General features: G+C 70.6%; 57 protein-coding genes, 3 tRNA genes and 1 other RNA gene (1 of these 61 only partly in view). 22 read left to right on the top strand and 39 right to left on the bottom strand.

The window, feature by feature from the left end:
- Positions 1-383 (top strand): integrase core domain-containing protein (locus LNK82_RS44245; RefSeq protein WP_230572805.1); only part of this gene is annotated, 383 nt, incomplete at its 5' end.
- A 47-nt stretch (positions 384-430) separates the two neighbouring features.
- Here the strand turns inward: LNK82_RS44245 and LNK82_RS44250 are convergent.
- Positions 431-940, bottom strand: coding sequence for a hypothetical protein (locus tag LNK82_RS44250; RefSeq protein WP_230572806.1), 510 nt, complete (start codon positions 938-940; stop codon positions 431-433).
- Positions 941-1,601: 661 nt separating this feature from the next.
- Here LNK82_RS44250 and LNK82_RS44255 point away from each other — a divergent pair.
- Entirely contained in the window at positions 1,602-1,790 is a 189-nt protein-coding gene (locus LNK82_RS44255) for a hypothetical protein (protein WP_230572807.1), read from the top strand.
- Between the two features lie 152 nt (positions 1,791-1,942).
- On the opposite strand, the gene LNK82_RS44260 is transcribed toward LNK82_RS44255, so the two are convergent.
- From LNK82_RS44260 to LNK82_RS44280, 5 genes are read right to left on the bottom strand one after another with little or no spacing between them, the layout of a single operon-like run.
- On the bottom strand, positions 1,943-2,284 hold the full coding sequence (locus LNK82_RS44260) for a hypothetical protein (protein WP_230572808.1): 342 nt from the start codon (positions 2,282-2,284) through the stop codon (positions 1,943-1,945).
- The gene (locus LNK82_RS44265; RefSeq protein WP_230572809.1) at positions 2,271-2,672 is read right to left on the bottom strand and encodes a hypothetical protein; all 402 of its coding nucleotides are present in this window, start codon (positions 2,670-2,672) and stop codon (positions 2,271-2,273) included. The genes LNK82_RS44260 and LNK82_RS44265 overlap by 14 nt, the downstream gene beginning before the upstream one ends.
- A 52-nt stretch (positions 2,673-2,724) precedes the next feature.
- Complete coding sequence (locus LNK82_RS44270) at positions 2,725-7,203, bottom strand: DUF6531 domain-containing protein (RefSeq protein ID WP_230572810.1); 4,479 nt, start codon at positions 7,201-7,203, stop codon at positions 2,725-2,727.
- Positions 7,200-7,505 carry a type VII secretion target gene (locus tag LNK82_RS44275; protein WP_230572811.1) on the bottom strand — a complete coding sequence of 102 codons (306 nt, stop codon included), beginning with the start codon at positions 7,503-7,505 and terminating at the stop codon, positions 7,200-7,202. Before LNK82_RS44275 ends, LNK82_RS44270 begins: the two co-directional genes overlap by 4 nt.
- Positions 7,506-7,509: 4 nt before the next feature.
- Positions 7,510-7,959 carry a YbaB/EbfC family nucleoid-associated protein gene (locus LNK82_RS44280; protein WP_230572812.1) on the bottom strand — a complete coding sequence of 150 codons (450 nt, stop codon included), beginning with the start codon at positions 7,957-7,959 and terminating at the stop codon, positions 7,510-7,512.
- Between the two features lie 479 nt (positions 7,960-8,438).
- Between LNK82_RS44280 and LNK82_RS44285 the strand changes: the two genes are divergently transcribed.
- Positions 8,439-8,948: a hypothetical protein gene (locus LNK82_RS44285; protein WP_230572813.1), complete on the top strand. Its 510-nt coding sequence runs from the start codon at positions 8,439-8,441 to the stop codon at positions 8,946-8,948.
- Between the two features lie 443 nt (positions 8,949-9,391).
- On the opposite strand, the gene LNK82_RS44290 is transcribed toward LNK82_RS44285, so the two are convergent.
- The 5 genes from LNK82_RS44290 to LNK82_RS44310 form a co-directional block, all read right to left on the bottom strand.
- Positions 9,392-9,464: transfer RNA gene (locus LNK82_RS44290), tRNA-Ala, on the bottom strand.
- Positions 9,465-9,593: 129 nt separating this feature from the next.
- Positions 9,594-10,355, bottom strand: coding sequence for a DsbA family protein (locus tag LNK82_RS44295; RefSeq protein WP_230572814.1), 762 nt, complete (start codon positions 10,353-10,355; stop codon positions 9,594-9,596).
- A 67-nt stretch (positions 10,356-10,422) separates the two neighbouring features.
- Positions 10,423-11,739, bottom strand: coding sequence for an MFS transporter (locus tag LNK82_RS44300; RefSeq protein ID WP_230572815.1), 1,317 nt, complete (start codon positions 11,737-11,739; stop codon positions 10,423-10,425).
- Between the two features lie 61 nt (positions 11,740-11,800).
- Entirely contained in the window at positions 11,801-12,613 is an 813-nt protein-coding gene (locus LNK82_RS44305) for a GNAT family N-acetyltransferase (protein ID WP_230572816.1), read from the bottom strand.
- Positions 12,614-12,617: 4 nt separating this feature from the next.
- Positions 12,618-13,718: a glycosyltransferase family 2 protein gene (locus LNK82_RS44310; protein WP_230572817.1), complete on the bottom strand. Its 1,101-nt coding sequence runs from the start codon at positions 13,716-13,718 to the stop codon at positions 12,618-12,620.
- A gap of 28 nt (positions 13,719-13,746) precedes the next feature.
- Here LNK82_RS44310 and hrpB point away from each other — a divergent pair, with 28 nt between their 5' ends.
- From hrpB to LNK82_RS48550, 3 genes are all read left to right on the top strand, one after another.
- Positions 13,747-16,077: an ATP-dependent helicase HrpB gene (hrpB, locus tag LNK82_RS44315; RefSeq protein WP_230572818.1), complete on the top strand. Its 2,331-nt coding sequence runs from the start codon at positions 13,747-13,749 to the stop codon at positions 16,075-16,077.
- Between the two features lie 33 nt (positions 16,078-16,110).
- On the top strand, positions 16,111-16,335 hold the full coding sequence (locus LNK82_RS44320) for a hypothetical protein (RefSeq protein ID WP_230572819.1): 225 nt from the start codon (positions 16,111-16,113) through the stop codon (positions 16,333-16,335).
- Positions 16,336-16,774: 439 nt separating this feature from the next.
- On the top strand, positions 16,775-17,083 hold the full coding sequence (locus LNK82_RS48550) for a helix-turn-helix domain-containing protein (protein ID WP_372470814.1): 309 nt from the start codon (positions 16,775-16,777) through the stop codon (positions 17,081-17,083).
- 93 nt (positions 17,084-17,176) lie between these two features.
- Here the strand turns inward: LNK82_RS48550 and LNK82_RS44325 are convergent, their stop codons facing one another.
- The gene (locus tag LNK82_RS44325; protein ID WP_230572820.1) at positions 17,177-17,509 is read right to left on the bottom strand and encodes a PadR family transcriptional regulator; all 333 of its coding nucleotides are present in this window, start codon (positions 17,507-17,509) and stop codon (positions 17,177-17,179) included.
- 557 nt (positions 17,510-18,066) lie between these two features.
- Here LNK82_RS44325 and LNK82_RS44330 point away from each other — a divergent pair.
- Both LNK82_RS44330 and LNK82_RS44335 read left to right on the top strand, forming a co-directional pair.
- Positions 18,067-18,282, top strand: coding sequence for a hypothetical protein (locus LNK82_RS44330; protein WP_230572821.1), 216 nt, complete (start codon positions 18,067-18,069; stop codon positions 18,280-18,282).
- On the top strand, positions 18,279-19,091 hold the full coding sequence (locus tag LNK82_RS44335; RefSeq protein ID WP_230572822.1) for a hypothetical protein: 813 nt from the start codon (positions 18,279-18,281) through the stop codon (positions 19,089-19,091). Before LNK82_RS44330 ends, LNK82_RS44335 begins: the two co-directional genes overlap by 4 nt.
- A 155-nt stretch (positions 19,092-19,246) precedes the next feature.
- Here LNK82_RS44335 and ssrA read toward each other — a convergent pair.
- Positions 19,247-19,619: a transfer-messenger RNA gene (ssrA, locus tag LNK82_RS44340) on the bottom strand.
- Positions 19,620-19,786: 167 nt separating this feature from the next.
- Here ssrA and LNK82_RS44345 point away from each other — a divergent pair.
- Entirely contained in the window at positions 19,787-21,034 is a 1,248-nt protein-coding gene (locus tag LNK82_RS44345; protein WP_230572823.1) for a sensor histidine kinase, read from the top strand.
- Complete coding sequence (locus LNK82_RS44350; protein ID WP_230572824.1) at positions 21,022-21,666, top strand: response regulator transcription factor; 645 nt, start codon at positions 21,022-21,024, stop codon at positions 21,664-21,666. The genes LNK82_RS44345 and LNK82_RS44350 overlap by 13 nt, the downstream gene beginning before the upstream one ends.
- Here the strand turns inward: LNK82_RS44350 and LNK82_RS44355 are convergent.
- From LNK82_RS44355 to LNK82_RS44380, 6 genes are all read right to left on the bottom strand, one after another.
- Positions 21,653-22,510, bottom strand: a complete 858-nt coding sequence (locus tag LNK82_RS44355; protein WP_268998118.1) for an amidohydrolase family protein — start codon at positions 22,508-22,510, stop codon at positions 21,653-21,655. The genes LNK82_RS44350 and LNK82_RS44355 overlap by 14 nt on opposite strands.
- The gene (gene smpB, locus LNK82_RS44360; RefSeq protein ID WP_123743904.1) at positions 22,507-22,983 is read right to left on the bottom strand and encodes an SsrA-binding protein SmpB; all 477 of its coding nucleotides are present in this window, start codon (positions 22,981-22,983) and stop codon (positions 22,507-22,509) included. The genes LNK82_RS44355 and smpB overlap by 4 nt, the downstream gene beginning before the upstream one ends.
- 30 nt (positions 22,984-23,013) lie before the next feature.
- A complete protein-coding gene (ftsX, locus tag LNK82_RS44365) occupies positions 23,014-23,916 on the bottom strand; it encodes a permease-like cell division protein FtsX (RefSeq protein ID WP_230572825.1) in 903 nt (300 codons plus the stop codon).
- Positions 23,917-23,969: 53 nt separating this feature from the next.
- Complete coding sequence (ftsE, locus tag LNK82_RS44370) at positions 23,970-24,659, bottom strand: cell division ATP-binding protein FtsE (RefSeq protein ID WP_230572826.1); 690 nt, start codon at positions 24,657-24,659, stop codon at positions 23,970-23,972.
- 67 nt (positions 24,660-24,726) lie between these two features.
- The gene (prfB, locus tag LNK82_RS44375; RefSeq protein WP_230572827.1) at positions 24,727-25,827 is read right to left on the bottom strand and encodes a peptide chain release factor 2; all 1,101 of its coding nucleotides are present in this window, start codon (positions 25,825-25,827) and stop codon (positions 24,727-24,729) included.
- Between the two features lie 51 nt (positions 25,828-25,878).
- Complete coding sequence (locus LNK82_RS44380; protein WP_077004179.1) at positions 25,879-26,379, bottom strand: PadR family transcriptional regulator; 501 nt, start codon at positions 26,377-26,379, stop codon at positions 25,879-25,881.
- 378 nt (positions 26,380-26,757) lie between these two features.
- Between LNK82_RS44380 and LNK82_RS44385 the strand changes: the two genes are divergently transcribed.
- Positions 26,758-26,955, top strand: a complete 198-nt coding sequence (locus LNK82_RS44385) for a hypothetical protein (protein WP_053717392.1) — start codon at positions 26,758-26,760, stop codon at positions 26,953-26,955.
- Positions 26,956-27,006: 51 nt separating this feature from the next.
- On the opposite strand, the gene LNK82_RS44390 is transcribed toward LNK82_RS44385, so the two are convergent.
- The 3 genes from LNK82_RS44390 to LNK82_RS44400 all read right to left on the bottom strand — a co-directional run bounded on the left by LNK82_RS44390 (position 27,007) and on the right by LNK82_RS44400 (position 30,504).
- A tRNA-Met gene (locus LNK82_RS44390) sits at positions 27,007-27,083 on the bottom strand.
- Positions 27,084-27,354: 271 nt separating this feature from the next.
- Positions 27,355-27,428, bottom strand: a tRNA-Met gene (locus LNK82_RS44395).
- Between the two features lie 94 nt (positions 27,429-27,522).
- Positions 27,523-30,504, bottom strand: a complete 2,982-nt coding sequence (locus tag LNK82_RS44400; protein WP_230572828.1) for a UPF0182 family protein — start codon at positions 30,502-30,504, stop codon at positions 27,523-27,525.
- A gap of 130 nt (positions 30,505-30,634) precedes the next feature.
- Here LNK82_RS44400 and LNK82_RS44405 point away from each other — a divergent pair, with 130 nt between their 5' ends.
- Positions 30,635-31,177 (top strand): PPA1309 family protein, encoded by a 543-nt coding sequence (locus tag LNK82_RS44405; protein ID WP_230572829.1) that lies wholly within the window; start codon positions 30,635-30,637, stop codon positions 31,175-31,177.
- A gap of 200 nt (positions 31,178-31,377) precedes the next feature.
- On the opposite strand, the gene LNK82_RS44410 is transcribed toward LNK82_RS44405, so the two are convergent.
- Entirely contained in the window at positions 31,378-32,463 is a 1,086-nt protein-coding gene (locus LNK82_RS44410; protein ID WP_230572830.1) for a YlbL family protein, read from the bottom strand.
- Between the two features lie 81 nt (positions 32,464-32,544).
- Between LNK82_RS44410 and LNK82_RS44415 the strand changes: the two genes are divergently transcribed.
- A complete protein-coding gene (locus LNK82_RS44415) occupies positions 32,545-33,855 on the top strand; it encodes a zinc-dependent metalloprotease (protein ID WP_230572831.1) in 1,311 nt (436 codons plus the stop codon).
- Between the two features lie 55 nt (positions 33,856-33,910).
- Here the strand turns inward: LNK82_RS44415 and LNK82_RS44420 are convergent, their stop codons facing one another.
- Positions 33,911-34,438, bottom strand: coding sequence for a M48 metallopeptidase family protein (locus LNK82_RS44420; protein ID WP_230572832.1), 528 nt, complete (start codon positions 34,436-34,438; stop codon positions 33,911-33,913).
- A 203-nt stretch (positions 34,439-34,641) separates the two neighbouring features.
- Here LNK82_RS44420 and LNK82_RS44425 point away from each other — a divergent pair, with 203 nt between their 5' ends.
- The 4 genes from LNK82_RS44425 to LNK82_RS44440 all read left to right on the top strand — a co-directional run bounded on the left by LNK82_RS44425 (position 34,642) and on the right by LNK82_RS44440 (position 37,972).
- The gene (locus LNK82_RS44425; RefSeq protein WP_015098458.1) at positions 34,642-34,797 is read left to right on the top strand and encodes a DUF5679 domain-containing protein; all 156 of its coding nucleotides are present in this window, start codon (positions 34,642-34,644) and stop codon (positions 34,795-34,797) included.
- A gap of 131 nt (positions 34,798-34,928) precedes the next feature.
- The gene (locus tag LNK82_RS47390; RefSeq protein WP_308257549.1) at positions 34,929-35,939 is read left to right on the top strand and encodes a thiamine biosynthesis protein ThiF; all 1,011 of its coding nucleotides are present in this window, start codon (positions 34,929-34,931) and stop codon (positions 35,937-35,939) included.
- 86 nt (positions 35,940-36,025) lie between these two features.
- The gene (locus LNK82_RS44435) at positions 36,026-37,336 is read left to right on the top strand and encodes an ABC1 kinase family protein (protein WP_230572833.1); all 1,311 of its coding nucleotides are present in this window, start codon (positions 36,026-36,028) and stop codon (positions 37,334-37,336) included.
- An 81-nt stretch (positions 37,337-37,417) separates the two neighbouring features.
- The gene (locus LNK82_RS44440; protein WP_230572834.1) at positions 37,418-37,972 is read left to right on the top strand and encodes a hypothetical protein; all 555 of its coding nucleotides are present in this window, start codon (positions 37,418-37,420) and stop codon (positions 37,970-37,972) included.
- A gap of 486 nt (positions 37,973-38,458) precedes the next feature.
- Here LNK82_RS44440 and LNK82_RS44450 read toward each other — a convergent pair whose 3' ends face one another.
- The 4 genes from LNK82_RS44450 to LNK82_RS44465 form a co-directional block, all read right to left on the bottom strand.
- Positions 38,459-39,376: a class I SAM-dependent methyltransferase gene (locus tag LNK82_RS44450; protein WP_230572836.1), complete on the bottom strand. Its 918-nt coding sequence runs from the start codon at positions 39,374-39,376 to the stop codon at positions 38,459-38,461.
- A gap of 289 nt (positions 39,377-39,665) precedes the next feature.
- Positions 39,666-39,857 carry a hypothetical protein gene (locus LNK82_RS44455; protein WP_230572837.1) on the bottom strand — a complete coding sequence of 64 codons (192 nt, stop codon included), beginning with the start codon at positions 39,855-39,857 and terminating at the stop codon, positions 39,666-39,668.
- Positions 39,858-39,886: 29 nt separating this feature from the next.
- Positions 39,887-40,285 carry a WhiB family transcriptional regulator gene (locus LNK82_RS44460; RefSeq protein ID WP_230572838.1) on the bottom strand — a complete coding sequence of 133 codons (399 nt, stop codon included), beginning with the start codon at positions 40,283-40,285 and terminating at the stop codon, positions 39,887-39,889.
- Positions 40,286-41,039: 754 nt separating this feature from the next.
- Positions 41,040-43,094, bottom strand: coding sequence for an ATP-dependent DNA helicase UvrD2 (locus LNK82_RS44465; RefSeq protein ID WP_230572839.1), 2,055 nt, complete (start codon positions 43,092-43,094; stop codon positions 41,040-41,042).
- A gap of 72 nt (positions 43,095-43,166) precedes the next feature.
- On the opposite strand from LNK82_RS44465, the gene LNK82_RS44470 reads away from it, so the two are divergent.
- Complete coding sequence (locus LNK82_RS44470) at positions 43,167-43,907, top strand: DUF4191 domain-containing protein (protein WP_230572840.1); 741 nt, start codon at positions 43,167-43,169, stop codon at positions 43,905-43,907.
- 113 nt (positions 43,908-44,020) lie between these two features.
- Here the strand turns inward: LNK82_RS44470 and LNK82_RS44475 are convergent, their stop codons facing one another.
- A complete protein-coding gene (locus LNK82_RS44475) occupies positions 44,021-44,494 on the bottom strand; it encodes an RDD family protein (RefSeq protein WP_230572841.1) in 474 nt (157 codons plus the stop codon).
- A 194-nt stretch (positions 44,495-44,688) separates the two neighbouring features.
- On the opposite strand from LNK82_RS44475, the gene glnA reads away from it, so the two are divergent.
- Entirely contained in the window at positions 44,689-46,113 is a 1,425-nt protein-coding gene (gene glnA, locus LNK82_RS44480; protein ID WP_053717408.1) for a type I glutamate--ammonia ligase, read from the top strand.
- 114 nt (positions 46,114-46,227) lie between these two features.
- Here glnA and LNK82_RS44485 read toward each other — a convergent pair whose 3' ends face one another.
- The 4 genes from LNK82_RS44485 to LNK82_RS44500 are packed head-to-tail and all read right to left on the bottom strand — an operon-like array spanning position 46,228 to position 48,274.
- The gene (locus LNK82_RS44485; protein WP_308257552.1) at positions 46,228-46,965 is read right to left on the bottom strand and encodes a DUF6338 family protein; all 738 of its coding nucleotides are present in this window, start codon (positions 46,963-46,965) and stop codon (positions 46,228-46,230) included.
- Positions 46,965-47,186, bottom strand: a complete 222-nt coding sequence (locus LNK82_RS44490) for a hypothetical protein (RefSeq protein ID WP_230572843.1) — start codon at positions 47,184-47,186, stop codon at positions 46,965-46,967. The genes LNK82_RS44485 and LNK82_RS44490 overlap by 1 nt, the downstream gene beginning before the upstream one ends.
- Positions 47,187-47,230: 44 nt before the next feature.
- Positions 47,231-47,644: a YkvA family protein gene (locus LNK82_RS44495; RefSeq protein WP_230572844.1), complete on the bottom strand. Its 414-nt coding sequence runs from the start codon at positions 47,642-47,644 to the stop codon at positions 47,231-47,233.
- Positions 47,645-48,274 (bottom strand): hypothetical protein, encoded by a 630-nt coding sequence (locus LNK82_RS44500; protein ID WP_230572845.1) that lies wholly within the window; start codon positions 48,272-48,274, stop codon positions 47,645-47,647.
- A 189-nt stretch (positions 48,275-48,463) separates the two neighbouring features.
- Between LNK82_RS44500 and LNK82_RS44505 the strand changes: the two genes are divergently transcribed.
- The gene (locus tag LNK82_RS44505) at positions 48,464-48,679 is read left to right on the top strand and encodes a hypothetical protein (RefSeq protein WP_053717413.1); all 216 of its coding nucleotides are present in this window, start codon (positions 48,464-48,466) and stop codon (positions 48,677-48,679) included.
- Between the two features lie 45 nt (positions 48,680-48,724).
- Here the strand turns inward: LNK82_RS44505 and LNK82_RS44510 are convergent, their stop codons facing one another.
- The 6 genes from LNK82_RS44510 to LNK82_RS44535 all read right to left on the bottom strand — a co-directional run bounded on the left by LNK82_RS44510 (position 48,725) and on the right by LNK82_RS44535 (position 55,329).
- Positions 48,725-49,654: an NADP-dependent oxidoreductase gene (locus LNK82_RS44510; protein ID WP_230572846.1), complete on the bottom strand. Its 930-nt coding sequence runs from the start codon at positions 49,652-49,654 to the stop codon at positions 48,725-48,727.
- Between the two features lie 12 nt (positions 49,655-49,666).
- Entirely contained in the window at positions 49,667-52,609 is a 2,943-nt protein-coding gene (locus LNK82_RS44515; protein WP_230572847.1) for a bifunctional [glutamine synthetase] adenylyltransferase/[glutamine synthetase]-adenylyl-L-tyrosine phosphorylase, read from the bottom strand.
- A 39-nt stretch (positions 52,610-52,648) separates the two neighbouring features.
- Positions 52,649-52,873, bottom strand: coding sequence for a hypothetical protein (locus LNK82_RS44520; RefSeq protein ID WP_230572848.1), 225 nt, complete (start codon positions 52,871-52,873; stop codon positions 52,649-52,651).
- The gene (locus tag LNK82_RS44525) at positions 52,870-54,003 is read right to left on the bottom strand and encodes an inorganic phosphate transporter (protein ID WP_230572849.1); all 1,134 of its coding nucleotides are present in this window, start codon (positions 54,001-54,003) and stop codon (positions 52,870-52,872) included. Before LNK82_RS44525 ends, LNK82_RS44520 begins: the two co-directional genes overlap by 4 nt.
- A gap of 126 nt (positions 54,004-54,129) precedes the next feature.
- Positions 54,130-54,867, bottom strand: coding sequence for a type 1 glutamine amidotransferase (locus LNK82_RS44530; RefSeq protein ID WP_230572850.1), 738 nt, complete (start codon positions 54,865-54,867; stop codon positions 54,130-54,132).
- A gap of 15 nt (positions 54,868-54,882) precedes the next feature.
- A complete protein-coding gene (locus LNK82_RS44535) occupies positions 54,883-55,329 on the bottom strand; it encodes a rhodanese-like domain-containing protein (protein WP_230572851.1) in 447 nt (148 codons plus the stop codon).
- Between the two features lie 79 nt (positions 55,330-55,408).
- Between LNK82_RS44535 and LNK82_RS44540 the strand changes: the two genes are divergently transcribed.
- Together LNK82_RS44540 and LNK82_RS44545 are read left to right on the top strand one after the other, a co-directional pair.
- Entirely contained in the window at positions 55,409-55,873 is a 465-nt protein-coding gene (locus tag LNK82_RS44540; RefSeq protein WP_230572852.1) for an Lrp/AsnC family transcriptional regulator, read from the top strand.
- Positions 55,874-55,903: 30 nt separating this feature from the next.
- Positions 55,904-56,148 carry the 5' end (the start) of a DUF2975 domain-containing protein gene (locus LNK82_RS44545; protein WP_230572853.1) on the top strand. 358 nt of this gene lie beyond the right edge of the window, so the window shows 245 of its 603 coding nt (coding positions 1-245); its start codon is at positions 55,904-55,906; its stop codon lies off the right edge, out of view.

Raw genomic sequence — 56,148 nt, forward strand, 5'->3', positions numbered from 1 at the left:
TTGGAAGACCCCCGCCGAGGTATTCAGCGAGCAGCTACAGTTGCTCCAACAGCCCGGTGTTGCATCGACCGATTGAACTCGCCCAATACAACGCCAAATCCTTCGCCGAGGCCTGCCACGCCGCCGGGGTGACCCGATCCATGGGCGCGGTCGGCAGCTCCGCGGACAACGCCGCCGCCGAAAGCCTCAACGCCTCCTTCAAACGCGAAACCCTCCAAGGCGCCCAGAGTTGGCACAGTGAAAGGGAAGCACGGCTGGCGGTGTTCGGCTGGGCACACCGCTACAACACCCGACGACGCCACTCCCACCTCGGCCAGGTGTCCCCGATCGACTACGAGAACAGCCTGCTACCAACACCGGCTACGCTGACCCACGCCGCATAACCCCGTGTCCAACATCCGGGGTGAAGTCCCCTCGTCCTTGTGCTTCATCACGTGCGCAAGGCCGGACTCCTTGTTGGTACGCGGATTGACCCCTCCCTCCTCCAGAAAGACGATCTTCCCGTTGGGTCCCTGCCGATTTCGACGACCTTGTCCGGAGAGATCTTTACGCCGTTGTCCTGAGCTTCAGCGATGAGTTCCTGCTTCTCCTGTTCCCGACGCTGCCGGTCGAGCTCGCGCGGATCCTTGTGCTGCGGATCCGGGTCCTTCCTACGGAGCCTGTCGACCAACTCCTTGAGCTTGCGCCATGTCATACGCAGCACCTCGGCGAGCCCGTCGAGCCGTTTAACTACGTTGGAAATGGTCTTGAGCAGCTTGCGCACCACATCCGCGACCTTGGCGGCGTACTTGGCGACCAGGCTGGTGGCCTGCATCGCCACCACCGGCGCCGCGGCACCGCCCGTGACGAGAAGCTCCAGTCCCCAGACCACGAGCCTGCCGACCGCGTCGGCAATCAGGTCCCGCACGAACTCCCGCACCGCCGCCACGATCTCACCCATGATCGTGACCACGGCACCCACACGCTGCACACCCTCGACGCACCACGCAGCGCGTCGACCACCTCTCCGGCACGCACCCGATACGCATCACCTGCGGCACCACGCCACCCGGCAGTGCGATCACGCGATGTGGCCTCCAGGTCACCGGCCGCCCGCTCAACGCCTTCGCTGATGTTCTGCCAGATCTGTGCGACGGCGCGGATGACCGGCGGTGTCCCGGCCAGGTCGTTCAGCATGTCCTGCAGCGGCTGAACGTGCTCGATCAACCACCCGACCCCGTAGGACGCCAGCGTGCCAACCGGGTCCATGTAGACACCGAGCGCTTCAAGCCCGGCACCGACGACTCCCAGCCCGGCCTCGACCCAATCGCCGTTGTTGATCCGGTCCAGCGCGGCCTGCCCCGCCTCCAGCAGGCCGATCCCGGTGATGGCGGTGGTGTCGTCCTCCGGTTTCGCGACGAACGGGTTGTTCGCCCCTGCCCCAACCGGCCGAACCGGTCGACGTTGTCACTCTCGACCTGCTCGTAGACCTCGGCGGTCGCCTTCAACGACTCCGCCATCGAGGCCAGTGCAACCTCGACCAGCGCCGCGCGGTACTGCGCCTCCAGCCAGTCAAGCCGGGCCTGACCTTCCACGGACTGCGCCACAGCCACAAGACTTGGATGATCGCCGACACCATCCCCGAGATCGCCCAGTCACTCCGACTCGGCCACATCCTCAAAGACCCCGTCCAACGCACCTACTCCCACGTCGCCCCCGAAGTCACCAGCCGCCTGCTCCAGTGTCTGCAGGACCGCTGGGACAAGGCCGTTGTCGACGTCGGTGACAGCTCCTGGCGCAGGATGGAGTAGCCGATGCGCGTCTTCTCATCTACTACTTCAACGGCGACAACCGGGCAGACGAGCCGGTCACCGCCGACTCTGAAGCCGACCTTGGATGGACAGACGGTCGCGAGGCTTCAAGAGAGTGACACGTCAGCTCTTGGTGCCGTCGCCCGTGTCGGTCAGAACGATCGGGCTTTGGACGTTCGGCTGCCCACCTGGGCGGCGGGGGCGGAGGTGAAACGGACGTCGGTGCCTTCTCCCGTCACCGTCACCGTGACCCGGTCTCCCACCGGTACCTGCTCCACCCTGGTAGGCAGCTGGTAGTTCCAGTCGCGCACCTCCACGTCGTCGACCGCGGCGAACCTGAGGTGGAACCGGATCCAGTCGTGCTCGGGCGGTGCCTCCCAGGTCCGACGGGTGACTTCGTCCAGCGGTCCTTCGAAGGACGCGGTGATCGCTTGGTCGCGTTCGTCCCAGTGCAGGGCGTAGAGCTCGAACGCCGACAGGTCAAATGTGCTCATGGTAGGTGTCGATCTCCGGTCCGGGGACTGACGTGTACAGCCGCTGGTCCAGTTTGCTCGTGAACTCGTGCGGCCCGTCGTCCACCGCGTCCGGGGGCGAGTTGTGGGCGCTGACCTTGCCGAAGCGGAACTGCTCGGCACACGTCAACGTCAGGCGCAGCGACTCGCCGGTCACCAACACGGCCAGCCTCGCCCTCGGCCGTTCCGCGAGCTCGATCGACACGGTGGCCGGGAGCACCGCGCCGCCGGACAGCCGGACGTCGTCGACCGCCAGGAATCCCAGGTGCGCCTGTACGCGGCTGTAACCGGGCACGTCCGAGGCGACCGGCAGGTCGACGCGCAGCGTGCAGCCGGGTCCTCGGCGCTCGAACCGGATCGACCGCAGCACCAAGCCGGTGAAGTCCGGTCCCTGCGGGTAGAACCGGGTCAGCAGCTTGGCGTCATTGGGCAGGAGTCGGTCTGCCCAGGCTGGGGTTGTAATAGTAGTGCTCCTGCGCTCCGGGGACTTGGCCGTTGCGGGTGTTCTCGTAGGGTCGCACATGGACGTGCGGGGGCTGGTCGCCCACTCCACCCTCACCGAACTGGTGGCCGGTGTAGTGGTCCTGGAACGCGATCAGCTCGTCCCGGTTGTTGAGGTAGATCTCCTCGGGGAAGTAGACCGGCTGGTAGTTCTCGTCCAGGATCTGCCGGCCGCTCGGCGTCGTGGACGGCACCATCCGGCTGTCCAAGGGCTCGGAACCAGGCGGGACACCGGCGTCGGCGAGTGCCTGCTGCTTGGCTTCGTCCCCGCTGACGTCGCAGCCCTGCAGGCCGAGCGGGTCGATCTGCCGGGTGGGGTTCGGTACGTAGGCGCCGGGGTTGACCGACGGCACCAGTCCCAGCGGGTCGGGTGAGGCGTACCGCCCGGTCTCCGGGTCGTAGTAGCGGAAGTGGTTGTAGTGCCAGCCGGTCTCCGGGTCGTGGTACTGACCCGGGAACCGCAGGGGACAGGCCGTCTCGCCCGTCTGGGACAGCGTTCGGCCCCAGAGGGTGCTCGTGCGTCGCCACCCGACTTCGCCGCGGGCGTCGACCAGTTCGGTCGGGCTGCCGACGACGTCCGCCACGATCGCGTAGAAGCGCCGGTCGACCTCGTCCTGGTCGAGCTGGGCGATCGGGGTGGCCGATCCGGGTTGGTACTCCCAGGTGCTGGTGGTGCCGCTGCTGTGGACGTGCTCGACCAGTCGCGTGCCGTCCCAGGTGAAGTCGTACCGCTCCACGGGGTTGTCGGCCGCGTCGAACCGTTCCTTCGCGATCCGCCTGCCCATCGGGTCGTAGCGGTACCGCCAGGTGGTGCCGTCGGGGGTGGTCACGCCGGTGAGCCGGTCCTCGGCGTTCCAGGTGAAGCGCCAGAGGCGCACCTGCCCCGACAGCGTGCGGTGTCGCCGTTGCACCACGCGGCCCTGCCGGTCGTGGACGTAGGAGGTGCGGCCCGCACTGCGCAGGCGCGTGGCGGCGTACTCGCGCGGTCCTTCGGACCCGTGGTCCGCGACCGGTAGGTCGACGCGGGTGATGTTGCCGACGGGGTCGTAGTCGTAGCGCTCGGACCAGCCCTGCCCTTGCACGGAGACGACGCGTCCCCGCCGGTCGAGCGCGAACCGGCGCTCACCGGTCGGGTCGGCGATCCCCTCGACGTGGCCGTCCGGTCGGTACCGCCAGCTGCGGTGGGTGATCGGCTGCTTGGCCGCAACGACCTGTCCGGTCAACTGGTGGGCGGGCGACCACGACTGGGTGACGGTGAGCTCGCCCAGGCTCCGCTCCACCTGACGGCCCAGCGGGTCGTGTTGGAAGGCGAGGCTGCCACCGGTCGCGTGCAGCGCAACCGGGTTGCCCGCCGCGTCGTACTCCCAGGCGGAGGTCACGCCCACCGCGGTCTCGCGGGACACGCGCCTGCCGACGGCGTCGAACCCGGACCGGACGGTGCGTCCGGCGACGGTTTCGGCCAGCACGCGCCCACAGGCGTCCCGCTCGTAGACGACCTCGGTGTCCGGGTTGGTCGCCCGGATCACGCGACCGCAGGGGTCGCGGTCGAAGGTGGCCGTCCCGGTCGGTGTGTGCTTGGCGACCACGTCGCCGTGGACGTCGCGCTCGTAGACGACCGTCTCGCCCATGCCGTTGGTGCGGGTGGACAGCCGGCCGGCGGCGTCGTGGGTGTAGGTGAGCACCCGGCCGTCGAAGTCCACCTCGCGACGCAGACGGCCTGCGGCGTCGTACTCGTAGCGCCAGCTCAAACCGTGCGGGCCGACGACCTCGACGAGTCGCAGTTCCGTGTCGTACGCGTACGACGTGCGGGCGCCGTCCGGGGTCGTGCGGGCCGCCGGGAGGTCGAAGAAGGTGACCTCCGTGCGGGTGACCTGCCCGAGCGCGTCGACGTGCTCGACCTGGTTGCCCTCGCCGTCGTAGCGCCACCGCTCGGTGCTGCCGTCGGGACGGGTGCGCGCCAGCAGCTTGCCCTCCACGGTCCAGCTGTACCGGGTGGTGCCGCCGAGCGCGTCGGTCGTGGCGGCGACGCGGCCGAAGGCGTCCCGCTGGTGCCGGGTGGTGGTGCCGAGCGGGTCGGTGATCGCGCTGATCAGCCCGGCACCGTCCGTTTCGTACCGCGTGGCGTTGCCGAGCGGGTCGGTGGTGCGGCTGAGGTGGCCGCGTTCGTCGTACTCGAACCTCGTGGTGGCACCGGCCGGGTCTGTTTCGACCACCAGGTTGCCGTGGGCGTCGTACTCGCGCAGCCACCTGCCGCCCGCGGGATCGGTGACCTCGGTCGCCAGGCCCGCGCCGGCGTAGGCGGCGGTGACGGTGGTGCCATCCGGTCGGGTGATCGCGGCGACGTCGCCCTCGCCGTCGTAGGCGTAGCGGGAGGTGTGGCCGAGCGGGTCGGTCACGGCCACCAGACGGTCGAAGCGGTCCCACTCGCGGGTGGTCACGGCACCGAGCGGGTCAATCTGCCGCACCACCTGACCCAGCTCGTTGAGCTCATAGGTGGTCGTGTTGCCCAGGGTGTCGGTGTGCGTGGTGCGGCGGTCCTCGTAGGCGAAGGTGCCGTTGAGCGCCCCACCGGAACCGATGGTCGTGGTGGCCCGGCCCTGCTCGTCGTAGACGTAGCGGTACCAGACGCCGTTGCGGTCGGTCCAGGACGTGAGCCTGCCGTCCTCGTCGTGGGTGAAGCGCAACGCGGCGCCGGACGAGTTGGTCACCTCGGACAGCTGTCCCGTGTCGTCGTAGGCGTAGCGCGTCAGGGTGATCGGCTCCGGCGCGGACGTCAGCCGCAGCGCCGTCACCCGCCCGTCGACCGTGTCGACCGCGACCTCGTACCCGCCGGAGTGGCGCAACCGCGTCGGCAGGCCCTCGTCGTCGTGGTCGACAAGGACCTCACCGCCCGCCCGCCGCCGGACAGCCGTCAGGGGCAGCGTCGAGCGCGCGTCCCACTCCGCGCCGACGGGTTGGAACTCCCACGTCAACCCTTGCTGCGGGTGCACCACCTCGTAACCCTCGCCGCTGCGCCGCAACGACAGCCGCGGACCGAAGTCCGGCAGCACGGTTTCCGCACCCTCCGGCTTGGGGAAGCGCAGCAGGCGGCCGTCCTCCGTCGCCAGCCAGACGTGGACCGGGCCGACCTCGACCCGTTGGTCCAGGGTGGAGGCCCAGGACGGGCCGAACAACCGCCCGGCCCGGTAGGACGACTGGTGGTGCCGGGAGAACACGAGTGGCAGCAGGCCGGGCAACGTGGCATCGGTCTGCGACAGCACCACCTCACCGGTGGCGACGTCGATCGGGTCGTCCTCGCAGAACGGCCGGTCGGCCGACTGGGAGGCGTTGTGGGGGTCGTCCACCGTGCTGTCGATGTCGCCGTCGCGTTGCCCGCTGTTCCCGGTGCGGTCGGCCTGCCGAGGGCTGTCCGGAGACGTGGTGGGTGTCGCGCTGTCCGGACTGGTGGTGTCGGGAGTGGCGGGGCTGCTCGGGGTGGTGGCCGTCGAGGGAGTGGTGGTGGTGCCGGAGGGGGAGGTCGTGCCGGAGGGCGAGGTCGTGTCCGCTGTGCTCGACGGGCTGGTGGTGCCGTCCGGGCCCTTGACGGTGGGGGCGTCGGGTGCGCCGGGTGCACCGGCCGGACTGGTGGTGCCGGGGCCGCTCGGGCCGTCGGCTTTGCGGCCGAGCTTGCCCAGCTTTTCCATGATCTCGCCGAGCTTGTCGAGGACCTTGCGGATGCGCGGGGTGACGTTGCCGATGGTCTTGACGAGCTTGCGGACGAGGTCGGAGATGCGGTTGCAGACGCGGGCGATGGTGGAGGTGGCCTGGGCGACGATGACCGGCGTGGCCAGGCCGAGGGTGGCGACGGCCTCCAGTGCCCAGGTGATCAGCTTGCCGACGACCTCGGCCACCAGGTCGCGGATGATCTCGCGGACGGCCGCCACGACCTCGCCCATCACCATGACGCCGACCCCCACGCCCTCGGCCAGGGTCGCGGCACCGGCGATGGCGTCGGCGGTCTGGGCAGCGTGGCCGCGGTAGGTGTCGGCGGCGGTGCCCTGCCAGCCCGGCGCGTCCTGGGTGCCCAGTTCCTCGGCGATGCGGGCGACCTCGGCGGCGACGTTGGCCCAGGTCTCGCTGAACGAACGGATCACCGGCGGGTCGCCGGCGAACCAGTCCAGCGCCTCCTTGAGGGGCTGCACGTGCTCGATCAGCCACCCCACGCCGTAGGAGGCCACCGTGCCGATCGGGTCGATGACCATCGACAGCACTTCCAACCCGACACCGACGCCGCCGAGGCCGGCCTCGACCCAACTGCCGTCGGAGATACCGCTCGCCAGGTCCGCGGCGGACTCGGCGATGCCGATACCGGTGACCGCCGTGGTGTCGCTCTGCGCCGTCGCGACCAGGGGGTTGTTCACGTGTTCATCCCGTCGAAGCGCGCCGACTCACCGGACTCTTGGGCGTCGTAGGCACGGGAGGTCTCACGTAGGTTCGCGGCGTTGTCGGCGACCGTCTCCGCCGCCTTGGTCAGGGCCTGCACTCCCATCTCCTCGAACGGTTGCAGCAGCATGGCGAACGGTTGGCAGACCACGCCGTAGGCGGAGTCGTTCATCGCCACCGTCCGCGCGGCGTCCGCGGCGGTGCGAAGCCGGTCCGCCAGACCTTCGACCCGGCCGGCTAAGGCCGCGATCTCCCCGGTGAGAACCTCGTAGCCCGTCATCACTTCACCCCAGGTAGCTGTCGTCGCTGAAGTCGTCACCATCGCCGCGGCGCGGTCGGTGCGGCGGCGCGACGGGAGGGCTGTCCGCCTCGACCTGCGGGAAGTTGCGCTCGGCGGTGGCCACGATGTGCTGTCCCGATGCGGTATCCCCGACCGTCTCCCCCACGATCCGAGCCAACTCGGCCGGGTAGGCGGCCTGGGCCTGGCGCATCGCCTCCATCACCGCCGCCGCGATCTGCTCCGGACGCAGCCGCGACACCGCCTCGGTCATGGACACCTCACTGGGGATGCCGTTGGGGCCGACGGTCACGCTGACCGCTCCACCGGCGGCCGACCTGGTGAGCGAGATCCGCTCGACCTCCTGCCGCATCGACTCGTACCGCGCCGCCTTCTGCTCGGCGGCGCGCTCCCAGTCGTCCACCAGGCGCTGCACGTTGGCCAACGGATCGGTCATCGGCTTCCCCTCCGGTGACGTGGAAATCGCGCCACGCTACCTCGTGTGGGACGGCGCCCGAGTCGGTTTCGTTCCCGAGGTTGCCGGTTCAGCCCAACGCCATGGCCCGAGCCGTCGTGACCTGGCCACCGCAGGACTTCCGGTTGATCTTTATCGCAGCAGCGCCCCTGTCTGCTGGGCTGTACTGCCTGGGCGATGCGGACCGCAGAGCACTTGTCGGGTTCCCGGTTTGGTCGACCAGGCGCAGTTGGGCGGGGTCGAGGTGGACGCCGACTTCTTCCTCGGCTTCGCGAACGGCGACGGCGAAGTCCGACTCCCCGCGTCGAGCTTGCCGGACGGCAGGTGCCACAGACCGTGGAAGAGTGGGTTGGTGTCGCGGCGGGTGAGCACGGCGGTTCACCCGAAAGGGTGAGGTGGTCGGTGGTGCACTCGATGCATTTCAGTCGCGGCGCGCGCTGGTGGCCTCGTACGCTGGGCCGATGATCGTCCCCGACGACGGCACCCGGACCACGGGGCTGCTGCGGGCCCGGCTGGGCATGGTGCTGGAGTCGGTGACCGAGGACTGGCACTGGTACCAGGGCCGGCAGAACGCATTGGGGATGTTCTGGCTGCACTTCGCCTGCGCTCCGGTATTGGAACTCCGGAGTTGCGGTGAACTGCTCCTCTTGGAGGAGTCGACGCCGCATTCCTCCTACGACATGGACGAGTACGGCGAAGGCCGGGTCGGCCCTGCTCGGGAACCGAGCCTGCTCGCCGGGTTCGTCGGGGCCCGCCTACAGGATGCTGCCCTGATCTGGGGGTACTCCACAGAACCTCTGGTCGGGGGTGTCCTCTTCCGGTTCGACATCGGCGACCTAGCCGTCTCGTCCTTGGGCGACGAATGGGTGATCGCCCGTGACGGATTGCCTCCCAGCGCCGTGCGGTATCACCGAATCGAGGCCACGACCATCACCGGAACCTCGCTCGCGGCCTCCGAACCACAGCGGTGAACCGCTGGGTCCTCGCTCAGTCGGCGGTTTGCTGTGTCCCCGCCCCGAGCCGTCGTGCGGCTTCGGCGGGTTGGTCGCCCTGACCTGGCAGTCGGACACCTGGTTCCCAGCGGCGTGAGGCTCCACATCAACCGGAACGTCCGCACCGAGTTTCCGAGGAAGCCGCCCTACGTACCCGCCGAACCGCCGTCCAGGGCCGTTGTAGGAGCCGGGCACCGGAACAGACATACAGCCGCTACGGCCACTGAAAGCCACTCAACAGATCCACCCGGCCGGGTTACTGCGACCTGGAGCACACGGCTGACAACATTTCGTCCGGAGCGACCGCCTGCTCCAGAATGCTCCAGCTCGGCAGGCCCAGCCCAAAGTGGACACAAAAGCAAGATCGCCCGCCACCTGCATTACCGCAGGTCAGCGGGCGAATCAGTCGAGCTATTAACTTGTGGAGCTGAGGGGACTCGAACCCCTGACCCTCACACTGCCAGTGTGATGCGCTACCAGCTGCGCCACAGCCCCTTGCCTGCACGTTTCCCGGCGGTTGGGGCCGCCGTTCTCGTGTGGCAATACCGTACAACACGGCACCCGCAGGGACGAAATCGGGGGGTGCCTTACGGCGTCCGGGCTGCTGGGCGGGGGTGCGGCGGCCTACTTGAGCAGGTTGGTCAGCCAGTCCCGGTCGTCCCACGAGACGATCTGACCGTCCCTCATCACGGTGGGGGTGCCTTCGAACTTGCCCGTCGCCTTCACGGCGTCCAGCTCGGCCTGGGCGTCCTTCTCGTGCGCCCCGCTCTCCACGCACTGCTTGAACGCGTCACCGGTGATCCCGAGGTCCGTGCCGAGCTTCACCAGCTCCTGCTTGGTGTGCCCCGGCCCACCTTCCTCGGGCTGCCGCGCGAACAACGTCTCGTGGTACTCCCAGAACTTGCCCTCATCGGCCGCGCACAACGCCGCGTTCGCCGAATCACGCGAGTAGCCCTCGGGGTCGGAGAGCCGGATCAGGAACGGCAGGGCGTGGTAGCGGACCCGGAGGTTGCCGGACTCGATCTCCTGCTTGATCTGCTCGCCGTACGCCTTCTTGAAGGCGCCGCACGCGGGGCAGAGGAAGTCCTCGTACAGGTCGAGGGTGACCTTCGCGTCGTCCTTGCCGACCACCACCGCACCGCCCTCGCGGACGATCGGTGCGGACACCCCGGTGACCGCGGGCGGGTTGGCCAGTGAGTCGTCCGAACCCGAGTCGGACGACGACCAGATGACCCCGCCGATCACGGCCACGGCCAGCACCACGACGACCACGACACCGATGATGACCTTGGTCCGGTCGCTGGACGCACCACGCGCCGCGACCACCGCCTTGGTCGCCCGCTGCTGCTGCTTCTTCTTCCGAGCGTTGCGCTCCGCGCCACCCACCGCACTGCCCTCCCGGTCACAACCCGGCCCGCAGGCTACCGAGAGATGCTGAGCGGAACCTGAGCGCTCACGCGTCCGGCTGACGCGGACGACCCGCCACGCGCTCGCCGACCGGCACCTCGGGCCCCTCGTCCAGGCACCCCGCCTCCCCGGCCACGTCGGACGCGACGTGCGTCTCCTCCTCCCGAGGCAGCGTCTCGGGCGAGAACAGCCAGAACACCAGCGCCACCGCGGCCATCGCACCCGTCAGGGTGAACGCCGCCTGGTACGAGAACTGGTCCACCAGCACGCCGGCGAGCAGCGGCCCGACGATCGCGCCGCAGTCGGCGACCATCTGGAACGCCGCCAGCACCGGCCCGCCCTTGGCCTTCGACCCGATCACGTCGGCCACGACGGCGTTCTGCGGCGGGTTGAGCAGACCGGCGCCGATGCCCGCCACCAGGGACGCGACCATGAACATCGGCACGCCGACGCTGAACCCGAGCCACACCGTGCCCACCGCGGACACCGCGAGCCCCGCGATGGCGACGGGCTTGCGGCCGATCGAGTCCGACAGCTTCCCGGAGATCATCAGCACGGCGGCGTTGCCGGCCGCGAACACCGACAACGAGATGCCGGCGATGGCGGGCGTGCTGTGCAGCGCCTCCACCACGAACAGCGGCACCAACGAGATCCGCACGCCGAACACGGCCCAGCCGTTGGCGAACCCCGACGCCAACGCCGCCCGGTACGCCGACAGCCGCACGGCCGCGCGCACCGGCATCGACTCCTGCTCGACCGACTTGTCCAACGTCGCGGCGAGCGTGGACCGGCGCAGGAACCACCACACGAAGACCGCGGCCACGACGAGCGCCACCGCGTAGGTGACGAACGGCACCTGGATCGAGATCTCCACGAGCGCCGCGCCGACGATCGGGCCGGCGATGTTGCCGAGCAGGAACCCGGTCGCCCACAGCCCGGACGCCCGGCCGCGCATCGGCGCGGGCGTGATCCGGATCAGCAGGCCCACGGCGGCCACGGTGAACATGGTCGACCCGATGCCCGCGAACGACCGGAACACGATGAGCTGCCAGTACGCGGTGGCGAAGCCGCACGCGCCGGTGCCGACCGCGACGATGAGGATGCCGACGACGTAGACCCACGTCTCGCCGAACCGGTTGACCAGCCGACCGCTCATCGGCGCGAACAGGAGCCTGACCAGGGCGAACGAGCTGACCACGGCGGACACGGCGAACGTGCCGACGTCGAAGCTCTGGGCGTACACGGGCAGGACGGGCGCCACGATCCCGAACCCGAGGGCGATGATGAAGCTCGCCACGACGAGCACCCACACCTCGCCGGGTAGCCGGGGCTTGACCTTCACGTCGGACCCGGTCCCCAGCACTGTGCGCCCCTTCCGATCTCCGTTAGCCGTGCTAAGGATATGCGGTACGGCAACCAAATACTCAATCGAGCAGCTCGTCAACTCTGCGCGCATACGCCGTTACGGGGTAACAAACGTCGAAGCCGCAAGCTTCCACGAACCGCTCCCCCGCACCGCCCTCGGCCACGTGCGAGGCCACCAGCAACGCACCCGCCTCCCGCAGCTCGGCCACCACGCCGTCGACCAGCGCCTTGCCCAACCCGCGACGACGACGGGCCGGCCGCACGACCGCGTGCTCGACCAACCCGACCCGGCGCTCGCCGAACCCGGACGCGAACCCGCCGATCCGGTCGCCGTCGTCGACCACCACGAACGCGCACCGCGGGTCGTCCAGCCGCTGCCCGAGGTGCCGCAGCAGCCTCGGCCCGTCCACGCCCAGGTCGTCGGCCAGCAGTTCGGCGATGCCCTCGAGGTCCCCGTCCCCCGCCCGCCGCACGAGCGGCGACCGCCGCACCTCACCCCGGTGCACGACGGCCAACGACTCCTCCACCGCGTGCCACCCGGTGTCGTCGGCGATGCCCTCGATCTCGGCCACCGTGGTCGGCGACGCGTACAGCACCGCCTCGGCCCGCCCCACGTCGGCGAACGTCTGCTCCAGCCGCATCAACGTGCCCGCGACCTCCGCCGACGACCCGTACACGCCGCACGCGTGGTTGCCGCCGGGCAGCGGGTTGTCCCGGTTCACCACGACCTGGGCCACGCCGACGCGGCCGACCTTGCCGTACCGGACGGCGCCGGCGGCCAGCCGGGTCGTCTCCACCAGCCCGGCCAGGTCACGGGCCCGGTACGGGTCGAGCAGCTCGGGGTCGTCGGGATCGCGCAGCGGGTCAACCACGACGTCAGCCTCGCACGTCCCGGCCCTTCCACTTCGTGGTCCCGCGCAACGCCCGCCACGCCGCGTCCAACGACATCGCGCCGAACGTGACGTAGGCCAGCGGCGCGAGCACGGCCGCCGACCGCGGCTGCCTGCTGCGCCGCAGGAAGATCCACTCGGCGAGCGACTGCCCGAGCCAGGCCAGCATCCCCGGCTTCGACCCGCGCAACGCCGCCACCACCGGCACGACCCCGTACGCGATGTGCGCGAGACCGGTCGACCCGAGCGACAGGAACGCGCCGGCGGGCCCCTTGGCGTAGAGGGACGTGCCGGCGACCATGCTCTTGCGCATCGACGCCCACGTGTCGCCGAACGTGTCCAGGCCCGACGTGGTCAGCGAGTCCGCGCCGTCCACGTACCGCGTCCGGCCGCCGTGGTCGCGGACCAGCGTGGCGAAGCCGACGTCGTCCGCGCGCGACCCGGCGATGGCGGCCCAGCCGCCCGCCCGCTCGTACGCCGTGCGGCGGACCAGGATGCAGTGCCCGACGGCCAGCGCCATGCCGCGCCGCCCGTCCACGGACGTCGTCTCGAACAGCAGCTGGTTCACCGGCGGCAGCAGCAGCCACCAGCCGGGGTTCGGCTTGCCCGCGCGCCCGGACGTGGACACCAGGTCGAGGTCGTCGCGCCGGGCGCCCGCGAGCAGCCTGCCGACCAGGTCGGGTGCGGCCTCGGTGTCGGCGTCCATGAACAGCAGCCAGTCGGTGTCGGCGTCGGCGGTGCCCACGTGCAGCGCGTGCACCTTGCCCGCCCAGCCGGACGGCGGCCCGGAACTGCCGACCAGCCGCACGCGCGGGTCCTCCGCGGCGTGCCGCCGCACGATCTCGGCGGTGCGGTCGGTCGACGCGTCGTCCACGACCACGATCCGCAGGTCCGGGTGGTCCTGCTCGCGCAGGCCCGTGAGGCACCGGTCGATCGAACGCTCCTCGTCGCGCGCGGGCACGACGATGGTCACGGGACCGTCGTCGACCTGGGCCGCGGGCAGCCGCTCGACCTCCTGCCACACCTTGATCGTCACGGCCGCGCGGGCCAAGGCCACCGTCGCGCCGAGGACACCCCATTTCCCCATGGGTCCACAGTGGCACAACACTGGGCCCGTGGAACTGCCGAACCTGCCGATCCGACCGCTGCTCGGCGAGATCGCGGCGACGCTGACCGCGCACGGCTCGGCGGTCCTGGTCGCGCCGCCGGGCACGGGCAAGACGACGTTGGTGCCGCTCGCGCTGGACGGCCGGGTGGTCGTGGCCGAACCACGCAGGCTGGCCGCCCGTGCCGCCGCCGCGCGGATGGCGAGCCTGCTCGGCGAACCGGTCGGCCGGACCGTGGGCTACTCGGTGCGCGGCGACCGCAAGACCTCGAAGGACACCCGGATCGAGGTCGTCACCTCCGGGCTGCTGGTGCGGCGGTTGCAGCACGACCCGGAACTGGCCGGCGTCGGCACGGTGCTGCTGGACGAGTGCCACGAACGGCACCTGGACGCGGACCTGCTGCTGGCGCTGCTGCTCGACGCCCGCGCCGGGCTGCGGCCGGACCTGAAGCTGCTGGCCACGTCCGCGACCGTGGCGGCCGACCGGCTGGCCCAGCTGCTCGGCGACGCGCCGGTGATCCGGGTCGAGGCGCGGACGTTCCCGGTGGACGTCGTGCACACCCCGCCGGCGCGCCGGGAACGGGTGGAGGCCACTACGGCCCGCGCGATCCGCCAGGCCTTGTCCGAAGTGGAGGGTGACGTGCTGGCGTTCCTGCCTGGCGTGGCGGAGATCCGGCGGTGCGCCGCGCTGATCGGTGACGACGTGGCCGTGCTGCCGCTGCACGGTCGGCTCGCCACCACCGCGCAGGACGACGCGTTGCGGCCCGGAGCCGGGCGGCGGGTCGTGCTGGCCACCGCGATCGCCGAGTCGAGCCTGACCGTGCCGGGTGTGCGGGCGGTCGTGGACTCCGGCCTGTCGCGGGTGCCGCGGGTCGACCACCGGCGCGGGCTGTCGGGCCTGGCCACGGTCCGGGTCAGCGCGGCGGTGGCCGACCAGCGCGCGGGCCGGGCGGGACGTGAGGCGCCGGGCAAGGTCTACCGGTGCTGGCCCGCGCACGAGCACAGCACGTTGCCGCGCTACCCGGAGCCGGAGATCCGCACCGCCGACCTGACCCGGCTGGCCCTGGAACTGGCCTGCTGGGGCGTGCCGGACGGCGAAGGGCTCGGGTGGTGGGACGCGCCGCCGCCGGGCGCGCTGGACGCGGGCCGCTCGGTGCTGCGCGCGCTGGGCGCCCTCGACGTGAACGGCGACGCGACCGACCGGGGCCGCCGGATGGCCGACCTGGGCCTGCACCCCCGGCTGGCGCGGGCGTTGCTGGACGGTGCGGCGGCCGTGGGCGCGCGCAAGGCCGCCGAGGTGGTGGCGCTGCTGGACGACGACCGGGCGAACTCGGGCGTCGAGCTGTCGACCCGCGACGCCGACCCGCGCGAGGTCCGCCGCCTGGCCGCGATGGTCGACGGCACGGGCTCCGGTTCGAACGACCCGGCCCTCGTGGTCGCCCTCGCCTACCCGGAACGGCTGGCGCGCAGGCGTTCCCCCGGCTCGCCGGTGTACCTGATGGCCGGCGGCACGGCGGTGGAGCTGCCGCCGGGCAGCGCGTTGGCCGACGCCGAGTGGCTCGCCGTGGCCGTCGCCGACCGCGAGGCGGGTCGCGCGCACGGCCGCATCCGGTTGGCCGCACGGGCGGACGAGGAACTCGCCGTGACCGCCGCGTCGTCCCTGCTGACCACCGAGGACGACGTGCGGTGGGACGGCGACGTGGTCTCGAACCGGCTGCGCAAGCTGGGCGCGATCACGTTGTCCAGCAAGCCGTTGCACGACCGCGAGGCGATCCGCGCCGCCCTCCTGGAAGGCCTGCGGACGGAGGGCGTCGGCCTCCTGCGGTGGGACGCGGACGGTCTGCGCACGCGTGAGCGGATGGCCTTCCTGCACCGCGTGATCGGCGACCCGTGGCCCTCGGTGGACGACGAGGCGCTGCTCGCCGTGGTCGACGTGGGCGACGCGCGCCGCAAGGCGGACCTGGCCCGCATCAGCGGCGAGCAGGTCGTGCGACGGCTCCTGCCCTGGCCCGCCGCCGCGCGGTTCGACGAACTCGCCCCGGACCGGCTCGAAGTGCCTTCGGGTTCACGCGTCCGGGTGGACTACTCCGCGTCCGGGCCGGTGCTGCCGGTGAAGGTGCAGGAGGTGTTCGGCTGGACCGAGACGCCGCGCCTGGCCGACGGCCGCGTGCCGGTCGTCCTGCACCTGCTCTCCCCCGCCGGCCGCCCGACCGCCGTGACGGGCGACCTGGCCTCGTTCTGGCGGACCGGGTACCCGCAGGTCAGGTCGGAGCTGCGGGGCCGCTACCCGAAGCACCGCTGGCCCGAGGACCCGATGACGGCCCGCCCGGCTCGCCGCTAGCTGCTTGACGCCAGTCGTCGAGGAAGTCCGCGAGTGCTCGCAGAACAGATCGCCACGATCATCCGCACGCGGTTGCCCGACCCGCTGGAGATCCTCTTCGACGACGTCGGCGACCTGCCGTCGCGCGCCGACGAGGTGGCACGACGAATGGCCGCGACCATGCAGGGTGACGACGACTCGGCGGCCGTGGACGCCATCGCACGGCTCATCGGCGCGCTGTACCCCGGCGACGCGCCGTTCGACCCGACCGCCCGGTAGATACCTCGCCGACAGCCGAGTTCGCCGAGCGGGCCGTTGCCGACGGCGAGCGGCGCACCCGACAGGTCGAACGATCATTCACGCCCCACTTGCCGTAGAGGCGTGCATCCACCGGCGATCCGCCAGGCCACTCAGTGCTGTCGCATCACCCTTTCAGGTGACGCGACAGCACTCTTATTCCACATGAACTAGGCAGTAATCTTGCAGAGCGTGTCACAGAGCGGCACAGGAACCTTCAACTTCACCCATCGGTTGGACCGAACCGCTTGTCCCACTCGGCGCATCCACGAGTCCACTCGCCGACTGGAATCCACCGAAGGCAGATCACACCTCATCACGTCGGGCATGCTCATAACGGCGTCATGACGACGCCCTCAGTAATGCGTCGATTGACCGCCTATATTGAGAACATCAGTGACCGAACAGGTAGAGTTTGCTCATGTTCTGGCAACGCCGGAGAGCCGCCCGTCGCGTTCTCGACGTGCTCACCGCGACTCCAACTCCAGAGATGTCGGCGACCTCCCTTTCCCGCCGGACAGGAATAGACCCGGCCCATGTCCGCACCATACTGGTGAGGCTGCGGAAACAAGGATGGGTCGTATCGCGCTGGAGTCATCCCGATGAGCGCGACAGACGACTCCGGGGCCGATTGCTGTACCGCGCCAGTGCATATGGGTTATGGGTGGCAGGTGGGCGGGGCAAAGGGACCCTCCAGCGGTTGCCGGAGCACGATCGGCACTCATCTTGAGAAGTGACGTGCTGCGTTTCTCGTTGATGAACGAGCCGATCGATCGGCACGCGCACGTGAGATCGCCTGGGCAGGCCGGCCCGGGACTTGCGACTACGAAGTGCCCTCGACCGTGGCGTTCCAGAGCGGAAGCGATTCAGCCAGGCTCTTCGTCGTTTTGCGAAGTGCTTCGCGAGCGGACGCCGCTCCATCCTCGGTCAGGCGGTAGTAACGCCTGCGTGGTCTTCGTTCGTCATGCGGATCCACTTCTTCCCATCGATCCCGGATCCATCCGGCTTCGAGCAGCCTGGTCAGGATCGGGTAGGTGCTTCCAGGCAACAGATTCGTGCGTTCAGCGATCTCAAGCCCGTACAACTCCGCCGTCGGGTCGGCGAGGAGGGCATGAAGGACTGCCTGCGTTTGAACAGTCATCCGCAGTGCTGGCACGGGTGAACCCTATATGGCCTAGCAGCACCTGCGTACAGTGGTGTGCGCGAACCACCCTTCAGTGCAGCCCATCCGGGTGAACGGCCTAGCAGTGTGACCTGGCGTGGCACCGAGACGGTGCACCACACCACACGGACGGACCAACCGGGTGTTCGCGACCGACTCCCCGTCGACCGCAACCGCTCCGGCTCCCCCAGCGGTCACCCCATCACTACCTCGGCCACACTTTCGGGTGACTACCCTATGTTGAGAAAGATCTAGTTCATAAGATTCGGACACGAGCCGAGCCCGGCTTCCACGCGGGCAGCACAAGCCCGCCTAAAGAAGAACTAGCACCTGGCACCGACATTTCCACATCACCGCAGCTCAACACGCAATACATGGTTGACCGAGCGCTGCTCCCACCCACCCGTCTCCCGAGGTAACCCCCAGCGATGACCACTCCGCGGCACCGTCGCCGACGTCCCGTGCCACCCGCGAGAGCCGACTCACGCCGGGGCGCTCGCTTACCCGGGCCGGCGCTCGCAGGTCTCGCCGCGACGACGCTGTCGACGGGCGTGCTCTGGTCGCTCAACTGGGCGTTGCTCGTGCTCGCGGTCGGGAGCGTCAGCGTCATCGCCTACGCGATCTGCGCGCGACGCGGGGAACCGTGGCAACGCGTGGTCGAACTGGTGCACCTGCTCAAGTCCGGGCCGCGGGTGCCACCACCGACGCCGAAGTCACGTGGGAGAAGCGACCGGCAGCCCCTCGACGCAGCGCGGAACAGCCGGTGAACCAGGAGGTGCAGCGGTGCCTCAAGCTCGCGTCCCTGGCCGCGCTGCCGCTGGGGACAGCGATCGGCACGATCCTGAGCGAATCGCCGTGGGTGCCCGTGGCCGTCGGCCTCGGATCGTCGTTCCTATGGTCACTCGCCACCTTGGGGCTCGTCTTCTGGCACCGCGTCCGGGCCCTGCACCGTCGCAGCGGCCACTGGGTGCTCACGGCCGTCGCGGTCGGGTTCCCGAACGACCGCGTCGGCCTGTGGTTGGAAGAAATGCGCGGCCAGTTGCACGAACTGACGGGGAAGGCCCGGCGGGAGCTCCTCGTGAACCTCGCGACGACCGCCACTCGGAACTGGTCCTCCTCGTGGTGGGCTCGGTGGCGGCAGCTGAGGACCGCCCGCTCCCGCGGCGAGGAGCACGAGCTCGTCCACGTGCTCTGCCTGATGCTGGAGCCCGACGGGGACCGGACCACGGTCGTCGACCTGCTGCACGCGACCGGGCTGTCACGCCTGCACTCACGACAGCCCTCGCGCCACGTGCCGGCACTGATGACGGCGAGGCGCCTGCTGTCGACGCAGAGCCCGCGCCTCGCTCGTGCTCGCGAACTCGCCCGCGACCTGCTGGCGACGCGGGAACAGGCGTACTCGATCACGGTGAGGCTTCGTCGCGGCCACTCAGCCGTGCGGCCGCGCCATCACGAGGAGCCGAACGCCCGCCACTACGCCGAACTCGCGCGCCTCCGGGCCCAGGCGCAACACCAAGCCGTCACCCTGCGAGCCGAACTGCGCAACGCGGCCAACCACTGCGATCAACAACCCTGACGACCCAACCAACCAGCCCAGCCCGCCCAACCCGACCACCTACGGATGGGGGTCCGGGGGCAAACGCCCGCCGGGCGGGGTCTGGGGGTCTCACCCCCAGAAAACACGACGAGCGAGGTGGTCGACGCTCTCCGTCGACACACCTCGCCCCGAGCGAGTGGAGGTGCCGGGAATCGAACCCGGGTCCTCTGCCGCATCATCAAGGCTTCTCCGTGCGCAGTCCGCTACATCTCTACTCGGCCCCGGTGATCACGCGGACAAGTCACCGTGATGAGCCCAGCCACTGTGGGTGTCCCGACCGTCCCCCGTGGCCGGGGACGGCGGTGAGCCTCCTAGCTGATGCCGGCGACCGGAGCGGAGGCGCCCCCGGGCCGACAGCGTCGCTCCTAGCCTCAGGCGGCGAGGGCGAACGCGCGCTGGTCGTTAGACTCGGCGCTTATTGGTTTGCGATGACGCTTACGGTGGTCTCTCGCCTGCACCGGCACGCTTCCCTTGAATCAACGCACAAAGTCGAAACCGTTCACCCCCGTGTCGTGGGTCCTGCTCCGCACAGCATAACCCCCCGCCGACCCCGGTTCATTCCCATTACGTTGGTAGGGCTGTCCCCACCCCACGCCGGCCGGCGGACCTGATGGTCCCAGCCACCCGATCGAGCGATGCTGGTCGGGGCAACATCCGGCGTGAAGGTGGGAAACATGACGACGCGGGTCTACCCGAACATCGGCCGGGTCAGCGGGTACTTCCTGCTGAACCTGGTCACAGGGCTCTTCTGGTTCGTCCTGCTGGTGACGCTGGGCGCGGTGAGCATCGGCACCGCGGTGATCTGGGTCGGCGTGCCGCTGGGCGTGCTGACGCTGGTCCTGGCGCGCGGCGCGGCGTCCGCCGAACGGGCCTGGCTGCGGGCGACCCTCGGCGTGGACATCCCCCGCCCGTACCGGGAGCTGCCCAGCGGCGCCACCGCCCGGGCGAAGGCCATCGCGAGGGACCCGGCGACGTGGCGCGACCTGTCCTACTGGCTGCTCATGCTGCCGCTGGGCGTGGTCGAGTTCGCCCTCACGGTGGCGCTGTGGTCGGCCGTCGCGGGCACCGTGTTCCTGCCGTTCTACCAGCACTGGCTCCCGGTGACGTGGGAGGTCACGTTCAGCGAGGGCAACGTGTGGCTGATCGACTCGTTCGCCAAGGCCCTCCCCGTGAGCGCCCTGGGCCTGGTGCTCGGCTACCTCTCCTACCGGCTGCTCAAGGCCCTCGGCCGGGGTCACGCCCTGCTCGCCCAGTCCCTGCTCGGCCCCTCGCGCTACGGCGTGCTGTCCGCCAAGGCGGAGCAGCTGTCCGCCAGCCGGGCCCGCGGCGTGGAAGCCGCCGAGGCGGAACGCCGGCGCATCGAGCGCGACCTGCACGACGGCGCGCAGCAACGCCTGGTCGCCGTGGCCATGGGCCTCGGCCGGGCGCGCAGCAAGATGGAGTCCGACCCGGACGGCGCCCGCGAGCTCATCGCCGAGGCCCACGCCGACGCCAAGCTCGCCATCTCCGAGCTGCGCGACCTGGCCCGCGGCATCTACCCGTCGGTGCTGGGCGACCGCGGGCTGGACGCGGCGCTGTCGTCGCTGGCCGCGCGGTCCCCGATCCCGGTCGAGGTGGACGTGGACGTCGAGCCGCGCCCGCCGACGGCCGTCGAGAGCGCCGCGTACTTCACCGTCGCCGAGACGCTGACCAACGTCGCCAAGCACTCCGGCGCGACCCGGGCGCACGTGAACGTGTCCCGCACCGAGAACTCCGTGGTGGTGGAGGTCACCGACAACGGCCACGGCGGCGCGGAGGTGCGCCCGGGTGGTGGGCTCGCCGGGCTCGCTGACCGGGCTGCGACGATTGACGGCGTGGTCGTCGTGGTGAGCCCGATCGGCGGGCCGACCGTGATCCGGACGGAGCTGCCGTGCGCGTGGTGATCGCGGAGGACTCGGTCCTCCTTCGGGTCGGTGTGGAACGCCTGCTGGCCGACGAGGGGATCGAGACGGTCGCGGCGGTGGACGACGGTGACGCGCTGCTCGCCGCGATCGAGGAGCACCGCCCCGACCTGGCCCTGGTGGACGTGCGGATGCCGCCGACGTTCACCGACGAGGGGCTGCGGGCAGCGATCGAGGCGCGCAAGCGCATCCCCAACCTGCCAGTGCTGGTCCTCTCGCAGTACGTGGAGGAGCGGTACGCGGTGGAGCTGCTGGCCGGCGGCGCGAACGGCGTCGGCTACCTGCTCAAGGAGCGCGTGGCGGACGTGTCGGAGTTCGTGGCCGCCCTCCGCCGGGTCGCCGACGGCGGCACGAGCATCGACCACGAGGTCATCACCCAGCTGATGGTCCGGTCCAAGCGCAACCCGGTCGACTCGCTCACCCAGCGTGAACGCGAGGTGCTCGCGCTGATGGCGCAGGGGCTGTCGAACGCCGCCATCGCGGCCGCGCTGGTCGTCTCCGACGGCGCGGTGGAGAAGCACGTCGGCAACATCTTCGCCAAGCTCGGCCTGGAGCCCGGCACGAGCGAGCACCGCCGCGTGCGCGCCGTGCTCGCCTACCTCAACCTGGGCTGAGGCCGAGCAGCCTGGCCCCGTTGTCGTGCAGCACGGCCCGCAGGAACGGCTCGCCGAGCCGCTCGTCGGCGGCGGCCCAGCCCTCGATGGCGTCCAGCTGCGCCGAGTAGTCGTACGGGATGTTCGGGAAGTCCGAGCCGAGCACGACCCGGTCCGCCACGTCGACCAGCCGTGCCGCCCAGTCGCGCGGCAGCGCCGCCATCGCCTCGGTGAACGGCACGCCGACCATCGTGGTGTCCAGGTGCACCCCGTCGTACCGGCCGACCAGGTCCAACGCGCCCAGGTAGTCGGGCATCCCGGCGTGCGCCAGCACCGCCACCAGCGACGGGTGCCTGCGCAGCACGTCCTCGAACACGTCCAGCCCGGTGTGCGCGCCGGGTACCGGCCCGTGCCCGCAGTGCACCACCACGGGCACCCGTGCCTCGGCCAGCAGGCCCCACGCGCCGTCGAGCGACCGCGGGTCGTAACCGCCCACCTGCACGTGCGCCTTGAAGCACCGCGCACCGGCCGTCAACGCCCGCGACACGTACGCCTCGACGCCCGGCTCCGGGTACAGCGTCGCGGTCGGCACGGCGCCGTCCACGCGCGAGCCGAAGTCCAGGGCCCAGTCCGTCAGCCACTCGCCCATGCCCGGCTTGTGCGGGTACACCAGGGGCGCGAACCCGACCACGCCGAACGACCGCAGCACGGCCAGCCGCTCCGCCTCCGGCAGCCGGTACCGGATCGACCAGTCGACGCCGTAGTGCCGGGACGCCTCGTCGAAGAACGCCCACACCTTGTCCAGCACGCGCCGCGGCATGAAGTGCACGTGCACGTCGACCAGGCCGGGGACGGCGGTGTTCAGTAGCGGCCCTTCAACGCGCGGCCGTGCGCCTTCTGGATCTCCCGCTCGGCGTCCCGCTTGGCCAGGTCCTGCCGCTTGTCGTACGACTTCTTGCCGCGCGCCAGGGCCAGCTCGACCTTGACGTACCCGTCCTTGAAGTACATCGACAGCGGGATCAGCGACAGACCGCTCTCCTTGGTCTTGCCGATCAGCCGCTCGATCTCGCCCTTGTGCAGCAGGAGCTTGCGCTTGCGCCGCACCTCGTGGTTGGTCCAGGTGCCCGCCACGTACTCCGGGATGTGCAGCGCGTGCAGCCAGATCTCGCCGTCGTCCACCTGGCCGAAGGCGTCCACCAGGGACGCCCGGCCCATGCGGAGGCTCTTCACCTCCGTGCCGACGAGCACGACACCGGCTTCGAAGGTGTCGAGGATGGTGTAGTCGTGCCGAGCCTTGCGGTTCGACGCGATCACCTTCTGACCGCGTTCCTTGACCATGACGGAAACCTTACGTGAGCGCGCCAGCGGTTATAGGCGCACGTAGAGACGCAGCGTGACGTAGCCGGTCAGGGCCGAGATCGCGATCGCCACACCGACCAGGATGGGTGAGAGGAAGAGGATCTCCACCATGCTCACCTCCGGGATGATGTTGGCCGCGAACAGCTCGCCCAGCACCCGGTCGAGCAGGAAGAGCTTCGCCACCACGAGCAACCCGATCGAGACCACGGAGCCGATGACGCCGGCGACCACCGCCTCGATGAGGAACGGCAGCTGGGTGTACCAGCGGGTGGCGCCGACCAGCCGCATGATGCCGACCTCCGTGCGCCGGGTGAACGCCGACACCTGGATCGTATTGGAGATCAACATCAGCGCGGCGAACGCCTGGAGCGCCGCCAGCACCAGCGCGCCGTCGCGCAGGCCGTTCAGGAAGCCGAACAGCCGGTCGAGGTCCTCGCGCTGGTCGTCGACCTTCTTGACGCCCGCCTTGCCGGTGAACGCCTGCACGATCACGTCGGACCGCTGCGCGTCCTCCAGCTTGACCCGGAACATCGCCGGGATCGCCTCGGGACGGGCCAGCTTCGCCAGCTCCGGCTGCGACTCGAAGACCTTCTTGAACCGCTCGAAGCCCTTGTCGCGGTTCTCGTAGACGACCGTCTCGACCCCGGACGTGGTCTCCAGCTGGCTGCGCAGGCCCGAGCAGGGCTGCTGCGTGCAGTCCTTGTCGTTCACGCTGATGTCGTTGGTGAGCATGACCGCCACCTCGAGCTGGCCGAGGTAGTCGTCCTGCATCTTGTCCACCATGTTGACGACCAGCAGGCCGACACCGAGCAGCAAGAGCGAGATCGCGGTCGTGAGGATCATCGCGATGGTCATCGTGACGTTCCGGCGCAGGCCGGTGACGACCTCGCTGAACACGAAGCTGGTACGCATCGGGGGGAACGTTCCTCAGGGTCGGGGGATGAGGGGGTCCGGCGTCCTCGGGCTCAGCGGCCCACGCCGTAAACACCCCGTGCGTCGTCGCGGATGATGCGGCCGTTGTCCAGCTCGACCACCCGGCGGCGCATGGAGTCGACGATGGAGTGGTCGTGGGTGGCCATCAGCACCGTCGTGCCGGTGCGGTTGATCCGCTCCAGCAGCAACATGATGTCCTGGCTGGTGTCGGGGTCCAGGTTCCCGGTCGGCTCGTCGGCCAGCAGCACCAGCGGCCGGTTGACGAACGCGCGGGCGATCGCCACCCGCTGCTGCTCGCCGCCGGACAGCTCGTGCGGCATCCGGTCGGCCTTGCCGTCGAGGCCGACCAGCTGGAGCACCTCGGGCACCACCTTGACGATGGTGTTGCGCGGCTTGCCGATCACCTCCAACGCGAACGCGACGTTCTCCGCCACGGTCTTGTTGGTCAGCAGCCGGAAGTCCTGGAACACGCAGCCGATGGACTGGCGCAGGCGGGGGACCCTGCGCCGGGACATCTTGGCCACGTCGAAGTTCGACACGTACACGCGGCCCTTGCTGGGCACTTCCTCCCGCAGCAGGAGCCGCAGGAACGTGGACTTCCCGGAACCGGAAGGCCCGATGAGGAACACGAACTCACCCTTGTCCATCTCGACCGATACGTTGTCGAGCGCGGGACGCGCGGAGCTCTTGTAGACCTTGGACACGTGTTCGAGGCGAATCACGAGGCGCGAGTGTACTCGTGGCCTGGGTAAAGCCCTCGTCTCGCCCGCCGCACGGCGGCTTGACCGATCAGGACTGGTGCTGCTTGCGCCAGCGGATGCCCGCTTCCAGGAAGTCGTCGATCTCGCCGTCGAGCACCGCGGACGGGTTGCCGACCTCGTGCTCGGTGCGCAGGTCCTTGACCATCTGGTACGGGTGCAGCACGTAGGAGCGCATCTGGTTGCCCCAGCTCGACCCGGTGTCCTTCAGCGCGTCCATCTTCGCCTGCTCCTCCTGCCGCTGCCGCTCCAGCAGCTTGGCCTGGAGCACGGCCATCGCGGTGGCCTTGTTCTGCAGCTGGGAGCGCTCGTTCTGGCAGGAGACCACGATGCCGGTCGGGATGTGCGTCAGGCGCACCGCCGAGTCGGTCGTGTTGACGCCCTGGCCACCCGGGCCGGACGAGCGGTAGACGTCGACCCTCAGGTCCTTCTCGTCGATGTCGACGTGGTCGGTCTGCTCGACCACGGGCACCACCTCGACGCCCGCGAACGACGTCTGCCGGCGGCCCTGGTTGTCGAACGGCGAGATGCGCACGAGGCGGTGCGTGCCCTGTTCGACGCTGAGCGTGCCGTAGGCGTACGGGGCAGTGACGCGGAACGTGGCGGACTTGATGCCCGCCTCCTCGGCGTAGGACGTGTCGAACACGTCGACGCTGTAGCCGTGCCGCTCGGCCCAGCGGGAGTACATCCGCAGCAGCATCTCGGCGAAGTCGGCCGCGTCGATGCCGCCCGCCTCGGCACGGATGGTGACCAGCGCGTTGCGCTCGTCGTACTCGCCCGAGAGCAGCGTGCGGACCTCGAGGGAGGAGATCTCCTCGCGGAGCTTCGCGCGCTCGGTGTCGGCCTCGGCGAGGCTGCCCGCGTCACCCTCGTCCTCGGCCAGCTCGTACATGATCGACAGGTCGTCGAGGCGCTCGCGCAGGGTCGTGATGCGGCGCAGCTCGCCCTGCTTGTGCGAGAGCAGGCTGGTGACCTTCTGCGCCTTCTCCTGGTCGTCCCAGAGGTCCGGCCGGGCCGCCGCCTGCTCCAGCTCCGCGACCTGGGCGCGCAGCGCATCGAGGTCCATCACCGCCTCGATGCTCGTGAGCGTGGCGGAGAGGTCCTTGATGTCTGCTTCGACGTCGGGATTCACGTCCCAAGATTACGCCGGCACCGGTCGCGGAGTGCGACCGGTGGGCGCGATTCAGGCCGTCGGGATGGCGTCGAGCAGCTTGAGCACGGCCTTGGCGTGGGCGAGGCCGAACTCGGCGACCGCCTTGGCGTAGGCGTCCTCGGCGGTCTTCACCGCCGTCTTGGCGGCCTCCTGCTCGGCGCCGTAGCTCGCGCGGGCGGAGTCCACGAGCCCTTGCCGCTGCTTGGCGGTCAGGGAGCCCGCGTGCACCAGCCGCAGGATCAACGGGCTGCGCAGGTGGTCCGGCCCCGGCTCGGAGAGCAGCCAGTTCTTGAACGCCTTCTTGCCCGCCGCGGTCAGCACGTACTGCTGGCTGGAGCGCGGGCCCTGCTTGCCGAGGCGCAGCAGGCCTGCGTCCGCCAACGCGGGCAGCTCGCGGTAGACCTGGCTCCGGGTGACGCTGAAGAACGCGCCGAAGCGCTCTCCGGCCTCAGCCACGAGCTGGCCACCGGTCTTGGGTCCGTCGTGCAGCAGTCCGAGCAGGGCCGCCGCCGTCGCATTCAGGTCCGACACACCACCAACGGTGCCACGCTCACCCGTCGCTGTCCACAATGGTCAGCCGTTCTGTCCACTGTGGCTGATCACGGGCTAGCGGAGTTGGGCCAAGCGGAGCAACGCAAACATCGCTGCGTAACCGCCCGCTGATCAACACCACGCGTTCGGCCTCTTGACCCCGCCTGTCCACGCGAAGTGGAAATCCATTGAGCCGCAAGGGAAACCGCACTTTTGCGTTCACTCGAACGGCAGCGCGGCGTCACGCGCCGCTGCCGCGCCGCCCCGGCGGCCCCATCGGGCGATAGCACAACCCGGTGATGTCCGGCTCTCGACGTGGCAAACACGTCGGGTGGTGGGACCATTACCACGGGTGTTCGTACGACTGGGAGGTCAGCTGTGGGCATCAAATGGACGACGGGAACGAAGGTAGTCCGCAACGCCCGCGCCTGGGCGTCCGGCACGATCCCGGAGCAGGCGGGCAAGGACGAGTGCATGGTGTGCGGCAAGCAGATCCGCAGGCATCGCACGGTCAGCGGCGAAGGCCGGGTGTGCTCCCTCACGTGCGCCCAGTACTGGGCGGAGAACATGACCTGAGCACGCGCAAGCGAAAGGCCCCCGGAGTCGAAACTCCGGGGGCCTTTCACGTGGTAGCGGGGACAGGATTTGAACCTGCGACCTCTGGGTTATGAGCCCAGCGAGCTACCGAGCTGCTCCACCCCGCGCTGTAAGGACAACTATACACGCCCCGAAAACCACTTTTCACCGGGGCCCCCTAACCGCATATCCCCAGCTCACGCACTATCCAGGGCCTCGCGCTTCCCCAAACCGCACCCGACCACCGGAACCCGCACCGACGTGGAGTCCAGGGGCTTCGCCCCCGGTCGGGGGTGCAGGGGGCGAAGCCCTCCTGCCCGGGGTCCGGGGGCCGGGCCCCGGGTATAAATGCGGAAAAGCCGTGTTCATGATTTCCATGAACACGGCTATCCCACTTTGTAGCGGGGACAGGATTTGAACCTGCGACCTCTGGGTTATGAGCCCAGCGAGCTACCGAGCTGCTCCACCCCGCGCTGCATTTAGAACTGTACGCCTGGGGTTAACCGGAATGCAAATCGGGTGGCCCGGAACGTGTCCCAGGCCACCCGATGGCGATATCAGTGCAGGTCAGCCGGTCGGTGTCGGTGACGGCTGGGTGGTCGACGGCTGGGTCGTCGACGCACCCGCCGCCGTGTTGAACCTCTTCGTCGCGTCGTCGAGCGCCTTGTAGGCGTTGCCGAGCTCGACGAAGTCACCGCTGGACTGCGCGGCCTTGATGCGCGACAGGGCCGACTGGATGTCCCGCACGGCCTGCTGCAGCTCCGTGCCGCCCTGCCCGTCGTTCGGCGCCGTCGGCGTCGTGGTGGGCGTGGACGTCGGCGGCTGGCCGTTGGGGTCCGGTGTCGGCACCTGGGCCGACGAGCCGGACAGGACCTCCTCCATCGCCTCGGCCAACGTCGGCGCGTAGCCCACCTTGTCGCCGAAGCTCACCAGCACCTTGAACAACTGCGGGAACTGGGTGTTCTGACTGGCCCGTTCGATGTAGATGGGCTCCACGTAGAGCAGGCCGCCGCCCACCGGCAGGGTCAGCAGGTTGCCGTAGACGACCTTCGTCTGCCGCTGGGCGAGCAGGTTCAGCTCACCGCTGACCTCGCCGTTGGTGAGGAAGGTGGTCTGGATCTGCTGCGGGCCCTTGACCTCGTTGTTCAGCGTCAGGACGCTCATCTTGCCGTAGTTGTCCGGGTCGGATCTGACCGTCACGTACGACGCCATGAACTCCCGGTTCAACCGCACCAACGCGCTGGTCAGCTGGAAGCTCACCTTGTTCGCGTCGCCGGTCGGGTCGCCCGCCAGCACGTAGAACGGCGGCTGCCGGTCCCGCTGCTGCTGCACGCCCTGCTGCTGCGCCTCGACCGTGGTGGCGTTGTCGATGGTCGGGTCGGACGGCACGTCCCAGAACGAGACGCCGGAGTAGAAGTCACGCGGGTTGTCCACGTGGTACTCCGACAGCATCTCCCGCTGGACCTTGAACAGGTCCTCGGGGTAGCGCAGGTGCTCCTTCAGCGACTGAGACATCTCGCTGTTGGCCTTCACCGTGCCCGGGAAGACGCCCATCCACGCCTTCAGCACGGGGTCCTGCGCGTCCATCTCGTACAGCGTCACCGTGCCGTCGTAGGCGTCCACAGTGGCCTTGACCGAGTTGCGGATGTAGCTGATCTCCCGGTTCGGCTGCTGCGCCACGCCCGGCAGCGAGTCGTTCGTGGCGTCGCCCAGCGCCGTGCGGCGCGCGTACGGGTAGTTGTCGAGCGTGGTGTAGCCGTCGACGATCCACGTGATGCGGCCGTCCACCACCGCCGGGTACGGGTCGCCGTCGACGGTCAGCCACGGCGCCACGGCCTCCACGCGGTCGCGCGGGTGGCGGTTGAAGATGATCCGCGAGTCGTCGCCGATGGCCGAGTTGAACAGGATGTTCCGCTCGCCGTAGGCGGCGGCGAAGACCATCTTGTTGAACAGGCCGCCGATGCGGACGCCGCCCTTGCCGGTGTAGGTGTAGGACGAGCCGTCGGTGTCGTACTCGCCGGGAGCGCCCTCGCCCCGGCCACCGACGATGGCGTAGTCGGCCGGGCTGCCCAGCTCACCGAAGTAGGTGCGCGGCTGCTCCACGCCGAACGGGCCGGGCTGGACCTTGCCGTCCTGGCCGACCTGCGCCACCTCGAACACCGGGTAGCCGCCGTCGCCGTCGTCGTCCGCGGTCGAGTTCACCTTGCTGGCCTCGGCGAACACCATGCCGTTGCCGTGGGTGTAGATGAGGTGCTGGTTGATCCAGTCGCGCTGGCCCTGCGGGATGCCCGCGGTGTTCAGCTCGCGGACCGCGACGATGTAGTCCTGGAGCTGCTGGTCCTTTGTGTACCGGTCGACGTCCAGCTTCTCCGGGAACGCGTAGAACGGCCGCAGCTGCTGGAACTGGGTGAACGTCTTGGAGATGACGGCCGGGTCGAGCAGCCGGACGTTGCCCACCGTCGCCTGGTCGTTCTTCAACTCGTCCAGCGAGACGTTCTGCTTGCCCGCGTACGACTCGCTCTCCACCTTGTCCGGGGTCAGCCCGAAGGCTTGCCGGGTGGCTTCGATGTTGCGGCCGATGGGTTCGGCTTCCTTCTCGATGGCGTTCGGCCGCACCGAGAACTGCTCCAGCACGGCGGGCCAGGCGGCGCCGACCAGGATCGAGGACAGCACCAGCAGCACGGTCGCGATCGCCGGCAGCTGGAGGTTGCGCAGCACCGCGCCCGCGAAGAACGCGATGGCGCAGAAGACCGCGATGAACAGCAGGATCAGCTTGGCGGGCAGCACCGCGTTGAGGTCGGTGTAGCTCGCGCCGTCGAACTTGTCGTTGCGGTCGGAGAACAGCAGCGTGTACCGGTCGAAGAAGTACGCGACCGCCTTGAGCAGGATGAACACGCCCGCCACGATGGCCAGGTGGGTGCGGGCGGGCCCGGAGAGCTGACCGCCGCGACCCGCCAGCCGGATGCCGCCGAACAGGTAGTGCGCCACCACCGCGGCCACGAACGCGACCGCCGTGGCGATGAACAGCCACGACAGCACCCACGTGTAGAACGGCAGCTGGAACGCGTAGAAGCCGATGTCGTGGCCGAACTCGGGGTCGTTCACGCCGAACGAGGTGGCGTTGAGGAACAGCTGGACCTCTTCCCAGTTGCCCTGGGCCGAGGTGCCGGCGATGACGCCGACCAGCACCGGCAGTCCGATGGCGAACAGCTTCATCCGCCTGCTGACGACGGCGCGGTAGCGGGCCACCGGGTCGTCGGGCCCGGACACCGGCACGAAGACCGGCCGGGAGCGGTAGGCGAGGATCAGGTTGATCGCGACGAGACCGCCGACCAGCAGGCCCACGGCGAAGAACAACCCGAACCGGGTCGCCAGCACCGTGCCGTAGACGCTGCGGAAGCCGACCTCGCCGAACCAGAGCCAGTTGACGTAGGTGCCGAGCAGCCTTGAGCCGGTGATCAGACCGACCAGGACCACCGCACCGACGATGAGCAGAATCCGGCTGCGACGGGACAGCCTGGGCAGTCCGACCGGGGGCCGTGTGGCCACGGGGCACGCTCCTGGATCGCGGTAGTGGCGTTCGTACGTTCTGTCCAACTCTACGGAGGCCGCCCGGGGTTCCCCGTTCGGTCTTGTCTTCTGTGATCTGATTGTCGGCTTCGCCGGGGCAGGTGCGACCATGGCGCACGTGTCAGCCAGTGAAACGCCACCCGTGGTGCTGCCCGAGGTCGCCCGCGAGGTCGAGGAGTTCGTGTCCACCGCCGGGTGGAACCAGCCGACCCAGCTGTTCGCGCTGGTACCGACCGCCGAGCTGCTGGAGCGGCAACCGGAGCTGGCGGGCCAGCTCGACCCCGCCGCCTCGCCGTTGACGCCGATCGCGCAGGACTCGCTGCCGGACGACGAGCTGGACCGGGCGCTGGCGGGCATCGTGTGGCCCGACGTCGTGCACGGGTGCGCGTTGGCGCAGGAAATCGTCGTGCTGCCGCCGGACGCCGAGGCCCAGCTGACCGAGCAGGAGCTGGACGACGAGCAGGCGCGCAAGTTCGCCGCCGAACACCCCCAGCGCCGGGAGGCGCGGCTGGTGGCGGCCGTGCTGCGGGACGGCTCGGCGGCGTGCGTGCTGCGGCTGCGGGGCAACGTGGAGGTGCCCGAGGAGGTCGTGGCCCATCCCGAACTGGCCCCGAACCTCACCCGAGCCCTGCTCGAAACCCTCAGGCAGTGACATGGCCGCTGCTCCGCAGACGGCGGCTCGGTCGCCTGGAAGTCGGTCGTTCGCGCCTGATTTCCCGACGATCGAAAAGCGTGATCGCCGGGAAATGAGGCACGAACGAACGACGCGACCTCGCGGGGTGGCCCGGTAGCAGGGCGGGGTGGCCCGGCAGCAGGGCGGGGTGGCCCGGTAGCAGGGCGCGGAGCAGCGGCCTAACAACTGGGCGCGTCGCCGCCCTTGCTCAGTGATTCCAGCGACTGCACGGCGTCGTCCAGCTTCTCGACCTTGACCAGGCGCAAGCCCTCCGGGGCGTGCTGCTTCGCCTCGTCGCAGTTGCCCGCGGGCACGAGGAACACGGTGGCGCCGCCCTCGCGGGCGGCGACCATCTTGAACCCGATGCCGCCGATGCGGCCGACCTCGCCCTTGTCGTTGATCTCGCCGGTGCCCGCGACGGACTGCCCGCCGTTCAGCTCGCCCGGGGTGAGCTTGTCGACGATCGACAGCGCGAACAGCAGGCCCGCGGACGGCCCGCCGACGTCGGACAGGCTGATCTTGATCTCGAACGGCACGTCCGCGCGGTCCAGCGGCAGCACGCCGAGGAAGCCGGACTCGCGGCCGTCCGCGCGGCCGAGGGTGACGGTGGCGGTCTTGCGCTCGGACCCGCGTTCGAAGGTCAGCGTGATCCGGTCACCCGGCTTGGTGCTCTCCAGCGCCGCGCGCACGTCGTCGGCGCTGGAGACCTGCTTGCCGTTGACCTCCAGCAGCCGGTCGTTCGGCTCCAGCACGGTGGCGGCCGCGGTGTCGTTGGTGATCTCGGCGGCGACGACCTTCATCGGGTAGTCCAGGTAGCTCAGCGCGGCCACCTCGGCGCTGCTCTGCGAGTCCTGGAACGCCTTCACGTTCTGGTCGCGGACCTGCTGCTCGGACTCGCCGGGCCGGAAGAACTCCTCGCGCGGCGCCAGCGCGTACCGGCCGCTGATCCACAGGCCGAGCGCGCCGAACAGCGACACGTCGTCGGTGAGCGACACCGTGGTCATGGTGAGGTTGCCGCCGGTCGGGAAGGTCTCCTGACCTTCGACCGACACCACGTCGCCGCCGTTGACCTGGCCCAACGTGTCGTAGGTCGGTCCGGGGCCGAGGGCGACGTACGGCACGCGGGCGAACCCGCCGAGCAGGCCGAGCACCAGCACGACCGTGAGGCTGACCACGAGGGTCCACGTCCGCCGGGTCAGGCCGCGCCGCGGCGCGTGCGGTGGGGGTGGTGCCTGGTCCACGACGGTGTCGGTGCCTTCGGTCACGCCAGACAGGGTACGACCACGGCGTCACGCCCCTGGCGAACCGGTCCCACGCGGGGCTGCCGTGCCGCGTACCGTGGACCCATGAGTGACCTGCCCTTCGGGTTCAGCCCGCAGGACCCCGACGACCGCAACCGCAAACCCGGGGACCAAGGGGAGAACCCCTTCGACTTCAACCAGCTCGGCGCGATGCTGAGCCAGCTCGGTGCGATGTTCAGCAACGCGGGCACGTCGTCCGGGCCGGTCAACTACGACCTCGCGAAGCAGATCGCGCTCCAGCAGCTCGCCGGCAAGGGCGGCACCGGCTTCGGCCCGGACCAGAGCGGCGCGGTGGCCGACGCCGTGCACCTGGCGGAGATGTGGCTCGACCCGGTGACGTCGCTGCCCGCGGGCGCGCGCACGTCCCAGAGCTGGAGCGCGCGCGACTGGGTGGAGCGCACGTTGCCGACGTGGCAGCGGCTGTGCGACCCGGTGGCGCAGCGGGTGTCCGGCGCTTGGGTGGACGCGATGCCGGCCGAGGCGAAGGAAGCCGCCGGACCGCTGCTGTCGATGCTCGGCCAGATGGGCGGCATGGCGTTCGGCTCGCAGCTCGGCGGCGCGCTGGCGCAGCTCGGCGCGGAGGTGCTGACGTCGACCGACGTGGGGCTGCCGCTCGGGCCGGAGGGCACGGCGGCGCTGCTGCCGGACAACATCGAGAAGTTCACCGAGGGCCTGGAGCGGCCGACCAGCGAGGTGCTGGTGTTCCTGGCCGCGCGTGAGGCGGCGCACCAGCGGCTGTTCAGCCACGTGCCGTGGCTGCGGCAGCGGCTGCTGGACACGGTTGAGGAGTTCGCCCGCGGCATCACCGTCGACACCTCGGCGCTGGAGCAGCTGGCCGGCCAGATCGACCCGGCGAACCCGGCGAGCATCGAAGAGGCGATGAAGTCGGGGATGCTCGAACCCCAGACCACGCCCGGGCAGAAGGCCGCGCTGACCCGCCTGGAGACGTTGCTGGCCCTGGTCGAGGGCTGGGTGGACGTGGTGGTGAACGAGGCGGTCGGCGAGCGGCTGCCCGGCGCCGAGGCGCTGCGGGAGACGCTGCGCAGGCGGCGCGCGTCCGGCGGGCCGGCGGAGCAGACGTTCGCCACGCTGGTCGGCCTGGAGCTGCGGCCACGCCGGCACCGCTCGGCGGCGGCGCTGTGGAAGCTGCTCACCGACCAGCACGGCATCGAGCAGCGCGACAGCGTCTGGGAGCACCCCGACCTGGTGCCGACGGCCGAGGACCTGGACGACCCGATGGAGTTCGCCGAGCGGTTCGGCCAGACGCGCAAGGCGCTGGAGGACCCGATGGCGGAGCTGGAGCGCACCCTGCGCGACGAGGACAAGGGCGACGAGCCGAAGAAGGACGGGGAGTAGCGCCACCCACCCCGCGAGGTCGCGCCCGTTCACGACCTCGCGGGACCGGTCGTGGCTAGTCCTCCTCCGTGATGCCCAGCCCGGCCGCGGCCGAGAGGCCTTCCAGGTACCCGATGGCCCGCTCGGCCTTCGGGTACCTGTGCACCAGCAGCCAGAAGTCCTTTCCGTGCCCGGGCACCTCCAGGTGCGCCAGCTCGTGCACCAGCACGTAGTCGAGCACCCACGCGGGCACGTCGCGCAGCCGCTCGCTGATCCTGATCGTGCCCTCGCTCGGCGTGCACGACGCCCACCTCGTGCGCATCGGCGGCACCCACCGCACGCTGCTCGGCTGCACGCCGTCCAGGTACCGGTCCGCCAGCTCCTCGCACCGGGCCAGCAGGGCGGCGTCCGAGGTGCGCGTTGGCGAGCGCCTGCGGGTCTCGCTGCGCTGCAGGCGGCTGAGCATCTCCGCCACCCAGTGCTTCTCCTCGCTCTTGCTCATGCGAGCCGGCAGCAGGACCACGACCGTGTCCCCCTCGCGGTACGCGCTCACCATGCGACGGCGCCGGGCGCTGCGCCGCACCTCCACCTGCGGTTCGGGCATGGCGTTCACGGTAAGGCCAGGGACCGACAATCCGCGGCGGCCAAGCGGCGGTCTGTGGAGGGACGGACCAGCAGGTTCCACCGAAAGGCGGCTGGACACGCTCGACGCGGCGTGCAGCGGAGGCGCGTTCCCGGAGGTAGCGTTCAGCGCAACCCCCGAGTGTGGCGCAGATCGCTCCGCACTCTCGAAGCGAGGAGGAAGCCGTGGCCGAGACCTACAACGGCTACTGCGTCAAGTGCCGTGAGAAGCGCGACTTCACGGGCGAGGTGCACGAGAGCAACAACCGCAGGATGGCCAAGGGCAAGTGCCCGGTCTGCGGAACCACGGTGACCCGGATCCTCGGCAAGGCGAAGGTCTGATCGAGGACGGGCGGCCGGGCCCCTCGCGGGCGTCCGGCCGCTCGTCAAGGCCATTTACGGCCTCTGTGGACAACCGGCAAGCCTGTGGACAGGCATTTTGCCGAACCGGCCGCCACGGGCACGCTGCCGGTGTGGATCTCCCCAACCGCCCCAGGGTCCTGCCCGGCCTGCCGCTGCTGCGCCGCCGGGCCGACGTGGTGCAGATCGGCACGGACCCCCGGCACGCGATGCTGGTCGAGGACGTGCCGGAGCCGATGGCGTCCGTCCTGCTCGGCCTCAACGGTCGACACACCCTCACCGACCTGCGGGAACGCCTCGCCGGTCACGGTCGCCAGGCAGCCGAGTTCGCCGGCGTGCTGCACGGCCTCGCGCGGGCCGGGCTGGTCGAGGACACCGTGCCCGTGCCGCACCCGCGGCTGGCCGCCGAGGTGACCGGGTGGGCGCTGCGGACCCGTCGTCGCGCCGTCGGACTGCCCGCCGACCGGGCCGCCAGATCCGTCGTGGTGCACGGCGAGGGCAGGCTCGCGGTCACCGTCGCCGCGCTCCTGGGCGCCTCCGGAGTGGCACACGTTCGAGTGGTCGCGCGGGGCCGGGTCGGGCCGGAGGACACCGGATCGGGGTACGTCGAAGCGGACGTCGGCCGACCGCGTGCCGAGGCCGCCCAGGACGCCGTGCGGCGGGCGTGCGGGACCGTGCGCCCGGTGGGGCGCGCCGTGGACCTGGTGGTGCTGGCCGACGCGTTGGTGCCCGCCCCTGAGGTGCTGCACCGGCTCGTCGCGGACGGCACGCCGCACCTCGCCGTGCGGGTCCGGGAAGGGCTCGGCGTGGTCGGACCGCTGGTCGTGCCGGGTCGCAGCAGCTGCCTGAGGTGCGCGGACATGCACGCGGCCGACGAGGACCCGGCGTGGCCGATGATCGCCGCGCAGCTGGTCGACCGCGCGCAGCACGCCGACCTGGCCACCGTCACGGCGACCGCCGGGGTGGCGGTCGGGCAGGCGCTGCTGGCGCTCGACCGGTCCGAGCCGGCCGCGACCAGGCCGCCCACCTGGGACGCGACCCTGGAGGTCGACGCGTTCGCCGGAGTGGTCGAGCACCGGATCGCGCCGGTGCACCCGCGCTGCGAGTGCCGTTCCGCGACGTGATCCGCCCTCAGGTAGGGCTGTGTAGGTTTTGTGGCAGGGGCGTGCACCACTGCGTCCTCGTGAACGGGCGGGAGGAGAATCACCGGGTGAGCGAGATCCCGCGCAAGGCCGTGCAGCGCACCGCCAAGCTGGCCAGCCTCCCGCTCGGGGTGGCGGGCCGGGTGGTGGGCGGCTGGGGCAAGCGCCTGGCAGGCCGCAGCTCCGAGGAGGTCAGCGCCGAGGTGTCGGCGAAGACCGCGGAGCAGGTGTTCGCGGTGCTCGGGCAGCTCAAGGGCGGCGCGATGAAGTTCGGCCAGGCGCTGAGCGTGTTCGAGGCGGCGGTGCCCGACGAGCTGGCCGAGCCGTACCGCGAGGCGTTGACCAAGCTGCAGACGGCCGCGCCGCCGATGCCCGCGCGCACCGTGCACCGCGTGCTGGCCGAGCAGCTCGGCGCGGGGTGGGCGAAGCGGTTCACGTCGTTCGACGACTCGCCCGCCGCGTCGGCGAGCATCGGGCAGGTGCACCGGGCGGTGTGGCACGACGGCCGCGACGTGGCGGTGAAGGTGCAGTACCCGGGCGCGGACGAGGCGTTGCAGAGCGACCTCAGCACGTTGCTGCGGTTCAGCCGGGTGTTGCAGGCGGTGATGCCCGGCGCCGAGGTCAAGCCGCTGTTGGAGGAGCTGCGGGACCGGTACCTCGAGGAGTTGGACTACCGGACCGAGGCGGACAACCAGCGGGTCTTCGCGAAGGCGTTCGACGGCGACGACCGCGTGCTCGTGCCGCGGGTGGTGGCCAGCTCGCCGAAGGTGATGGTCACCGAGTGGACCGAGGGCACGCCGCTGTCGAAGATCATCCGTGAGGGTGAGCGCGACGAGCGCGACCTGGCCGGGCAGCTGCTGTCGGAGTTCCACTTCTCCGCGCCGAGCCGGTCCGGGCTGCTGCACGCCGACCCGCACCCCGGCAACTTCATGCTGGGCGCGGACGGCCGGTTGCGCGTGCTGGACTTCGGGGCGGTCGCCCGGCTGCCCGACGGGTTGCCCAAGACGTTGGGCCTGATGACCAGGCTGGCGCTGGACGGCCGGTCGGCGGACCTGGTGGAGCTGCTGCGGACGGAGCGGTTCATCCGTCCCGGGACCGAGCTGCACGCCGAGGACGTGTTGAACTACCTGGCGCCGTTCGTCGAGCCGCTGCGGACCGAGACGTTCCACTTCACCCGGCGGTGGCTGCAGAAGCAGGCGGAGCGCGTCGGCGACCTCCGCAGCCCCGATTCGCACACGGGAAGGTCCCTGAACCTCCCGCCGCAGTACCTACTTATCCACAGGGTGACGCTGGGCGCGACCGGCATCCTCTGTCAGCTCGACGCGAACGTGCAGGCCAGAGCCATCGTCGCCCAGTGGCAGCCCGGCTTCGACGACTGAGTTGTCCACAGGTCTCCGACTTGTCCACAGATCACCACCACCCCATGGCACGGCTTCCGCAACCACCGGAAGATCGACCCCATGGACCAAGTGATCAAGGCAGCGGACCTGCGGGCAGCCGGCGTGCCGGGCTACGTCATCGACCTCAAGTGCCGACCCGGCGGGCCGTGGCAACGCATCCTGCCGGGCGTGGTGCTGCTCGGCGCGAGCCCTCCGACCCGTGCCCAACGCCTCCAGGCGGCGCTGGCTTACGCCGGCCCTGAGGCGGTCGTCACCGGCGTCGACGCCCTGCACGCCCACGGCCTGCACGCCCTGCCTCCCCCACCCCGCATCCACCTGCTGCAACCGGCCACCACCCGCCGCTCGTGCGCGGACCACGTGCTGCTGGAACGCACCACCCGCCCACCGAAGGTGGTGGTGGAATCCGGCCTCCCCGTCGCCGAACCGACGAGAGCAGTCCTGGACGCCGCGCGCCACGAACCGGACCCCTTGCGCCAACACCACCTGCTGGCCACCGCGGTCCGCTCCGGGATGTGCACGGTCACCGGCCTGACCAGAGAACTGGACGCGGGCAGCAAACGCGGCACCGCGACCCCCAGAGCAACCCTTCGACTCCTCTCCGCCCTCCTCCGCTAACCACCCACGGCCGCCACCACCCCTCCCTCTCCATCTCCCTGCTCCGCACACCTCTGCACCTCTACTCACAACCGCGCACTGATGACCCACCCCACGCACCAATCGCCTCGGCTGGGCAGTCGGCCTTCCTCCCGCCCGCACCTACCACCAAGCACACCGCCCTACCCAACGGCGGCAACCACCTGAGCCGCCCTACCCCCACACCCAGCACGTCGCCACACCCAGCAGGCCGCCGGCCCCAGCGAGGGCAGCCGGCAGCCGGCCTCCGACCGCCGTCAGCTTCACCAGCGTCGCCCTACCCGGCACCCCCACCCGCACCCCAGTAGTCGGACGGCAGCTTGCCTTCGATGTCCCGGACGTGCGCCCGCGCGCAGAGGTGGCACAACCACTGGTCGACCCCGCGCTCCCGCTCTCGCACCCAGGCCAAGAGCTGGGCCGGGTCCGGGACGGACGAACGCGTCCGTCCACAGCGGGCGCACGTGTCGGTCACGGCTTGCGGCCCAGGTACACGGTGTTGGCGATCAGCAGGAACACGTCGTCGCGCAGCCCGAGGAACGCGGGGTCCTGAGGGTCGAGCAGTTGCTTCACCGTGCGGCGGTCGGCGGGGTGGAGCGCGTCGCCGGCGACCTCGGTGAACCAGGCCAGCTGGTTCACCGCCCAATCGCGCACCGCCTGCTCGGGCGGTGCGGGGTGATCGATCAAGTAGCTGAACGCGGTCACGTCCACCAGACCGGCGTCGGAGAGCACGAGGTTCCAGCCGCCGGGCATGCGAACGGCACCCGTCGTGTTCTCCCGCATCCGCACGAACCACTGGTCGCGCGCGGCGGTCAGTCGCTCTTGCAAGCCCGGCTCACCGATACCCAGGTCGAACGGGAGGAACTTGCCGCTCAACCCGCCCTCGGCGAGCGCCAACCACCCACCGGGCGCGACCGCCTCGATCAACCCGACCACTGCCGCACGCTGATCAGGGAGGTGATGCACGACGTTCGAAGCCCACACCAACTGCGCGGGTCCGGCGATCTCCACCGGCCGTTCGGTGGCGAGGTCGGCGAGCACCGGCCGGACGCGCACGGTCGCCGTCGTCGTGTCGGTCTCGTAGGCCGCCGCCGACCGGGCGGCGGTGGTGGCCGCGTCCAACAGCTCGGGCACCGCGTCGACCAGCACGACGGTGCCGCCGCCGCGCGCGGACAGCGCCTCGACCAGCGCCACGCTCATCCCACCGGCACCGCACCCGACATCCAGCACGGTCGGCTTGTCGGGCAGGGCGCGAACGAGTCTGCGCGCGACCACGCGCCGCGACTCGGCGTCCAGCTCGTCGGCCTGCCGCAGGAAGTTCAACCGTGACGACCAGTCGATCCCGTCATGGGTGTGGGCATGGGCATGGTTGTGAGAGTGAGCTGCCACACGTCGAACGGTACCTACGCCGAGCCGAACCCTCCCATCGAAATACGCCTCGCCGCGGTCTCCGGCAACGAGCGCGTGGCCGCCGGCGCGCGGGGCACCTGGTCGGCGGCGGCCGGGCGCGTGGCGGCCGGCGCGCGGGCAGCTGGTCGGCGGCCGCCGGGCGCCTGGTCGGCGTGACGTGGTGGTGGTGGTGGTGGTCTGTCGGTCCCGAAGTACTCCCTCCCGGCGGCGGATACGGCGAGGCCCGCCCTCCCCGTCGTGGGACGGGGAGGGCGGGCCGCTCCGTGCATCAGATCGCGCGGGCCTTCATGGCAGCCCTGCGCTGGGCCCATCCGGCCAGTCGACCCCACCTGCGGGCGACGACGAGACGGTGGGCCAGCCGATGCTGTCGCGCGAATATCTCCGCGTCATGCATTCGGGATCTGGCGAGATTTTCTTCGAGCAGCATGGGGTTCCCCTTGGGATTGACCTCGATCAGCATGGATTCGTCTGTGGTGGATCGGTACGTGGTCACGCGGCGGCCTCCTGGTCGTTAGCCCCCCGGACAACGGTCGCGGCGGGTGCCGCGGGTACAACAGGTGCTGCGTCCTTGCGGGGGCGTCCACGGGGACGCTTCCGCGCGATCACGGTTCCGCGCTCGAAGATCTCGCCGCCCCAGACCCCCCAGGGCTCGTGACGAGCAAGCGCACCGGCCAGGCACTCGGCGATGACGGGGCAGGTGGCGCAGAACCTCTTCGCCTCCTCCAGCTCCGCCGGCGCGTCGGCGAACCACAGGTCGGGGTTGTTGGTACGGCAAGGAAGCTCCAAGCCGGCGTCCGGCGCGGTGTCGATCAGAGTGGCGACACCCGCCCCGGAGAGCTCCGACTCGGTGGACAACGTCCCGTTTATGGGGACGGTCGCGGTCAACATCAGGTGGACTCCTGTCAAGGGTCTTGCATGGGGTTTGTTTGTCGTTCGAACCGCAAAACGGGTCGGGACAGCACGAAGGCCGCGGATCCGGTTACGGGTCCGCGGCCTTCGTGAGCTTCGTGGCCTGACTACAAGGTGGTCAGGTACTTCGCTCGTGCGCGGACGGCGCAACGTTCTGAGTCGGGACAAGGGTCGACGCGTGCGGCGTCGGCACCTGGATCAGCTGAACTCGCTCAGCGCCCCACTTGAGGGCGTGGCGATCGCGGGCAGACTTCTCCCCCGCGACACGAGCAGCGACTGGAGCCAAGACCACCCCGGTCATCAGGTAACCGGGCGTCTCGAAGCACGTGGGAGTGTTCACGACCGGTCACCTCCTCGGGTGGCTCGTACTCGACTGCTAGCTCTTGAATCCCCAGCGGGCGCTTCGCGCCCGGCCTGAGCAGGTTATGACCCCACGCAGGACGGGTGCAACAGGTTTTTCCAAATACCTGTCGATTGAGTGAAGATTCCGCGTTTGCCCTGCACAGAGCGCTAGCGGCCGGCCACCCGTACGGACGAGACGGCCCGCAGGCGAGCCGGACGCGGCCACCGGCGGCGGATCAACGGGAGATCAACGGCCCATCAACGCCCGATCAACGGCGGGTCAGCGAAGGTCGACACGGTCGCGACGTAGCCGCCACCCAGCCGCCACCCAGCCAGGACCCGGTCAGGCCCCGGCCACGGCCCGAGGACAGCGCAGAGGTCGACGCGAAGGTCAACGGCCGCGCACGAGGGCCAGCACGTCGTCCCCGAACCGGTCGAGCTTGGCCGCGCCGATGCCCGAGATCGACACGAGCCCGGCGACGTCCTCGGGCCGCTGCTCGGCGATCGCGACCAGCGTCGCGTCGGTGAACACCACGTAGGCGGGCACCTTGAGCTCACGCGCCCGGTCCGCCCGCCACGCCCGCAGCTTGGCCAGCAGCTCCTCGTCCAGGTCGGACGGGCACGAGGCGCACCGGCTCAGCTTGATCGCCCGCGCGTCCACCAACGCCGACCCGCACACCCGGCACTGCGGCTTGGGCCGCTTCTGCAGCGGCTCCCGCTTCGCGGCCGTGCGCGACGCCGGGTGGTCCTCCGGCACGAGCCCGTAGAGGAACCGGCTGCGCCGCCGGTACCGGCGCCCGCCCGCGGCGCGCGCCAACGCCCACGACATCCACAGGTGCACACGGGCCCGCGTCACGCCCACGTACAGCAGCCGGCGCTCTTCCTCGATCGCCGCGTCGTCACCGTCGGCGTGCTGGATCGGCAAGGTGCCCTCGACCAGCCCGACCAGGAACACCGCGTCCCACTCCAGGCCCTTCGCCGCGTGCAGGGACGCCAGCGTCACGCCCTCCACCGTCGGCGGGTGCTGCGCCTCGGCCCGCAGCTCCAACTCGGCCACGAACTTCGGCAGGTCCGCCGAGTCCACCGCCGTGACCAGCTCCTCGGCCAGTTCCACCAGCGCGAGCAGCGACTCCCACTTCTCCCGCGCCGTCCCGCCGGCGGGCGGCTCGTCGGTCAGGCCGATGCCCGCCAGCACCTCGCGGACCACCTTCGGCAGCTCGCCGGTCGGCTCGTGCGCCGCCGCCGACCGCAACGCCACCATCGCCTGCCGCACCTCGGCGCGCTGGAAGAACCGCTCCCCACCACGCACCTGATAGGGCACGCCGACCTCGGCCAACGCCTGCTCGAAGACCTCCGACTGGGCGTTGACGCGGTAGAGGATGGCGATCTCGCTGGCCGCCACGCCCTCGTCCAGCAGCGCCTTCACCCGCCGCGCGACGGCCGCGGCCTCCAGCGTCTCGTCGTCGAACTCGGTGAACGTCGGCTTCGGCCCGTCCGGGCGCTGACCGATCAGCCTCAGCCGTGACCCGGAGGGACGGTCGCGCGCCCACTTGATCACTTCGTTGGCGAGGCCAACGACCTGCGGTGTCGACCGGTAGTCGCGCTCCAGCCGCACCACGACCGCCTCGGGGAACCGGCGCGGGAAGTCCAGCAGCGGACGCGGCGAGGCGCCCGCGAACGAGTAGATGGTCTGGTTCGCGTCACCGACCACGGTCAGGTCGTCGCGCTGACCGAGCCACGCGTCGAGCACGCGCTGCTGCAACGGCGTGACGTCCTGGTACTCGTCCACCACGAAGCAGCGGTACCGGTCGCGGAACTCCTCGGCGACCTCGCCGTGCTCCTCCAGCGCCGCCGCGGTGTGCAGCAGGAGGTCGTCGAAGTCGAGCAGCTGCGCCTGGTTCTTGAGCTCTTCGTAGGTCCGGTAGACCTGCGCGACCTGCTCGGCGGGCGCGGGCGTGTCACGGCTCGTGCGGCCGGCGGCGTTCGGGTAGCCATCGGGCGCGACCAGCGACGCCTTGGCCCACTCGATCTCGCCCGCGAGGTCGCGCAGCGAGTCCGACTCGGTGGACAGGCCGACGCGGTTCGCGGCCTGGGCGACCAGCCGCAGCTTGTTGCGGTCGATCAGCTGCCACTGCTCGCCGCCGACCACGCGTGGCCAGAAGTAGCGGAGCTGGCGAAGGGCGGCGGCGTGGAACGTGCGTGCCTGCGCGCCGTGCACGCCCAGCGCCCGCAAGCGGGTCCGCATCTCGCCCGCGGCACGTGCGGTGAACGTGACGGCGAGGACTTGACCGGCGGAAACGTGCCCCCGTTGGACCAGGTGGGCGATGCGGTGCGTGATGGTGCGGGTCTTGCCGGTGCCTGCGCCCGCGAGCACGCAGACCGGGCCGCGCGGAGCTTCCACCGCGGCGCGCTGTTCCGGGTCGAGTCCGTCCAACAGCCCGTCCATGCGCTGCATCCTCGCAGAGGTCAGCGAGTACTCCCGTCATGGGGCACGACGGCGCGCCGTATCCTGGTGGGTATGGCTGGTAAGCAGGACAAGGCGGCTGCCAAGGCGGCCTCCAAGGAAGCGGCGAAGGCTCGGCGCGCGGCATCGAAGGCGAAGCGCAGCCAGATCTTCGAGGCGTTCAAGATGCAGCGCCGCGAGGACAAGGCGCTCGTGCCGTTGATGCTGGCGTGCCTGCTCGGCGCGACGGCCGCGGCGTTCCTGATCGGCCTCATCTGGGACATGCAGTGGGTGCTGCTGCCCATGGGCATCGCGGTGGGCGCGCTGCTCGCGGTCATCGTGTTCGGCCGCCGGGTGCAGAAGACCGTGTACGCGAAGGCGGACGGGCAGCCCGGCGCGGCGGCGTGGGCGCTGGACAACCTGCGCGGCAAGTGGCGCGTCACGCAGGCCGTGGCGGGCACGACGAGCGGTGACATGGTGCACCGGGTGCTCGGCCGGCCGGGCGTGGTGCTGGTCGCCGAGGGCGCGCCGCACCGGGTCAAGAACCTGCTCGCCCAGGAGAAGAAGCGGGTGGCGCGGGTGATCGGCGAGACGCCGATCTACGACGTCGTCGTGGGCACCGAGGACGGCCAGGTGCCGCTGCGCAAGCTGCAGAGCCACCTGATGAAGCTGCCTCGCAACATCTCGACCGCCCAGGTCGACACGATCGACAACCGGCTGGCCGCACTGGCCAGCCGCGGCGCGGCGCTGCCCAAGGGCCCGATGCCGCAGGGCGCCAAGATGCGCAACGTGCAGCGCGCCATGCGTCGCCGCTGAGGCTCCACCGACGCGCGTTTCCGCAGCTCAGGCCCGTTCCGGCAGTCGTCCGGGGCGGGCCTGCCGCTTGGTCGGCCCTTTCACGCCCATCGGCCGACCGGTCGTCGCACCTGTCAGCGGGCCCTGAGGACGACGGTGCCCGCGGCCTTGTCGTGCAGGCCCCTGCCGTCGGCGTCCCACACCACCGCCGGGATGATCGGGAAGATCAACACCGTCCGCAGCGCGGCCCGCGGCAGGCCGACGGCCTCCGTGCCGTCCATCCGCACGACCCGCAGCCCGAACAGCGCGTGACCAGGGGTGAAGCCGAAGAACCCGACCCCGACGACGGTGATGGCGAACCAGGCCAGCAGGCTCCAGTTCTGCGGCAGGTCGGGCATGGTGAACAGGCCCGCCACGCCGCCCGAGAGGGCGAAGTCGACCAGGATGGCGATCGCGCGGCGGCCCGTGGACGCGACGGAGCCAGGACCGGACCGGGGCAGGCCGAGGCGTTCACCCCGCCACCGCTGCCCGGTACCGTCTCCGGAGTCGGCGCCGGGTTCCAGCGCCGAGCGGGGTCCTGACAGCCACGAACCGGTCCACTTGCTCACCCCACCAGAGTAAGGCCGTGCTCAGCGGGTGAGGAGCGCCGGTCGGGTTGCCCGACCTGGGAGGCCCGTTAACACTGGCGAAACACGCGGGTGACGGCTGGGCAACACCACGGTCTTAGTTTCGCCACGATGGCAGGCCGCACCACGCAGCGGCGTACAACCACGCCCCCACCGCAGCAGAGGAGTCGACGAGGGTGTTCAAGAATCCCGACGAGGTCCTGAAGTACATCTCCGACGAGGGCGTGAAGTTCGTAGACGTCCGCTTCAGCGACCTGCCCGGCGTGATGCAGCACTTCACGCTCCCCGCCGCCGCGTTCGACGCCGACGCCATCGCCGAGGGCCTCGCGTTCGACGGTTCGTCGGTCCGCGGCTTCCAGTCGATCCACGAGTCGGACATGCTGCTGCTGCCCGACCTCTACACCGCGCGCCTCGACCCGTTCCGGATCGAGAAGACGCTGATCGTCAACTTCTTCGTGCACGACCCGTTCACGCGTGAGGCGTACAGCCGCGACCCGCGCAACATCGCGCGCAAGGCCGAGCAGTACATCACGGAGTCGGGCATCGCGGACACCGCGTACTTCGGCGCCGAGGCGGAGTTCTACATCTTCGACTCGATCCGCTTCGACACCACCGCGAACGCGTCCTTCCACGAGATCGACTCGATCTCCGGCGCCTGGAACACGGGCCGTGAGGAAGAGGGCGGCAACCGCGGCTACAAGGTCAAGTACAAGGGCGGCTACTTCCCCGTCTCGCCGACCGACCACTACGCGGACCTGCGCGACAAGATGGTCCTCAACATGCAGGCCCAGGGCTTCTCGGTCGAGCGCGCACACCACGAGGTGGGCACCGCCGGCCAGTCCGAGATCAACTACAAGTTCAACACGCTGCTGCACGCCGCGGACGACCTGATGCTGTTCAAGTACATCATCAAGAACACCGCGTGGCAGGCCGGCAAGACCGTGACGTTCATGCCGAAGCCGCTGTTCGGCGACAACGGCTCGGGCATGCACACCCACCAGTCGCTGTGGAAGGACGGCCAGCCGCTGTTCCACGACGAGTCCGGCTACGCGGGCCTGTCGGACACGGCGCGGCACTACATCGGCGGCATCCTGCACCACGCGCCGTCGCTGCTGGCGTTCACCAACCCGACGGTGAACTCCTACCACCGCCTGGTGCCGGGCTACGAGGCCCCGGTGTCGCTGGTCTACTCCCAGCGCAACCGGTCGGCGTGCGTGCGCATCCCGATCACCGGCAACAACCCCAAGGCCAAGCGCATCGAGTTCCGCTGCCCCGACTCGTCGGGCAACCCGTACCTGGCGTTCTCGGCCATGGTGATGGCCGGCCTGGACGGCGTGAAGAACAAGATCGAGCCGCCGGCCCCGATCGACAAGGACCTCTACGAGCTGCCGCCCGAGGAGGCCCGCGACGTCAAGCAGGTGCCGGCGTCCCTGGACGCGGTGCTGGACAGCCTCGAGGCGGACCACGAGTTCCTCCTGGAGGGCGGCGTCTTCACGCCGGACGTCATCGACACCTGGATCTCGTTCAAGCGGGAGCAGGAGATCGACCCGCTGCGCCTGCGCCCGAACCCCTACGAGTTCGCGCTCTACTACGACGTGTGATCGGCACGGGGCTCTGACCAGCGGTTCCACCGGTTGAAGCCCCACTCACACCTCCACAGGCCGAAGGCCGGGCGACCACTGCGGTCGCCCGGCCTTCGGCCTTTCGCGATCAGGTCAGGTCGGTGACGGCGCGGAGGAGCGCGGGCGGGTGTCGAGGAGGTTGCCCGATTCACGGTCCCGGTATTGGACGCGCAGGTACTTGATCTGGGTCGCCGGGATGACGACGCGGGCCCAGCGCTCGCCGATGACGTCCTCGACGTGGGTCTCGGCGCCGTCCAGCGGTTTGCCGAGGTAGGTCATGGAGACGCCTTCCAGGACGATCTCGCGCTCCTCCGGCACCCCCGACGCGGTGTGGGAGCGGAGGAAGCCGAAGAACGACGTGCCGTCCACCAGGTGCACGTGCACCCACGGCACGCTGCCCGGCGGGCGGTCGCGGCGGAAGACCTGGTGCCACGCGGTCTGCTGCTGCACGGACGTGACCTCGCTGCGGTGGCGGGCCAGCAGCAGGTCGAGGAGGGCGGCCAGGGCGCAGGCCAGCGCGAGTTCGGCCACGACGGACGTGAGCACGAGGGGCAGGTGTGAGCGCACGTACGCCGCACCGCCGTTGACCAGGCGGTCCAACGGCACCACGACGTCGACACCGGACAGCGCGCGCACCGCGGCGCCGAAGGCGATCAGCAGCGCGCACGCGGTCAGCGTGAACGCGAGGCTGCCCAACGCCACCCGGGACGCCTCGCGGAACGGTGACTCCTTGAAGCCCGCACGCCTGCGCTCCCGCAGCAGCTCGAACACGATGCCGGGCGCGACCAGCGCGAGGAACGACGCCACCGCACCGAGGGTCTGCGGCACCACTACCGCGTGTCACCGCGCGCCGGGGGCGGCTCGCTCGCCTCGGAGTCGAGGTACCTGAACGGCCCTCCGCTCGCGGGCATCGCCTCCTCCGGCTCGTCCGCTTCGTACGGGCCACCGGTCGGCACGGCCGAGGCGGGCAACGGCGGTAGTGCCTCGACGGCTTCGACGGCCTCGATCTCGGCGATCAGGCGCTCGACTCGGGCCTTGCGATCGTCTGCCATGCGCTTCCTCCCTACCCCGGAAGTCGCGCAGCGTACCGACCGCGTTACCCCCTGCGCGCCCCGCCCGGTCCCACACCGGTCAACCGGCGCACCACCGCCAGCCCGTCCGCCGTACCGGGCCAGTGGGCCTCCACCAAGTCGAACGCGGTCACGCGAATCACCGAGCGCAGCACCCAGCACACCACGATCGCGTCGTCCGCGTACCCCAGAACCGGGATGAAGTCGGGCACCAGGTCGAACGGCAGCGCCAGGTACCCCAGCAGCAGCCACAGCCGCACCCGGGCGGACCGGGGAACGCGCGGGTCGCGGGCCAGGCGGGTGACCAGCCGCAGGACGTCCGGCAGCAGCCGCAGGGCCAACCGCAACGCCACGCCCCGCGGCCGGACCAGGAACAGACCCAGCAGCAGCACCAGCCACAGGCCGACCAGCCCGAGCAGGACACCGACGAGGACGTCCACCTACTTGGGGATCGGGATACCGGTCACGGTCACCGCGCCGCCGGTCGGCGCGAGCTGGCCGATGATCCCCGCGAACGTCAGCGAGAACGAGGTGCTGTCGGCGCCGGCCGTCCGGTCCAGCTCCAGGAACCCGTTGATGCTGGAGTTCTTCGCGATCGACGACGGCCACCGGCTGGTGGACACGGACGCGCCGTAGTCGCGCTGCGCGTCGTCGACCGCCGAGATGGACGGGACGGGCAGGTCCATCTTCGCGTTGCTGGCGTTTATGGCGGTGACGAACACCTTGAGGCGGCCGCCCGCGTTCTCCACCTTGGTGACCTCCACGGTGAGCAGGCCGCGCGCCTGCTTCCACGACCCCGTGAGCACCTTGGCGTCCACGCTGGGGGGCGCTTCGTCCTCCGAGGTCGTGCCCACCGCGCCGTCCAGGCTGCCGATGGTGTCGTCCGAGGAGGCGGAGGTCGTCGTGGGGGTGGTCGAAGAAGTTTCGCGCAGGGTGACGCTCAACGCGCCGACGCCGACCGTGCCCGCGGTGACCGCCTGGATCACCCCGAGCAGGACCAGCACGCCGAGCACGACCAAGCTGATCTTCAAAGCTGCGCTGCTCTTCTTGCGGTGGGTCTCGTCGTCCATGACGTCCTTCGTCCGGGCGCACGCGTGCGAACGTGAATCTCCCCCAGGAGTGTCGCTAGTCTCGACATAAGGAACACCAATAGTCAATGCGAGACGGCCCTGGATCGACGGTGCGTAGCCCCCGATCAACACGCCGTCGACACCAGGGCTGCTCCCACCCCGATCGGGGAGGGCGGTTAAGGTCGCGCCGTGTCTGATGACGTCGCAACCCCCGCCCAGGTGCTGTCCACCAACATCTTCGACTCCGCCGCCGAGGCGATCGAGGCGATCGGCGCCGCCGACGTGCTCGGTCTCGGCGTCCGGGTGTCGAACCGCCTCGTCCAGGACGAGGAGTCCGACGACACCCTCGTCGAGGAGTGGATCGTCGAACTGCTCACCACGGTCCCGACCGTCGACGAGGAGTAGTCAGCCGGTGGGCCCCCGCCGTCGACGGGGGCCCTCCACCACGAGTCACACGGTCAGCACGATCTTGCCGCGCACGTGCTTGCCCTCCAGCAGCCGGTGCGCCTCGGCGGCCTGCGCCAGCGGGAACGTCTGCTGCACCTCCACCTTCAACGCGCCCGAGCCCGCCTGCCCGGCCAGCCAGTCCAGGTCCTCCCGCACGGGCTTGGCGTAGGAGAACCGGCCGCCGAGCTCCAGCACGTTGGTATCCACAATGGACACGATCCGGGCCGGGTCGCGCACCAGCGCGGGCGAGTCGTTGAGCGCCGCGCCGCCGACGCAGTCGAACGCCACGTCGACCAGCCCGTCGCCACCGACGAGCTCGGCCACGTTGTCCACGAGCGCGTCTCCGTAGGCCACCGGCTCCGCGCCCAGCGACCGCAGGAACCCGTGGTTGCGCGGCGACGCCGTGCCGATCACCCTCGCCGCGCCGAGGATCCGCGCCACCTGCACGGCCAGGTGCCCCACACCGCCCGCGGCGGCGTGCACGAGCACCGTGTCGCCGGACGACACCCCGACCTTGCGCAACGACTGCACCGCCGTGAGCCCGGTGAGCGAGAGCGCGCCCGCCTCCACGAACGACAGCGACGCCGGCTTGTGCGCCAACCCGCGCTCGGTGGCGGCGATCAGCTCCGCGTACGTCCCGTTCTGCACGTGGTCCTTGCGCTGGTAGCCGAACACCTCGTCGCCGACGGCGAACCCGTCCACGGCGGGCCCGACGGCGCGCACCACCCCGGCCACGTCCCAGCCCGGCACGAGCGGGAAGTGGCACGGCGTCGAACTCGCCACGTACCCCATGCGCACCAGCCGGTCGACCGGGTTCACCCCGGCGGCACGCACCTCGACCAGCACCTGGTCCAGCGCGATCGGCGGGTCGGGCAGCTCCCGCATCACGAGGACTTCGGCATCTCCGAATTCGGTCTGCGCGATCGCTTTCACGGACCCCAGTCTTCAGGACCCGTAGAAGATGCGCTCGATCACGGCCCGCGCGCGACGGGTGGTGCGCCGGTAGGAGTCCAGGAACTCACCGGGGTCGACCGGGTGCCCCATCGCCGACGCCACCGCGGCCAGGTCGCGCCCGGCCGTCGGCAGCTGGTCACCGGCCTTGCCCTTCACCAGCACGACGGCGTTGCGCGCCTCGGTCGCCATCACCCACGCGTCCATCAGGGCCGACGAGTCGTCCTCCGACACCAGCCCGGCCTCGGTCGCCGCACGCAGCCCGCGCACGGTCGACGGCGTGCGCAGGCCGGGCACCTCGCACGCGTGCTGCAGTTGCAGCAGCTGCACGGTCCACTCCACGTCGGCGAGCCCGCCCCGCCCCAGCTTGGTGTGCGTGGACGGGTCGGCGCCGCGCGGCAACCGTTCGGCCTCGACGCGGGCCTTGATGCGCCGGATCTCCCGCACGGCGCCGGCGTCCAGGCCGTGCTCCGGGTAGCGCACCGGGTCGATCATCTCGATGAACCGCGCGCCGAGGTCCGCGTCGCCGCCGATGAACCGCGCCCGCAGCAGCGCCTGCGCCTCCCACAGCTCGGCCCACTGCGCGTAGTAGGCCCGGTAGGAGTCGAGCGTGCGCACCAGGGGCCCCTGCCTGCCCTCCGGCCGCAGGTCGGTGTCCACCTCCAACGGCGGGTCCTGGCTGGGCGCGCTGAGCAGCCGCCGCACCTGCTCCACCACCGACGACGCGTAGCGGGCGGCGTCCGCGTCCGTCACGCCCGGCGCGGGCTCGCACACGAACAGCACGTCGGCGTCCGAGCCGTACCCCAGCTCGCGCCCGCCGAGCCGGCCCATGCCGATGACCGCGATCGACGCCGGCCGCTCACCGGCCGACCGCACGACCGCGTCCAACGCCCCTTGCAACACCGCCACCCACACCTCGGACAGCGACACGCACACCGTCCGCAGCGGGACCAGCCCCAGCAGGTCCGCCGACGCCACCCGCAGCAGCTCTTGGCGGCGCAGCGACCGGGCGGCGGTGACCGCGCGTCCCAGGTCGTTGTACCGGGACACGGCGCTGCGCAGCGGGTTGCCGATGGTCATCGGGTCGCGGCCGACGAGCGCGTCGGTGTCGGCCAGCAGCGGCAGCACCTCGGGCGCGCGCACCAGCAGGTCCGGCACGAGCTTCGACGTGCCCAGCAGCGCGGCCAGCCGGTCGACCACCGTGCCCTCGTCCCGCAGCAGCCGCAGGTACCAGGGCGTCTCGGCCAACGCCTCCGACACCTTCCGGTACGCCAGCAGCCCGCGGTCCGGGTCCGGGGTGGTGGCGAACAGGTCCAGCAGCACGGGCAGCAGCGCCGTCTGTATCCGCGCCCGCCGGGAAACGCCCCGGGTCAGCGCCTCGATGTGCTTCAGCGCGCCATCCGGCGCGGCATACCCCAGAGCGGCCAGTCGCGCCGCGGCCTGGGACGTGGTCAACCGCAGCCCTTCGGTCGGCACCTTCGCGACGGCCTCCAGCAGCGGCCGGTAGAACAGCTTCTCGTGCAGCCGGCGCACCTGGTTGGCGCGCTTGCGGAACTCGGCGAGCAGCACCTGGCCCTCCGACAGCCCGCCCTCGGCCTGCAACCCGGACGCACGCGCCAGCCAGCGCAGCGCGGTCACGTCGCCCTCGGCCGGGAACAGGTGCGTGCGCAGCAGCCGCTGCAGCTGCAACCGGTGCTCTAACGTGCGCAGGAACCGGTATGCGCGGCCGAAGTCGGCGGCGTCCGCCCGGCCGACGTACCCACCGCGCCCCAACGCCGTCAACGCCTGGGTGGTCGTGGTGATGCGCAGTTCCTCGTCACCGCGGCCGTGCACGAGTTGCAGCAGCTGCACGGCGAACTCGACGTCACGCAGCCCGCCGCGGCCCAGCTTCAGCTCCCGGTCGGTCAGGTCCACCGGCACGTGGTCCTCGACGCGGCGGCGCATGGCCTGCACGTCGGGCACGAAGTTCTCGCGTTCGGCGGCCGTCCACACCAGGGGCCGCACCACGTCCATGTACCGCAGGCCCAGCTCCTCGTCACCGGCCACCGGCCTGGCCTTGAGCAGCGCCTGGAACTCCCACGTCCGCGCCCACCGCTGGTAGTAGGTGGCGTGGCCGTCCAGCGTGCGCACCAGCGCACCCGCCTTGCCCTCCGGCCGCAGCGCCGCGTCCACCTCGAAGCACGCCTGGCCCGCGACCTGCATCACCGCGCCCGCCAACCGGGTCGCCACGGCCAGGTCGCCCTCGCCGACGAACACGACGTCGACGTCGCTGACGTAGTTCAGCTCACGCGCGCCGCACTTGCCCATCGCGATCACCGCGAGCCGGCACTCGTCGGACCGCGGCACCTGCCGACCGGCGACATCCAGCGCGGCCCGCAACGCGGCCACGGCCAGGTCCGACAGCAGGCTCGCGACGTCGTCGTAGTTGACGTACGGCTGGTCGGGCTCGACCACGTGCGCCAAGTCGTCGGCGGCGATCCGGCACAGCAGCGCCCGGTACCCGATCCGCAGCGCCCGCACCGCGTCCGCGCCGGTCAGCCCTTCGACCGCGGCGAGGAGGGCGGGCACGAACGACCCGGCGTCCACCGGCTCGGCGTCGACCAGGTCGCGCCAGCGGTCCGGGTTGGCGACCAGGAAGTCCGACAGCGCGGTGGACGAGCCCAGCACCGCGAGCAGCCGACCGCGCAACGCCTCGACGTCCCGCAACGCCTGGTCCAACTCGGGCCACCGGTCACCGAGCGCGACGCGCAGCCGGTCGACGCCGAGCAGCGCCAGGTCCGGGTCCGGGCTGCGGGACAACGCCACCATGATCGGCTCGTTGCCCTCGGTCGGCCGCCGCCCTTCCCACCACCCGGCGGCGCGCAGGAGCTCACCGCCGCGCGCCTCGGTCAGGCCGAACCTCGCGGGGGACGTGGGCAGGCGGGCTGGATCGGTCATCGACGAACACCGTAGCCCGCCGGGACGCCCGGAAAAGCGTCAGCCCGCCACGATCAAGTAGATGCCGAACAACACTACGGTCACGCACGCCAGCAGGCACGCCGCCGCCACGACCGTGGGCGCCGCCGTCGGCGCCTGCCGCTCCTGCGCCGCCTCCCGCGCCGACAGCGCGCGCAGCCCGCCGGAGAACAGCAGGACCAGCCCCAGCACCACCGCGAGGCTCACCCCGAACACGGCGCCCAACGCCGCCCAGTCGATCTTCACGCCGCCACCTTGTGCGTCTCGGCCTGTGCCGCGATCTCGTCCACCACGTGCTCGGGCCGCACCGGCTCCCGGCGCGACAGCAGCCAGATCACCAGCGACACGCCCACGCCGACCACCGCCACGGCCACCACGCCCGCCGTGCCGAGCGACGCGACCTTGCCCGCGAGCGCGCCGACCAGGCCCGCCGCCGGCAGCGTCAGCCCCCAGGCCGCCGCCATCCGACCCGCCACGCCCCACCGCACGCCGTCGCGCTGCCGGCCCAGGCCGGAGCCCATGATGCCGCCGGACGCGACGTGCGTCGTGGACAGCGCGAACCCCAGGTGGGAGGACGCCATGATCACGGTCGCCGCGCTGGTCTGCGCGGCGAAGCCCTGCGGCGCCTCGATCGTGGTCAGGCCCGAGCCGAGGGTCTTCGTGATCCGCCAACCGCCCAGGTAGGTGCCCAGCGCGATGGCGATCGCCGCGCTCAGGATCACCCAGAGCGGTGGTTCCGACCCCGGCGCGAGCGTCCCGGCGGTGATCAGCGTGAGCGTGATGATGCCCATCGTCTTCTGCGCGTCGTTCGTGCCGTGCGCCAGCGACATGAGCGCGGCCGACGCGATCTGGCCCGCCTTGAAACCCTTGTCCGTCACGGACTTCCGCGCCCGCTTGGTCAGCCGGTAGGTCAGGTAGGTGGCCAGCATCGCCACGATCCCCGCCACCAGCGGCGCGGCGATCGCGGGCGCCACGACCTTGTCCACGACCTTCGCGAAGTGCACCGCGTCCGCGCCCGAGGCGACCCAGGCCGCGCCGATCAGGCCGCCGAACAGGGCGTGCGACGAGCTCGACGGCAGGCCGACGTACCAGGTCACCAGGTTCCACATGATCGCGCCGATCAGCCCGCCGAACACGATCGCGGGTGTGATTCTCGCGTCGTCGACGATCCCGCCGGAGATCGTCTTGGCCACCTCGACCGACAGCAGCGCTCCCACCAGGTTCAACACCGCGGAGAAGGCGACGGCCGTGCGCGGCCGCAGCGCGCCGGTGGCGATGGAGGTCGCCATCGAGTTCGCGGTGTCGTGGAAGCCGTTGGTGAAGTCGAAGACCAGAGCCGTGATGACCACGATGATGACGAGGAGCGAGGCATCCACGCTGATTCCTCCAACTGAATCGACACAGTCGAAGGTAAACGCTACCCGTCTGGCCGATGAACACTCACGACGACGAGGTGAACGCTACCTGTCCGAACGATGAACGCTCACATCGGTGGAGGTTCATCACACCAGCGGCAGGCTCCGGTGGATCGTCAGCTCACCGGCGGCCAGGCGCACGAATCGTTCGGCAAACGGTTGCCACACCTCCCGAATGTCCTCGTGACCGGCCGCGAGGCGGTCCGGGTCGAGCACACCCGGTCGCACACTCGCCACCACGTCGGGGTACCCCTCGGCCCACTGGAGAACCATGTCCGGCGTGGTCTCGACGTGGAACTGCACGCCGTAGGCGCGGTCACCGACCCGGAACGCCTCGTTCGCGCACTTCGGGGAGGACGCGAGCAGCAACGCCGTCGGCGGCAGGAAACCGACCTCGTCCTCGTGGAACTGGAGCACGTCCGGCGTCCACGGCAGCTCGTCGAACAACGGGTCGCCGCTCGCCGCGTCCCGCTTGGCCACCAGCCGCACGCCGACGTCGGGCCCCTGCGGGCTGCGCCGCACCTGCCCGCCGGTGGCCGCCGCCAGCAGCTGCGCGCCGAGGCAGATCGCGAGCAGCGGCACGCGCTTCGCCACCGCGTGGGACAGCAGCCTGCGCACGTCCGCGAGCCACGGGTGCGCGACGTCGTCCAGCGCGCCCATCGCGCCGCCCAGGCACACCACGCCCTGGTAGCCGTCGAGCGTCGCCGGCACCGGTTCCTCGTACGGTTTCACCACGTCCAGCACCGCCCCGGCGGTGGTCAGCCACTCGCCGAGGCGGGCGGGCGGGTCGTCGTGGTCGGGTTGCAGCACGAGCAGGCGCGTCACTCGTCCGAGGGTAGATCAGCAGTCGCAGGAGATTCCGTGCAGCCTCTTGCCGCCGTCGCCCTCGACCGCGTCACCCTCCACCGGGTAGCCCGACGCCTGCCAGGTCGTGATGCCGCCGGCCAGCCGCTTCACCTTGAACCCGAGCCGCGACAACTTGAGCGCACCCTTGGTGGCCGCGTTGCACTCGAAGCTCTCGCAGTAGCAGACGTAGACGAGCTCGCGGTCCCAGGCGGCGGTCGTCGTCTCGTCCACGTCCCGGTGCGGGAGGTTGATCGCGCCGGGGATGCGGACCCGCGCGAACGCCTCGGGGCTGCGCGTCTCGACGAGCTGGAAGCCGTCGGTCGTGCCTGCCTGCATGTCGCGGACCACGTCGTCCGGGTCGGCCTCGAAGGCCAGTTCCGCGGCGAAGAACGCGGCGGCGGCAGCGGGGTCGGCGGCGGGGAAGCGGAGCGTGTTGGTCATGGGTAGATCGTGGCTGACCAGCGCGTTCTTCCCCATGCGGAACTCCAGGCGTTGCGCGGGTTCCGCTTACGATTCCACGGTGGAACTGGACGATCTGGATTGGAAGTTGTTGGACCTGCTCCAGCGGGACGGTCGGATGACGTTCACCGAGCTGGCCAAGCGGGTCTCCCTGTCCGCACCCGCGACGACCGAGCGCGTGCGCCGGCTGGAGCAGGCCGGGATCGTCACCGGGTACGTCGCCGTGGTCGACCCGCAGCGGCTCGGGCTGCCGATCGAGGCCATCGTGCGGGTGCGGGTGCGCAGCCTGGACACGCCCCGGTTCCGGGAACGGGTGGTCACGCTGGCGCAGGTGCGCGACGCCGACCACGTGACCGGTGACGACTGCTGGCTGCTGCGCGTGGTGTGCCGGTCGATGGTCGAGCTCGAGGAGTTCGTGGAGCAGGCCCAGCGGTACGGCGACACGACCACGTCCCTGGTGTTCTCCTCCCACGCGCGCAACCGACCCGTGACGCGTGAGGTCTTCGAGGGTATCGTTTCTCGATAACATCGATAAACGATATGAGGGGGGCGTGTCATGTCGAGGGGGAACGCGTTAGAGCCGTTGACCGGCGTGGTGTCGGCGGTCTTCACGCTGAGCCTGGGGGCGTTCGGGCTCGCCACCGCGCTCCGGCTGACGATCGGCTTGTTCGACCCGGTGTGCTTCACCGCCAAGTACTGGCCGCACGACACCGCGGGCCGCGACCTGGCCGCAGGTGTGCGGTTGGACGACGTCGAGCGGGTCACGCTGTGCGTGGACGACCCCGAGCCGTGGCAGCACGT

It is taken from the genome of Saccharothrix luteola (assembly GCF_020859565.1).
GTDB lineage: Bacteria > Actinomycetota > Actinomycetes > Mycobacteriales > Pseudonocardiaceae > Actinosynnema > Actinosynnema luteola.

Bases quoted from the DNA above. Each gene is read 5' to 3' on its own strand.
- LNK82_RS44250 (WP_230572806.1), bottom strand. From the start codon at position 940: ATGGGTGAGATCGTGGCGGCGGTGCGGGAGTTCGTGCGGGACCTGATT.
- LNK82_RS44255 (WP_230572807.1), top strand. From the start codon at position 1,602: ATGATCGCCGACACCATCCCCGAGATCGCCCAGTCACTCCGACTCGGC.
- LNK82_RS44260 (WP_230572808.1), bottom strand. From the start codon at position 2,284: ATGAGCACATTTGACCTGTCGGCGTTCGAGCTCTACGCCCTGCACTGG.
- LNK82_RS44275 (WP_230572811.1), bottom strand. From the start codon at position 7,505: ATGACGGGCTACGAGGTTCTCACCGGGGAGATCGCGGCCTTAGCCGGC.
- LNK82_RS44280 (WP_230572812.1), bottom strand. From the start codon at position 7,959: ATGACCGATCCGTTGGCCAACGTGCAGCGCCTGGTGGACGACTGGGAG.
- LNK82_RS44285 (WP_230572813.1), top strand. From the start codon at position 8,439: ATGATCGTCCCCGACGACGGCACCCGGACCACGGGGCTGCTGCGGGCC.
- LNK82_RS44310 (WP_230572817.1), bottom strand. From the start codon at position 13,718: ATGGGGAAATGGGGTGTCCTCGGCGCGACGGTGGCCTTGGCCCGCGCG.
- LNK82_RS48550 (WP_372470814.1), top strand. From the start codon at position 16,775: ATGTTCTGGCAACGCCGGAGAGCCGCCCGTCGCGTTCTCGACGTGCTC.
- LNK82_RS44345 (WP_230572823.1), top strand. From the start codon at position 19,787: ATGACGACGCGGGTCTACCCGAACATCGGCCGGGTCAGCGGGTACTTC.
- smpB (WP_123743904.1), bottom strand. From the start codon at position 22,983: ATGGTCAAGGAACGCGGTCAGAAGGTGATCGCGTCGAACCGCAAGGCT.
- ftsX (WP_230572825.1), bottom strand. From the start codon at position 23,916: ATGCGTACCAGCTTCGTGTTCAGCGAGGTCGTCACCGGCCTGCGCCGG.
- LNK82_RS44405 (WP_230572829.1), top strand. From the start codon at position 30,635: ATGGCGCACGTGTCAGCCAGTGAAACGCCACCCGTGGTGCTGCCCGAG.
- LNK82_RS44415 (WP_230572831.1), top strand. From the start codon at position 32,545: ATGAGTGACCTGCCCTTCGGGTTCAGCCCGCAGGACCCCGACGACCGC.
- LNK82_RS44420 (WP_230572832.1), bottom strand. From the start codon at position 34,438: ATGCCCGAACCGCAGGTGGAGGTGCGGCGCAGCGCCCGGCGCCGTCGC.
- LNK82_RS44440 (WP_230572834.1), top strand. From the start codon at position 37,418: ATGGACCAAGTGATCAAGGCAGCGGACCTGCGGGCAGCCGGCGTGCCG.
- LNK82_RS44455 (WP_230572837.1), bottom strand. From the start codon at position 39,857: ATGCTGATCGAGGTCAATCCCAAGGGGAACCCCATGCTGCTCGAAGAA.
- LNK82_RS44460 (WP_230572838.1), bottom strand. From the start codon at position 40,285: ATGTTGACCGCGACCGTCCCCATAAACGGGACGTTGTCCACCGAGTCG.
- LNK82_RS44465 (WP_230572839.1), bottom strand. From the start codon at position 43,094: ATGGACGGGCTGTTGGACGGACTCGACCCGGAACAGCGCGCCGCGGTG.
- LNK82_RS44470 (WP_230572840.1), top strand. From the start codon at position 43,167: ATGGCTGGTAAGCAGGACAAGGCGGCTGCCAAGGCGGCCTCCAAGGAA.
- LNK82_RS44490 (WP_230572843.1), bottom strand. From the start codon at position 47,186: ATGGCAGACGATCGCAAGGCCCGAGTCGAGCGCCTGATCGCCGAGATC.
- LNK82_RS44500 (WP_230572845.1), bottom strand. From the start codon at position 48,274: ATGGACGACGAGACCCACCGCAAGAAGAGCAGCGCAGCTTTGAAGATC.
- LNK82_RS44515 (WP_230572847.1), bottom strand. From the start codon at position 52,609: ATGACCGATCCAGCCCGCCTGCCCACGTCCCCCGCGAGGTTCGGCCTG.
- LNK82_RS44535 (WP_230572851.1), bottom strand. From the start codon at position 55,329: ATGACCAACACGCTCCGCTTCCCCGCCGCCGACCCCGCTGCCGCCGCC.